The 56,117-nt window shown below is 59.6% G+C and carries 54 protein-coding genes, 1 tRNA gene and 3 pseudogenes (2 of these 58 cut by a window edge); 21 read left to right on the top strand and 37 right to left on the bottom strand.

Going from position 1 to position 56,117, the window contains the following annotated elements; translation table 11 throughout:
- The 4 genes from secD to queA all read right to left on the bottom strand — a co-directional run.
- On the bottom strand, positions 1-518 hold the beginning of the coding sequence (gene secD, locus GXB78_RS08935) for a protein translocase subunit SecD (RefSeq protein WP_016773318.1). It extends 1,351 nt beyond the left edge of the window; the window shows 518 of its 1,869 coding nt (coding positions 1-518); its start codon is at positions 516-518; the stop codon falls past the left edge of the window.
- A gap of 65 nt (positions 519-583) precedes the next feature.
- Positions 584-922, bottom strand: coding sequence for a preprotein translocase subunit YajC (gene yajC, locus GXB78_RS08940; protein ID WP_016773317.1), 339 nt, complete (start codon positions 920-922; stop codon positions 584-586).
- Positions 923-965: 43 nt separating this feature from the next.
- Positions 966-2,081, bottom strand: coding sequence for a tRNA guanosine(34) transglycosylase Tgt (gene tgt, locus GXB78_RS08945; RefSeq protein WP_160768392.1), 1,116 nt, complete (start codon positions 2,079-2,081; stop codon positions 966-968).
- A 14-nt stretch (positions 2,082-2,095) separates the two neighbouring features.
- Positions 2,096-3,160: a tRNA preQ1(34) S-adenosylmethionine ribosyltransferase-isomerase QueA gene (gene queA, locus GXB78_RS08950; protein ID WP_083353529.1), complete on the bottom strand. Its 1,065-nt coding sequence runs from the start codon at positions 3,158-3,160 to the stop codon at positions 2,096-2,098.
- 108 nt (positions 3,161-3,268) lie between these two features.
- Here queA and GXB78_RS08955 point away from each other — a divergent pair.
- A tRNA-Leu gene (locus GXB78_RS08955) sits at positions 3,269-3,353 on the top strand.
- A gap of 313 nt (positions 3,354-3,666) precedes the next feature.
- Here the strand turns inward: GXB78_RS08955 and GXB78_RS08960 are convergent.
- The 4 genes from GXB78_RS08960 to GXB78_RS08975 form a co-directional block, all read right to left on the bottom strand.
- Complete coding sequence (locus GXB78_RS08960) at positions 3,667-4,023, bottom strand: DUF7079 family protein (RefSeq protein WP_329515142.1); 357 nt, start codon at positions 4,021-4,023, stop codon at positions 3,667-3,669.
- Positions 4,008-4,790, bottom strand: coding sequence for a hypothetical protein (locus tag GXB78_RS08965; protein ID WP_329515143.1), 783 nt, complete (start codon positions 4,788-4,790; stop codon positions 4,008-4,010). Before GXB78_RS08965 ends, GXB78_RS08960 begins: the two co-directional genes overlap by 16 nt.
- Before the next feature lie 10 nt (positions 4,791-4,800).
- Positions 4,801-5,346 (bottom strand): PAAR domain-containing protein, encoded by a 546-nt coding sequence (locus GXB78_RS08970; protein ID WP_329515231.1) that lies wholly within the window; start codon positions 5,344-5,346, stop codon positions 4,801-4,803.
- Between the two features lie 198 nt (positions 5,347-5,544).
- Positions 5,545-5,763 carry a DUF6429 family protein gene (locus tag GXB78_RS08975; protein WP_329515144.1) on the bottom strand — a complete coding sequence of 73 codons (219 nt, stop codon included), beginning with the start codon at positions 5,761-5,763 and terminating at the stop codon, positions 5,545-5,547.
- Positions 5,764-5,982: 219 nt separating this feature from the next.
- On the opposite strand from GXB78_RS08975, the gene GXB78_RS08980 reads away from it, so the two are divergent.
- Entirely contained in the window at positions 5,983-6,312 is a 330-nt protein-coding gene (locus GXB78_RS08980; RefSeq protein WP_329515145.1) for a hypothetical protein, read from the top strand.
- 28 nt (positions 6,313-6,340) lie between these two features.
- On the opposite strand, the gene GXB78_RS08985 is transcribed toward GXB78_RS08980, so the two are convergent.
- Positions 6,341-6,814, bottom strand: coding sequence for a hypothetical protein (locus GXB78_RS08985; protein ID WP_329515146.1), 474 nt, complete (start codon positions 6,812-6,814; stop codon positions 6,341-6,343).
- Between the two features lie 207 nt (positions 6,815-7,021).
- On the opposite strand from GXB78_RS08985, the gene GXB78_RS08990 reads away from it, so the two are divergent.
- The 4 genes from GXB78_RS08990 (at position 7,022) to GXB78_RS09005 (ending at position 10,484) form a co-directional block, all read left to right on the top strand.
- On the top strand, positions 7,022-7,756 hold the full coding sequence (locus GXB78_RS08990) for a hypothetical protein (RefSeq protein WP_329515147.1): 735 nt from the start codon (positions 7,022-7,024) through the stop codon (positions 7,754-7,756).
- Positions 7,757-7,827: 71 nt separating this feature from the next.
- A complete protein-coding gene (locus GXB78_RS08995) occupies positions 7,828-9,747 on the top strand; it encodes an alkaline phosphatase D family protein (protein WP_329515148.1) in 1,920 nt (639 codons plus the stop codon).
- 231 nt (positions 9,748-9,978) lie between these two features.
- Positions 9,979-10,233: a type II toxin-antitoxin system prevent-host-death family antitoxin gene (locus tag GXB78_RS09000; protein WP_042608352.1), complete on the top strand. Its 255-nt coding sequence runs from the start codon at positions 9,979-9,981 to the stop codon at positions 10,231-10,233.
- On the top strand, positions 10,230-10,484 hold the full coding sequence (locus GXB78_RS09005) for a Txe/YoeB family addiction module toxin (RefSeq protein WP_042608353.1): 255 nt from the start codon (positions 10,230-10,232) through the stop codon (positions 10,482-10,484). The genes GXB78_RS09000 and GXB78_RS09005 overlap by 4 nt, the downstream gene beginning before the upstream one ends.
- Here the strand turns inward: GXB78_RS09005 and GXB78_RS09010 are convergent.
- Positions 10,478-11,665: an aspartate aminotransferase family protein gene (locus GXB78_RS09010; RefSeq protein ID WP_329515149.1), complete on the bottom strand. Its 1,188-nt coding sequence runs from the start codon at positions 11,663-11,665 to the stop codon at positions 10,478-10,480. The genes GXB78_RS09005 and GXB78_RS09010 overlap by 7 nt on opposite strands.
- A 102-nt stretch (positions 11,666-11,767) precedes the next feature.
- On the opposite strand from GXB78_RS09010, the gene GXB78_RS09015 reads away from it, so the two are divergent.
- From GXB78_RS09015 to GXB78_RS09025, 3 genes are all read left to right on the top strand, one after another.
- Positions 11,768-12,688, top strand: a complete 921-nt coding sequence (locus GXB78_RS09015; RefSeq protein WP_110646188.1) for a LysR family transcriptional regulator — start codon at positions 11,768-11,770, stop codon at positions 12,686-12,688.
- A 39-nt stretch (positions 12,689-12,727) separates the two neighbouring features.
- On the top strand, positions 12,728-13,132 hold the full coding sequence (locus GXB78_RS09020; RefSeq protein ID WP_329515150.1) for a GNAT family N-acetyltransferase: 405 nt from the start codon (positions 12,728-12,730) through the stop codon (positions 13,130-13,132).
- A 133-nt stretch (positions 13,133-13,265) separates the two neighbouring features.
- Entirely contained in the window at positions 13,266-13,967 is a 702-nt protein-coding gene (locus GXB78_RS09025) for a hypothetical protein (protein WP_329515151.1), read from the top strand.
- Positions 13,968-14,227: 260 nt separating this feature from the next.
- Here the strand turns inward: GXB78_RS09025 and GXB78_RS09030 are convergent, their stop codons facing one another.
- The 10 genes and pseudogenes from GXB78_RS09030 to hmpA form a co-directional block, all read right to left on the bottom strand.
- Positions 14,228-14,719 (bottom strand): RidA family protein, encoded by a 492-nt coding sequence (locus tag GXB78_RS09030; RefSeq protein WP_329515152.1) that lies wholly within the window; start codon positions 14,717-14,719, stop codon positions 14,228-14,230.
- Between the two features lie 186 nt (positions 14,720-14,905).
- Positions 14,906-15,220, bottom strand: a complete 315-nt coding sequence (locus GXB78_RS09035; protein ID WP_329515232.1) for a helix-turn-helix domain-containing protein — start codon at positions 15,218-15,220, stop codon at positions 14,906-14,908.
- 12 nt (positions 15,221-15,232) lie between these two features.
- Positions 15,233-15,562, bottom strand: a pseudogene (locus GXB78_RS09040) (toxin); the annotation flags it as partial.
- Positions 15,563-15,675: 113 nt separating this feature from the next.
- Positions 15,676-16,563, bottom strand: coding sequence for a heme o synthase (gene cyoE, locus GXB78_RS09045; RefSeq protein WP_016773305.1), 888 nt, complete (start codon positions 16,561-16,563; stop codon positions 15,676-15,678).
- A gap of 10 nt (positions 16,564-16,573) precedes the next feature.
- A complete protein-coding gene (gene cyoD / locus GXB78_RS09050) occupies positions 16,574-16,909 on the bottom strand; it encodes a cytochrome o ubiquinol oxidase subunit IV (RefSeq protein ID WP_011335842.1) in 336 nt (111 codons plus the stop codon).
- Positions 16,909-17,532, bottom strand: a complete 624-nt coding sequence (gene cyoC / locus GXB78_RS09055; RefSeq protein WP_016773303.1) for a cytochrome o ubiquinol oxidase subunit III — start codon at positions 17,530-17,532, stop codon at positions 16,909-16,911. Before cyoC ends, cyoD begins: the two co-directional genes overlap by 1 nt.
- Positions 17,533-17,535: 3 nt before the next feature.
- Positions 17,536-19,566 (bottom strand): cytochrome o ubiquinol oxidase subunit I, encoded by a 2,031-nt coding sequence (gene cyoB, locus GXB78_RS09060; protein ID WP_039761405.1) that lies wholly within the window; start codon positions 19,564-19,566, stop codon positions 17,536-17,538.
- 3 nt (positions 19,567-19,569) lie between these two features.
- The gene (gene cyoA, locus GXB78_RS09065; protein WP_024014231.1) at positions 19,570-20,511 is read right to left on the bottom strand and encodes a ubiquinol oxidase subunit II; all 942 of its coding nucleotides are present in this window, start codon (positions 20,509-20,511) and stop codon (positions 19,570-19,572) included.
- An 827-nt stretch (positions 20,512-21,338) separates the two neighbouring features.
- Positions 21,339-21,848 carry a disulfide bond formation protein B gene (locus tag GXB78_RS09070; RefSeq protein ID WP_329515153.1) on the bottom strand — a complete coding sequence of 170 codons (510 nt, stop codon included), beginning with the start codon at positions 21,846-21,848 and terminating at the stop codon, positions 21,339-21,341.
- Between the two features lie 222 nt (positions 21,849-22,070).
- On the bottom strand, positions 22,071-23,252 hold the full coding sequence (gene hmpA, locus GXB78_RS09075; protein ID WP_329515154.1) for an NO-inducible flavohemoprotein: 1,182 nt from the start codon (positions 23,250-23,252) through the stop codon (positions 22,071-22,073).
- A 163-nt stretch (positions 23,253-23,415) separates the two neighbouring features.
- On the opposite strand from hmpA, the gene norR reads away from it, so the two are divergent.
- The 5 genes from norR (at position 23,416) to GXB78_RS09100 (ending at position 28,210) form a co-directional block, all read left to right on the top strand.
- A complete protein-coding gene (gene norR, locus GXB78_RS09080; RefSeq protein ID WP_329515155.1) occupies positions 23,416-24,978 on the top strand; it encodes a nitric oxide reductase transcriptional regulator NorR in 1,563 nt (520 codons plus the stop codon).
- Between the two features lie 532 nt (positions 24,979-25,510).
- Entirely contained in the window at positions 25,511-26,413 is a 903-nt protein-coding gene (locus GXB78_RS09085; protein WP_016773296.1) for a chemotaxis protein CheV, read from the top strand.
- A 3-nt stretch (positions 26,414-26,416) separates the two neighbouring features.
- The gene (locus GXB78_RS09090; RefSeq protein WP_329515156.1) at positions 26,417-26,899 is read left to right on the top strand and encodes a GNAT family N-acetyltransferase; all 483 of its coding nucleotides are present in this window, start codon (positions 26,417-26,419) and stop codon (positions 26,897-26,899) included.
- Between the two features lie 150 nt (positions 26,900-27,049).
- Positions 27,050-27,376, top strand: coding sequence for a hypothetical protein (locus GXB78_RS09095; RefSeq protein ID WP_329515157.1), 327 nt, complete (start codon positions 27,050-27,052; stop codon positions 27,374-27,376).
- Positions 27,377-27,460: 84 nt separating this feature from the next.
- The gene (locus GXB78_RS09100) at positions 27,461-28,210 is read left to right on the top strand and encodes a YkgJ family cysteine cluster protein (RefSeq protein ID WP_329515158.1); all 750 of its coding nucleotides are present in this window, start codon (positions 27,461-27,463) and stop codon (positions 28,208-28,210) included.
- A 131-nt stretch (positions 28,211-28,341) separates the two neighbouring features.
- Here the strand turns inward: GXB78_RS09100 and GXB78_RS09105 are convergent, their stop codons facing one another.
- The 3 genes and pseudogenes from GXB78_RS09105 to GXB78_RS09115 form a co-directional block, all read right to left on the bottom strand.
- Positions 28,342-28,581: a hypothetical protein gene (locus GXB78_RS09105; RefSeq protein ID WP_329515159.1), complete on the bottom strand. Its 240-nt coding sequence runs from the start codon at positions 28,579-28,581 to the stop codon at positions 28,342-28,344.
- Between the two features lie 139 nt (positions 28,582-28,720).
- Positions 28,721-29,114 (bottom strand): annotated as a pseudogene (locus GXB78_RS09110) (hypothetical protein).
- Positions 29,077-29,361 (bottom strand): annotated as a pseudogene (locus tag GXB78_RS09115) (transcriptional regulator); the annotation flags it as partial. The pseudogenes GXB78_RS09110 and GXB78_RS09115, both read right to left, overlap by 38 nt.
- A 191-nt stretch (positions 29,362-29,552) precedes the next feature.
- Here GXB78_RS09115 and GXB78_RS09120 point away from each other — a divergent pair.
- From GXB78_RS09120 to GXB78_RS09150, 7 genes are all read left to right on the top strand, one after another.
- A complete protein-coding gene (locus tag GXB78_RS09120; protein WP_329515160.1) occupies positions 29,553-30,713 on the top strand; it encodes an efflux RND transporter periplasmic adaptor subunit in 1,161 nt (386 codons plus the stop codon).
- Positions 30,710-33,823: a multidrug efflux RND transporter permease subunit gene (locus GXB78_RS09125; RefSeq protein ID WP_329515161.1), complete on the top strand. Its 3,114-nt coding sequence runs from the start codon at positions 30,710-30,712 to the stop codon at positions 33,821-33,823. The genes GXB78_RS09120 and GXB78_RS09125 overlap by 4 nt, the downstream gene beginning before the upstream one ends.
- 7 nt (positions 33,824-33,830) lie before the next feature.
- Complete coding sequence (locus GXB78_RS09130) at positions 33,831-34,508, top strand: heavy metal response regulator transcription factor (protein WP_329515162.1); 678 nt, start codon at positions 33,831-33,833, stop codon at positions 34,506-34,508.
- Entirely contained in the window at positions 34,498-35,862 is a 1,365-nt protein-coding gene (locus GXB78_RS09135) for a heavy metal sensor histidine kinase (RefSeq protein ID WP_329515163.1), read from the top strand. Before GXB78_RS09130 ends, GXB78_RS09135 begins: the two co-directional genes overlap by 11 nt.
- A 297-nt stretch (positions 35,863-36,159) precedes the next feature.
- Complete coding sequence (locus GXB78_RS09140) at positions 36,160-36,381, top strand: hypothetical protein (RefSeq protein WP_329515164.1); 222 nt, start codon at positions 36,160-36,162, stop codon at positions 36,379-36,381.
- 233 nt (positions 36,382-36,614) lie between these two features.
- Positions 36,615-37,892 (top strand): OprD family porin, encoded by a 1,278-nt coding sequence (locus GXB78_RS09145; protein ID WP_408005119.1) that lies wholly within the window; start codon positions 36,615-36,617, stop codon positions 37,890-37,892.
- A gap of 193 nt (positions 37,893-38,085) precedes the next feature.
- Entirely contained in the window at positions 38,086-39,594 is a 1,509-nt protein-coding gene (locus GXB78_RS09150) for a sensor domain-containing diguanylate cyclase (protein ID WP_329515166.1), read from the top strand.
- 153 nt (positions 39,595-39,747) lie between these two features.
- On the opposite strand, the gene lpxC is transcribed toward GXB78_RS09150, so the two are convergent.
- The 14 genes from lpxC to ftsL all read right to left on the bottom strand — a co-directional run.
- Positions 39,748-40,659: a UDP-3-O-acyl-N-acetylglucosamine deacetylase gene (gene lpxC / locus GXB78_RS09155; protein WP_007916984.1), complete on the bottom strand. Its 912-nt coding sequence runs from the start codon at positions 40,657-40,659 to the stop codon at positions 39,748-39,750.
- Between the two features lie 112 nt (positions 40,660-40,771).
- Positions 40,772-41,968, bottom strand: a complete 1,197-nt coding sequence (gene ftsZ / locus GXB78_RS09160; RefSeq protein WP_016773283.1) for a cell division protein FtsZ — start codon at positions 41,966-41,968, stop codon at positions 40,772-40,774.
- A gap of 67 nt (positions 41,969-42,035) precedes the next feature.
- Positions 42,036-43,295 carry a cell division protein FtsA gene (gene ftsA / locus GXB78_RS09165; RefSeq protein ID WP_016773282.1) on the bottom strand — a complete coding sequence of 420 codons (1,260 nt, stop codon included), beginning with the start codon at positions 43,293-43,295 and terminating at the stop codon, positions 42,036-42,038.
- A 15-nt stretch (positions 43,296-43,310) separates the two neighbouring features.
- A complete protein-coding gene (locus tag GXB78_RS09170) occupies positions 43,311-44,177 on the bottom strand; it encodes a cell division protein FtsQ/DivIB (RefSeq protein WP_039761388.1) in 867 nt (288 codons plus the stop codon).
- A 4-nt stretch (positions 44,178-44,181) separates the two neighbouring features.
- The gene (locus GXB78_RS09175; protein WP_016773280.1) at positions 44,182-45,156 is read right to left on the bottom strand and encodes a D-alanine--D-alanine ligase; all 975 of its coding nucleotides are present in this window, start codon (positions 45,154-45,156) and stop codon (positions 44,182-44,184) included.
- Positions 45,153-46,613: a UDP-N-acetylmuramate--L-alanine ligase gene (murC, locus tag GXB78_RS09180; RefSeq protein WP_329515167.1), complete on the bottom strand. Its 1,461-nt coding sequence runs from the start codon at positions 46,611-46,613 to the stop codon at positions 45,153-45,155. The genes GXB78_RS09175 and murC overlap by 4 nt, the downstream gene beginning before the upstream one ends.
- Positions 46,606-47,676: an undecaprenyldiphospho-muramoylpentapeptide beta-N-acetylglucosaminyltransferase gene (murG, locus tag GXB78_RS09185; RefSeq protein WP_329515168.1), complete on the bottom strand. Its 1,071-nt coding sequence runs from the start codon at positions 47,674-47,676 to the stop codon at positions 46,606-46,608. Before murG ends, murC begins: the two co-directional genes overlap by 8 nt.
- Positions 47,666-48,883 carry a putative lipid II flippase FtsW gene (gene ftsW, locus GXB78_RS09190; protein ID WP_016773276.1) on the bottom strand — a complete coding sequence of 406 codons (1,218 nt, stop codon included), beginning with the start codon at positions 48,881-48,883 and terminating at the stop codon, positions 47,666-47,668. Before ftsW ends, murG begins: the two co-directional genes overlap by 11 nt.
- Positions 48,880-50,226 (bottom strand): UDP-N-acetylmuramoyl-L-alanine--D-glutamate ligase, encoded by a 1,347-nt coding sequence (gene murD, locus GXB78_RS09195; RefSeq protein ID WP_329515169.1) that lies wholly within the window; start codon positions 50,224-50,226, stop codon positions 48,880-48,882. Before murD ends, ftsW begins: the two co-directional genes overlap by 4 nt.
- A 5-nt stretch (positions 50,227-50,231) precedes the next feature.
- Complete coding sequence (gene mraY / locus GXB78_RS09200; protein ID WP_016773275.1) at positions 50,232-51,314, bottom strand: phospho-N-acetylmuramoyl-pentapeptide-transferase; 1,083 nt, start codon at positions 51,312-51,314, stop codon at positions 50,232-50,234.
- A complete protein-coding gene (locus GXB78_RS09205) occupies positions 51,314-52,681 on the bottom strand; it encodes a UDP-N-acetylmuramoyl-tripeptide--D-alanyl-D-alanine ligase (RefSeq protein ID WP_329515170.1) in 1,368 nt (455 codons plus the stop codon). The genes mraY and GXB78_RS09205 overlap by 1 nt, the downstream gene beginning before the upstream one ends.
- On the bottom strand, positions 52,674-54,137 hold the full coding sequence (locus GXB78_RS09210; RefSeq protein WP_039761379.1) for a UDP-N-acetylmuramoyl-L-alanyl-D-glutamate--2,6-diaminopimelate ligase: 1,464 nt from the start codon (positions 54,135-54,137) through the stop codon (positions 52,674-52,676). The genes GXB78_RS09205 and GXB78_RS09210 overlap by 8 nt, the downstream gene beginning before the upstream one ends.
- Positions 54,137-55,876, bottom strand: a complete 1,740-nt coding sequence (locus GXB78_RS09215; protein ID WP_172667898.1) for a peptidoglycan D,D-transpeptidase FtsI family protein — start codon at positions 55,874-55,876, stop codon at positions 54,137-54,139. Before GXB78_RS09215 ends, GXB78_RS09210 begins: the two co-directional genes overlap by 1 nt.
- Positions 55,876-56,117 carry the 3' portion of a cell division protein FtsL gene (ftsL, locus tag GXB78_RS09220; RefSeq protein WP_016773269.1) on the bottom strand. 52 nt of this gene lie beyond the right edge of the window, so the window shows 242 of its 294 coding nt (coding positions 53-294); its start codon lies off the right edge, out of view; it ends in the stop codon at positions 55,876-55,878. Before ftsL ends, GXB78_RS09215 begins: the two co-directional genes overlap by 1 nt.

The raw sequence follows: 56,117 nt of genomic DNA on the forward strand, positions 1-56,117 counted from the left end.
TGCGGCAGGCTGCGATAGCGCAGCTTCTCTTTGCGCAGCAGGCTCTTGACGTCGCCTTCATAGACTTTCAGGCGTGCATCGAGGGCTTTGTCCATGTCCACTTCGAGCAGGAAGTGCACACCACCGGACAAGTCCAGACCCAGCTTCATCGGGTGCGCACCGAGGTTGCGCAGCCATTGCGGGGTGGTCTGTGCCAGGTTCAGCGCGACGACGTAGTCATCACCCAATGCCTTGCGTACAACGTCTTTGGCCGGCAGCTGGTCTTCAGCCTTGCTCAGACGGATCAGACCGCCCTTGCCGCCCGCGGTCAGAGTGGCCGCCTTGACGTTGATGCCGGACTCTTTCAGCGCTGTGCTGACGCGAGCCAGATCGGCGTCATTGACCTGCAGAGCCGTGCTGGCGCCGCTGATCTGAATAGCCGGGTCATCGGGGTAAAGATTGGGAGCGGAATAAATCAGACCGATCGCCAGCACCGCCAGGATCAGAATGTATTTCCACAGAGGGTATTTGTTCAGCATCACGCCGCCCGTTATGAACGCGGGGCGCCTTGCGCGCCCCGTCGATTGAGTAGAAGTTGTTGCTCTTAGATCGCTTTCAGCGTGCCTTTTGGCAGCGTGGCGGCGATGGCGCCTTTCTGGAACTTCATTTCCACGGTGTCGGACACTTCCAGGACCACGAAGTCATCGGCAACCTTGGTGATCTTGCCGGCGATGCCGCCAGTGGTCACGACTTCGTCGCCCTTCTGCAGGCTGCTCAGCAGGTTCTTCTGCTCTTTGGCGCGCTTGGCCTGTGGACGCCAGATCATCAGGTAGAAGATGACCAGGAAGCCGACCAGGAAAATCCACTCGAAGCCGCCGCCCATTGGGCTTGCAGCAGCCGGTGCAGCTGCGTCAGCCATGGCGTTAGAGATAAAAAAGCTCATTTAGCACTCCAGTTGCAAATGTTGAATCTTGGGGTCAGAAAACTCAGTCCAAAGGCGGGACGGGAAGTCCGCGTTTGGCGTAGAAGGCATCGACAAAGGCGGCCAATGTACCCTGTTGAATAGCCTCGCGCAAACCAGCCATCAGCACCTGATAATGGCGCAAGTTATGGATGGTATTGAGCATGCTGCCGAGCATTTCGCCGCACTTGTCCAGGTGATGCAGATAAGCGCGCGAGAAGTTCTGGCAGGTGTAGCAATCGCAGGTCGGATCCAGCGGCGATTCATCATGGCGATGGAACGCGTTACGGATCTTCAGCACACCGGTATCGATGAACAGATGCCCATTGCGGGCATTACGGGTTGGCATCACGCAATCGAACATGTCCACCCCGCGGCGCACACCCTCAACCAGATCTTCCGGTTTGCCAACGCCCATAAGGTAACGAGGTTTGTCAGCGGGCATCTGGCCCGGCAGATAATCCAGCACCTTGATCATTTCGTGCTTCGGCTCGCCCACCGACAGACCGCCGATGGCGAGGCCGTCGAAGCCGATCTTGTCGAGGCCTTCGAGCGAGCGCATGCGCAGGTTTTCATGCATGCCGCCCTGGACGATACCGAACAGCGCGGCGGTGTTGTCGCCGTGGGCATTCTTCGAACGCTGCGCCCAGCGCAACGACAGTTCCATCGATACGCGCGCGACGTCTTCGTCAGCCGGGTATGGCGTGCACTCGTCGAAGATCATCACGATGTCGGAGCCGAGATCGCGCTGCACCTGCATCGATTCTTCCGGGCCCATGAACACTTTGGCGCCGTCGACCGGAGAGGCGAAGGTCACGCCCTCCTCCTTGATCTTGCGCATGGCGCCGAGGCTGAACACCTGGAAACCACCGGAGTCGGTGAGGATCGGCCCCTTCCACTGCATGAAATCGTGCAGGTCGCCGTGTTCCTTGATCACTTGAGTGCCGGGACGCAGCCACAGGTGAAAGGTGTTGCCCAGAATGATTTCCGCGCCCGTGGCGACGATGTCGCGCGGCAGCATGCCCTTGACCGTGCCGTAGGTGCCGACCGGCATGAACGCCGGAGTCTCGACGGTGCCACGGGGGAAGGTCAGGCGACCACGGCGAGCCTTGCCATCGGTGGCCAGCAGCTCAAAGGACATTCGACATTCGCGACTCATTCTGTTTCCTCTGGGCCCGACTGTTCAGGGGCAGTTGGAGCGGGATTGCGGGTGATGAACATCGCATCCCCGTAGCTGAAAAAGCGGTAACCGTTTTCAACGGCGGCCTTGTAGGCGGCCATGGTTTCGGGATAACCGGCAAACGCGGAAACCAGCATCAACAGCGTGGATTCCGGCAAATGGAAATTGGTCACCAGGGCATCGACCACATGAAAAGGCCGGCCCGGATAGATAAAGATGTCGGTGTCGCCACTGAACGGCTTGAGCACACCATCGCGCGCCGCACTCTCCAGCGAACGCACGCTGGTGGTGCCGACCGCAATCACCCGACCGCCACGCGCACGGCACGCAGCGACCGCATCGACCACGTCCTGGCCGACTTCCAGCCACTCGCTGTGCATATGGTGATCTTCGATCTTCTCGACGCGCACCGGCTGAAACGTCCCCGCGCCCACGTGCAACGTCACGAACGCCGTCTCGACGCCCTTGGCGGCAATCGCCTGCATCAACGGCTCATCGAAATGCAGCCCCGCCGTCGGCGCCGCCACGGCGCCCAGACGCTGGGCGTAAACGGTCTGATAACGCTCGCGATCCGAGCCTTCATCCGGGCGGTCTATATAAGGAGGCAACGGCATGTGCCCGACGCGGTCGAGCAGCGGCAACACTTCCTCGGCAAAACCCAGCTCGAACAGCGCATCATGACGCGCCAGCATCTCGGCTTCGCCACCACCGTCGATAAGGATCTTCGAACCCGGCTTGGGCGACTTGCTGGAGCGCACATGAGCCAGCACGCGGTGCGCATCGAGCACGCGCTCGATGAGAATTTCCAGCTTGCCGCCGGACGCTTTCTGCCCGAACAGCCGCGCCGGAATCACCCGGGTATTGTTGAACACCATCAAATCGCCCGGGCGCAAATGCTCAAGCAAATCAGTGAATTGACGGTGTGCCAGGGCGCCGCTCGGCCCATCAAGGGTCAGCAGGCGACTACCGCGACGCTCGGCCAACGGATGGCGGGCGATCAGCGAATCAGGAAGCTCGAAAGTAAAGTCAGCAACGCGCATGATGGGGTTCGTCTAGCAGGGCCGGAAAGTCTAGCGGAAATATCAAAAATTGACCATGAAACGTGATTGACCAACGGTAATCACCTCTCTATACTTCGCCGCCATTGAGCCCTGATGGCGGAATTGGTAGACGCGGCGGATTCAAAATCCGTTTTCGAAAGGAGTGGGAGTTCGAGTCTCCCTCGGGGCACCAACACAGAGAAAAAGGTCTTGCGAAAGCAAGGCCTTTTTTTTCGTCTGGAGGAAAGTGGAGGGTTGTTTTTGTCTTTTTTCCAAAACAATCAGGGCAACCAGCTTTTCACTCTTGCGGCGCCGGGGCCAACGCGCCACCGGCTAGCCTAATGCCCAACCGTCTAGGGCAACAAGCCCATCAAAAAACCTCAATCGAACCTGCAGTAATTGCTCTGACTCCATGTCCTGACGCTGGGGAACTGGCCGGATCGGTTACGTGCCGCAGGTTTTGCCAAACGCCCGGTCATAATCGCCTGATCCCGGCTAGTTCGGGCTCAAAGCCTACTTTCGATTTCCTCCCAGATGTACGCGTATTTGTACTTCAGCCAACGAACCAGCACTTTATCGAACTGGCGACGAAACCAGTTTCGCTCCCTAGCTTCCAGCCTTTCCTCAATCGATTCTCTGAGTATGTCGGGGTCGAAACCCGTCCATATCGGAGGCACAGGAGCAACGAGATTGGTAAAGCACACCGGCGCGACCTCTGAATAAAGAATTGAGTAAAGGATTTCAGGGTCGACACCTCTCACCTTATTCGCCAAATAATCATATTCCACGGGAAAATCATTGAATGGCTCGGAAAGCGCGGCTCTGACTTTTGTCAGTTGTGGCTCGGTCAGAAGATGTCCCAATGTGTGAGCTCCTCTAACTCTTCATCCAGTGAACTCGCGACCGCTTCGCCTGCGACACCACCGGCGATTGTTCCTGCCAATACAACCGCTATTGCACAAATGGGCGCGCCTGGGCCGCAGAGTGCGCTAACGCCCATCCCCGCAAGAACACCGCCGACCGCCCCCGAACCAACAATGATGCCTTGGCGAGCAGCTTCTTTGGGTTTGTTGTCAGCATTCAGAATTTGATAGGTTGCCAGAGCCGCCGTCACGAGAACACCAAGCTTGCCCATGATCAGCATTTTTTTGGTGCCGGCCGTGAATCTCGCATTATCACGACCGGAAGATTCCAGGATGGCGTAGTGAACTTTGTTCTTCTCTACGTCTGAAAGACTGTCGTACCCCTTCTGAAACAAGTTTTCAGAGTAGATATCCAATAGTGTTTTCAGTCCCTTCCCGTCTTTCTTTTTCCTCTGAGCGATCGCCAATCCTTGCGCTGACGTGAATTTACGATGCTCCATCATGATTTTGTTTCGCATCTCATGACTAAACTTCACACCTTCTTGCGCCGTAATCCTCCCCGCTTTCACGTCGTCTCTGACCTGCTGAGACATACGCTTGATGTTCTTGGTATAGCTCGCCCTGATCTTTTCATCAGAGATCGCGTCCAGTGAAAATCTCAGCGCAGTGCCCTCCATCAGCTCCAGAGCCCTGTCGAGTGGCGAGTCTTGCAGGGCGTGCTCGCGCTGGACTACGTAGCTGCCTGTCACAATGTACGGTTCGGTCATAGGGCGGTCCTTATCCCAATATTTTGCTCAAAAGGCTTTCGGTGAGAGACGAGCTTTCGGCAGGCTGTTCTTCCTCGAACTTGAGCATCAAGCAGGTTTTTCCGGATGGATTGGCGAATTTGACCGCATTGTCCTTGTTGAAGACGCCTGGCAGCGATGAACCATCATCAAAGTGGGCGATACAGGAAAGTCCCTCATATCTTTCCTCGGCAGGAATTCTGAAGCCAATCCATCTGGCTTGTCCGATCAGAGGTTCCGGTGGAGTAAAGTCGCAAGGAGTGTGCGTATCGCCAATGATGATTGTGCTTGACCCACCTATCACGATGCTGCCGTGCGTGCCGCCGGTATTGATCGTGGCAGCATTTTTGCCATTTATGAAAACTGTCGAGGAAAGCCCCGAAGAGAGCGCACTGCCGCAGGTACATGAATCACCTTGGCGAGCTGCGGGCAAACCATCGAAGAAAACGTCAGGCGAACCTGTCGCGATGGGGTTCGTTCCGTGCCCTGGAACAGGACAGCTGGAGGGATCGCTTTTACGAGCGGCCGGGTTAGCTATGGATGACTCCTGTCAAAAAAATCCTTTTCTAGAGGTAAACCTACCACGAAATTCAGCCTGGACGGCCGCATCCGATCATTCAAAAAAGTGCTCGGTCACCACACCGGGCTACTTGTTGCTCCGGTTAACGCGTTGGGTACTTCGCTGGTTTTCTACCTCGGCACCACCTCAAGTTTCAGAATCGGACGCGTCTTCTCCCTACTCCTTGACTGCAAACATCCGCTCAGCAATCTCCCGCCCCCGCTCTAACCCTTCCTCCGTCAACCAGATCGATTTGCTCTTGTTCACCGGATTTCTGATCAAACCCTGCTCGTGCAAACGGTTCGTGACTTCGAAGTCATAGCCCTTCCACGTATTGCCGTCGTCGGAGCTATAGGCTGCCAGGAGAGCGAGGACGGCGTCGTCGATCAGTTTCATGTCGTATTCCATGATGTTCACTCCGCTGATGTTCAGTCTTTGTAATCAAAGCGTCGTATCAAAGTGGATGTCAATGCTGCGCCAGCCTGTGAGTTTAGATGCCCGATTGCTGGTTGCCTCGCATGCGATGACCGCCCGTATAATCACGCCCGCACGACAGACTCCGCCGGAACTTCGCGCATTGGTTTCAAGCCCTCCACTTCACTGACAGACATCCCCATGGAAACCTCACTGGAAACCGTCGCCCTCTTCTCCCTCAAACTCGCCTACGAAGAAGAAGGCCTGAGCCCGATCCTGCGCGATGACATGGTCATGGGCGATTATCAGAAAGATGTTTTCGAGCTACTGGTGAAACGTGGCGATGTCGAGACCATTCAGTTCAAGATGAACGAATGCCTGAACCTGGCGTTGAATGCGCTTGGCGGGGTCGAGAAGCCGTTGGGGCGGGAGTTGCGCAAGTTGTCGGCGGAGTTGGCTCAGGCGCGATCGGTGGAGCAGCTGGGTCAGCCGCTGCTCGCGCTTAAGGGATATTTGAAAGACATCCTCTAGCAGACAGGCTCTTATCCCAAAGTAAACATCAGCCAGTAGTGCCGCTGACCAGAATCCAGTCACTTGTCGGTAACCGGAGACGCATTGATACCGCGGCAACGAATACGAATCCGAAAAACGCCAACCACAAGTGCCACAGCCTGACCTTATGCATTGCTCGCCAGAACCAGTGTTGTGCAAGGATTGCCGCCGTTTCGAGCACTTTCACGTCGAATGGGCCCGGCGTGTTATATCCGATACGCAGCGCCATGGTTTCAGACATAGCCTTGTAGAACCTGATCAGCCCATGGCACTTGACCATACACACCGAACCCAGTAACCCGACTACCATCAGGGCATAGACAAGCCAGCTATCTTGCTCATCCAGCTTTTGATCAATAGCCATCACAGCGATCAATGCTCCAATGACCACCGTGAGCGTATTCGCAATAGCGCGGCGCTCGTCCTGGTGATGTCTGACCTGCTCACAATAATGCCCGTAAACGCTGATCTCGGCTTCCATGCTTTGCTCCCTTGATGTTCTGGAATTGTCGACTCGATCCGACCGTGGTGCAGTCTAATGCGTCGCCTTCAGACATGGCTTTTTTATTGCTGGATCGCGGCTAAGCCGATGGCATAAGTCGTTGCTTTTGTTATCTTCCCTCTCTTTACCGGTATGCCTGCGGAAAGCGCGGTCTTCAAACCAAAAGTCATCAAGGAAAAGGATCAAATGGAGTTTCTGCGTTTTCTGGCGTTCGTCGCTGTCTGGGGTTTCATGTGGCGCTGGGTGGTGAAAAACCGCGGTAGCTGGAATATTTTCTACGGCAATATCGTTGGCGCGGCGGGCGGCTTCATTGTGGGTCTGGTGGTGTTGTCGATCACCTTTTCGCTGTTTCCTTCGTCGTTCGATCACCAGGCGCAGGCGGAAAACACACCAGTCGTCGAGTCGAGCTCTGTGTTGCCTGAAGCCGAGGCAGTCACGCCCGCCACCGAGCTGAAAGATGCGCCGGCTTTCGCTGCCATCGAGGCGGACGACCAGCCTTCTCCCGCCGACTCCGCGTTGTTGCCGAATAACGTGAGCCGGGCGCCGAAATCGATGGCGGTACAGAAGGTGCTGGATCAAAGCGACTATGAGGGTCGCATGGCCCTGGCCGCGCTGAACAAGAAGTTGCGCGGCGACGCACAGGCCGACAAGTCGATGATCGCGTATGTCATGTGCAGCCCGTTTGTCACCAGTACCCTGCGCTATCCCGCGTCGGCGCGTTTCGCTGACAGCAAAGCGCTGGTCAGCCATCGCTACAAGGATCAGGTCTACAGCTTCAGCAACAGCGTCACCGCGCGCAACATGAATGGCGACGATGTCACCTATCGTTTCGATTGCTCTGTGCAAGAGCTGCCGCGAGTTGACGCGACGGCTGGGGAATGGCGTTTGCTGGCGCTAAAAGTGCAAAAAGCCGACTCTTAAGACTGATTTAAGGGATCAGTGCGCCGGCTGCGCTATCATCGCCAGCCTGTGCGCCTTGAGCTTTGCCCTCGATGTTTTCAACACCCGATGACCTGATCTCGCTGCCTCCTGTCCTCGCCGGCCCGCTGCTGCGGCGGCTGGAGCCGACGCGAGTCGTGCTGTGGCTGGTGGGCTCGCGTGAACTGTCGCTGACCTTGCGCCTGCAGGGTGTAGGAGATATTCCGCTCGACTCAGAGAAATGCACGGTCATTGCCGTAGGCCGTCATGCGTTCGTGCATCTGATCGACGTTCAACTTGAAAGCGCCCTGCCCTGCGACATGTTTATCGCTTACGACCTGCTGATCGACGACGTCATCGGTATGGCTGAGTGGGCGCCTCATCTGCTTTACCCTGGTGCCAGCTGCGCGAACCTCGTAGTGCGTTCGCGGATCGACCAATTGCTCCACGGCTCCTGCCGCAAGCCGCATCATCCGGCAACCGATGGTCTGCTCTGCGTCGATCAATTGCTGGCCGACGAAACCGAGGCGCAACACCGTCCTGCGCTGCTGATGATGAGTGGTGATCAGGTCTATGCCGACGACGTCGCCGGGCCGATGCTGCGGGCCATTCATGCCTTGATCGAGCGTCTGGGTCTGTTCGACGAGCACCTCGACGGTGCCGTGGTCAGCGACAGCGCAAAGCTCTACCAACACCCGGCCAGCTACTACCATCGTGCGGATTTGTTACCGGCGCTGGAGAGCAACGAGACCTTGCGCGAGCGATTTTTCGGTGGCGCGCGTAAGCCGATTTTCACCAGCAGCAGTGCCGACAATCACCTGGTGACGTTCGCCGAAGTCATGGCCATGTACATGCTGGTGTGGTCGCCGACGCCGTGGTCGCTGATCCAGCCGAGCGCGCCGACGCTGACGCCGCAACGCCGCAAGCGCTACAACCTCGAGCAGACGCGCATCGATGCTTTCAAGTCGGGCTTGGGCAACGTCGCGCGGGCGCTGGCGCATCTGCCGAGCCTGATGATTTTCGATGATCACGACATTACCGATGACTGGAATCTTTCTGCGCAGTGGGAGGAAACCGCCTACGGCCATCCGTTCTCCAAACGCATCATCGGCAATGCGCTGATTGCTTATCTGTTGTGTCAGGGCTGGGGCAACAATCCGGATGCCTTCAAGGACGTGCTGGAACAGACCGCGCAACTGAGCGCCAGCGGTGACGACGGCTATCTGGACATGCCGGTGCAGGACGATCTGATTGATCAGTTGCTGCGTTTTCAGCAGTGGCATTTTGTGTTGCCGAGCAGTCCGGCACTGGTGGTGATAGACACGCGCACCCGGCGCTGGCGCAGCGAGATGGCCCTCAAGCAACCGTCGGGCCTGCTCGACTGGGAGGCCTTGAGCGAACTGCAACAGGAACTGCTTGATCACCCTTCGGCAATCATCGTGTCGCCGGCGCCGATCTTCGGCGTGAAGCTGATTGAAACCGTGCAGAAGGTGTTCAGCTGGTGCGGTTATCCGCTGCTGGTCGACGCGGAAAACTGGATGGCTCATCGCGGCGCGGCGCAGGTGATCCTGAACATTTTTCGACACTCGCGCACACCCGGGAACTACGTGGTGCTGTCCGGCGATGTGCATTATTCCTTCGTCTACGAAGTCCTGATCCGCCACCGCAAGGCCGGCCCCCGGATCTGGCAGATCACCAGCAGCGGCATCAAGAACGAATTCCCGCCAACGCTGCTGGAATGGTTCGACCGCCTCAACCGCTGGCTCTACTCACCGCGCTCGCCGTTGAACTGGCTCACCAAACGCCGATTGATGCGCATCGTCCCGTATACGCCGGAACATGCCGAGGCCGGGGAACGGCTGTGGAATTCTGCGGGGATCGGACAGGTGTTTTTCAATGAGCAAGGGCAGCCGAGCGAGATTGTTCAGCACAATTCGAATGGGGCGGAGAAGACGAGGATGCTGGCGCCGGAGTTTAAAGATGTGCCAGATTGAAGCAGTAACCATTTCCTACATCGGCTAGGTCATGAGATGACGAGATAAGGGCTTCGCGACACTGAACAGGAGGGAAGAGGATTACAACCCTCTCAGAAACGTCTCGAATATTACTGAGCGATACTGATTGAAGTCGCAGTCAGCCCTGCTGCGACACAACCACTGGTAGGTGTCGCCTTGTCATCCTGTACTCATTTCTGTACGTTCTCTGCATCCAGCGAGGACTTCAATATGCAAACCATCAACTACACCACCGCCCGTGCGCATTTGGCCGAGACGATGGACCGTGTCAATGAAGATCGTGCGCCGCTATTGGTCACTCGGCAGAAAGGTGAACCCGTAGTGATGATGTCTTTGGCCGAATACAACGCATTGGAAGAAACAGCCTACTTGCTTCGCTCCCCCGCCAACGCCGAACGGCTGATGAAATCCATCGGTGAGTTGCGCGCCGGCAAAGCCAAAGTCAGGCAATTGATCGAAGAATGAAAATCGAGTTCACGCCAACAGGCTGGGAAGACTATTTGTGGTTTCAGCAAAACGACAAGGCTGGGCTCAAGCGTATCAATCTTCTGATCAAAGCAATCAAGCGCGAACCGTTTGAGGGTGTCGGTAAACCAGAGGCGCTCAAACATAATATGAGCGGCCTCTGGTCACGCCGAGTAACGGCCGAACATCGTCTGGTGTACAGGGTTGAGGACGGCGAAATCTGCGTTATCAGTTGCCGGTATCACTATTGAACCTGAGCTGAATCAATCATCAGAGCCCGCGCCACTCCTCTGACAATCATCCCTACTTCCCGCTCATCAATCGTCAACGGCGGCAGCAAGCGGATCGTCTTGCCACGAGTCACGTTGATCAACAAGCCATGATCCCGCGCGGCGATCAGCGTCAGATCGCGCACCGGTTGTTTCATCTCGATGCCGATCATCAGGCCCTGCCCACGGATTGCGAGGACATTCGGGTTGTCCGCCAGTTCGGCGCGCAGGCGTTCCAGTAGCCGTATGCCTTGCACCCGCGCATTCTCCAGCAAACCTTGTTCTTCGATGATGTCCAGCACCGTGCAGCCGACCCGGCAGGCCAGTGGATTACCGCCGAAGGTGCTGCCGTGGCTGCCCGGGGTGAACAGGTCGGCCGCGCGGCCGCGGGCCAGGCAGGCGCCAATCGGCACGCCATTGCCGAGGCCTTTGGCCAGGGTCATGACGTCGGGCACGATGCCTTCGTGCTGAAAGGCGAACCACTGCCCGGTGCGGCCGATGCCGGTCTGGATTTCATCGAGCATCAGCAGCCATGCGTGGCGATTGCACAGGTCGCGCAGGGCCTTGAGATAACCCGACGGTGCGACTTGCACGCCGCTTTCGCCCTGGATCGGTTCGACCAGAATCGCGACGATACGCGCGCCATGCTTGCGTTGTATTTGCTCCAGCGCCGCGAGATCGCCAAACGGCACTTTGACGAAATCCCCTGGCAGTTCATTGAACCCCAGGCGCACTGCCGGGCCATCGCTGGCGGACAGCGTGCCGAGGGTGCGGCCATGAAACGCGTTGGCCATGACCACCACCAGCGGCTGCTCGATGCCTTTGCGCCAGCCGTACAGCCGCGCCAGTTTCAGCGCCGTCTCGTTCGCTTCAGCGCCGGAATTATTGAAGAACGCGCGCTCCATGCCCGACAACGCCGTCAGCCGTTTGGCCAGTTGTTGCTGCCAGTCGATGCTGTACAGGTTGGAGGTGTGCAAGAGCAATCCCGCCTGCTCGCTGATCGCCGAGACAATCCGCGGATGCGAGTGGCCGACGTTGGTCACTGCCACACCGGCAACGGCGTCCAGGTATTCGCGCCCCGCCTGATCCCACAGGCGCGTACCCAGGCCCTTGGTGAAACTCAGGGCCAGTGGTTGGTAGGTGTTCATCAGGGCGGCGGTCATGACGTGAAACTCCATTGCAGGTCGGTGTTTTTGCAGTATGGTTAGCCACCTGAGCTGGATAAACCCGGAAAAACTTCAATCATTTAAAAGCTGAGCTTGACAATGGATTTGTTTCAGTCGATGGGCGTTTACGTCAAAGTGGTCGAAACCGGGAGCATGACGGCCGCCGCTGCGAAGTGTGAAATGTCGACGACGATGGTGGGCAACCATCTGCGCGCGCTGGAGCAACGGCTCGGCGTGCAACTGCTGCAACGCACCACGCGCCGCCAGCGCCTGACCGAATTCGGCAGCGTCTATTATCAACGCTGCCTGGAAGTGCTTGGCCTGGTGGCCGACTCCGAACGCCTTGCCGAACAAGCATCGGACGAGCCGCGCGGCTTGCTGCGTATCACTGCGCCGCTGACCTTCGGCGTCGAACGACTGACCCCGGCGCTCAGCGAATACTCCTTGCTGTATCCGCAAGTGAAACTCGATGTGGTGCTGACCAACAGCCGTCCGGATCTGCTGGAGAACGGCCTCGATGTCGCATTCCGCCTGGGCAATTTCGACCAATCCAACCTGATCGCCCGGCCTTTGATCGACTACACCCTGACGGTCTGCGCCTCCCCCGAATACATCGCGCGGCGCGGCATGCCGCACACGCCACAGGATTTGCAGCAACACGATTGCCTGTCCTTCGCCTACCCGGCTGGTGACGACTGGCAATCGGTGGAAAAACGCTGGCGTCTGAGCGGCCCGGAAGGCGAAGTCCTCGTCGATGTCAGCGGGCCGATGCTGATCAACAGCTCCGCCGGTTTGCACCAGGCGGCGCGCAACGGCATGGGCATCATGATGCTGCCCGACGCGCTGGTGGAGCAGGATCTGCGCGACGGCAAGCTGGTCAGGGTAATGACGGACTACCAACCGCCGAGCCGGCCGATGCATCTGTTGTATGCGCAGGATCGCTACCGATTGCCGAAGCTGAGACGGTTTGTCGAGTTTGCGATGCGTACGTGGGGGAAACCTGACGTCGGCCGGCCGTAATCATTCACGATGGAAAATTGCAAAGGACTTTCACCTCCCATGAACGACACCCTGACCGTGCGCGACTTGCATCCCGGCGAAACAGAATCAGCAAGGCTGTTTCTCAGCCAGCATGGCTGGGGCCATCGCATTGGTGACGGCGAATCTTTTGCTCGCTTGATTCACAATTCGCAGCGCACGGCTGTCGCGCTCGCAGGCGAGCAGATTGTGGGATTCGCTCGAGCGATTACCGATGAGGTCTCCAACGGCTATCTGTCGATGGTGGTGGTCGATGACCAGCATCGGCGCAAGGGAATCGGGCGGGCACTGGTAGAGCGTGTGATGGGCGATGACCCCGCTATCACTTGGGTGCTACGCGCAGGACGCGAGGGCGCTGAAGCTTTTTTTGCCAGCCTGGGCTTCGAGAAGTCCGTGATTGCCATGGAACGTCAGCGCCGCAAATAGCGTGCAGTGGAAAAATCCCGACCACCAGACCGTTGCTCCGTGACAACGCCGCCCCGCTCCCCTAAATTAGTCGGCCTGAAAAAGACCTCGTGCTTTCTCGCCTCAACTCAAGTTAAAAAGTAGTGAAATTTCAATGTCCGATTTCAACACCGCTGAATCCGTAGTCCCCCAGTCGTCCAAAGCGGAATACGAAAACTCCATCAATCTTTCACAACACCTGCCGCAAGCCAAAATCATCAGCGAGATGGTCCTGGACGCGTTCCAGTCGACCCGCGAAAGCGACCAGATCCGCGAATTGCGTGCGGCGATCCGTCAGGCACATGACAGCTTTGATGACGACAAGGCGTACGAGCTGATGGGCGAACTCAAGCGCCTGAAAGACGCCGAGGCAGCGGACATCGCCGCGCTGGAAGACCTGAGCAGCAAGTTCTCGATCGGGCGCATTCTGTCCAACTTCAAGGACGATCCGGCGTTTCAGGAAATCGTTTATGGCCTGGCCCTGAAAGTGCTGAATCAGACCCATCAGGCGATCAGCAATCCGAGCGGCGGCAAGAGCAAGGCCGCAAAAAAGAAAGAAGTTGAAATCTTCACCATCAGCAAGGACGGCGCCAGCGTAACCCTGCCGATGCGCACCCCGCGTTCGCGTCTGAACGTTGATCGCGAGGCATTGGAATTCCTCGGTTTCACCTTCGTGGGTGAAGGCGATGAAGCCGAGCTGGAGAGCGAAACCTTTGTTGATAACGCCGGCAGCGAGCACGCTGTAAACCGCAAGAACATCATCACCGCGCTGCAGCAGCAAACCGCGTTTGACGGATATAGCATCGCGGCGCAGTAATAGCGCAGCCGCTGTACGAAAAAGCCCCGCGCTGAGATTCAGGCGGGGCTTTTTGTTGTCCGGTTTGTGATTCGTGAGGAGGCGAAAATCCTCACCCCTCACCCCAGCCCTCTCCCGAGGGAGAGGGAGCCGATTTGTGGGCTGTTCGGAATTCGCATTCGACGCGATATTCCGTTTCGACGCGTCTCGCCCAATCACCTCGGTCAGTCCCCTCTCCCTCCGGGAGTGGGTTAGGGTGAGGGGAGCAGGCGCCGAAGATTTCAAGCCGAAGGATGCAACGCCGCAATCATGTCCACTTCAATCGCCGCATTCTTCGGCAACTGATACACGCCGATGGTCGTGCGCGTATGCCGTCCGGCATCGCCCAGCACATGGCTGAACACATCCGAAGCGCCGTTGGCCACTTCACTCAGGTCGACAAAGTCGGCGGTCGACTTCACATACACCGTGACCCGCAACAACGCGCGAATCTTGTCCAGTGAACCCACCGCATCGACGATCAGCGCCAGGCAACGCATGGCGCTGATGCTCGCCGCTGCTTGCGCGTCCTTGAGGTTCAATTCCAGCCCCACGCGACCGGGATACAGAATCTTGCCATTGACCCTCGGCACCATGCCGCTGATGTACAGCTCATCGTGATGACGCATCAGCGGCGCGTAATTGCCACCGGCGGTGTTCTCACCATAGATGTCGTAGTTGAGTTCTTCTGCCAGGGCGATAAAGCGCTCATCGCAGGTCATCCGTTCGGTCATTGCGCCCAGCCTTTTGATCAATGCACGGGTTAGGACAGTTGACCACCGGGGGATGGCGTGGAGCTACTACTGTCGGGGTTGGATCCGAATCTAGGGTGTTTGCGTAAGTTGTGCAACCAGCGTAGATGGAACAAAAAGCCCCAAACCTTCGGATGCCCCGGACCACAAGCTGATCTTCAGCGGCGCTCAAACAGTTTTCAAGCGCTCAACCATATCTGGAAATTTTTCAACCAGTCGTATCAATAAGGCTGCTTGAGCATTGGGCTTCGACTTTTCCTGCTCCCAATTTCGAAGGGTGTTTGGACTTGTCCTGATTCGACTGGCAAAAACAGCTTGAGACATATGCAGTTTTTCTCGAAGAGCCACAATTTCCTGTGCGCCCACTTCAGGTACAGGCTTGTCCTCAAGCACTGTATTGCGCAGTGTGATCTTGCCCTCGCGTTGAGCCGCCATCTCATCAACGCCCTGCATTAACTCTGCAAACAGGTCGCGTTTTTTCATGGGGTACCTCGTTTTTTTCAACTCTTTATCAATGGCTGTCCTGAGTGCCCTCTCTTGCTCGGCAGTCAGCTTCTCGAGCTCATCTTTGTCGTAAATGGCGAACATCCAGAACTGACCATCATTCATAAGCCAATAATAGAGAACCCGCAAGCCGCCCCGTCTTCCCTTGCCACGGCGAGAATCAGCCCAGCGCAGCTTACGGAAGCCACCCGTTCGAGGCATTACATCGCCCGCAAGCGGATTGCTCTGAAGGTAGTTCTGCAATGTTCGATATTCGTCGTCCGTCAGATAGCGGCCAACGCTTGTGGTAAATATCGTGGTTTCAAAAAAGATTGTTCGCATAGTCAAACTATAAGCAGCTTGACTATAGATAGCCTATCAACAAATCGCTGCTCGAATAAACAAAAACCCCGCACATCTCTCAACGTGCGGGGTTTTTCCTGAAGCCTGCAACCTTACGGCGCGTACGTCAGCAGCAGCTCTGTCGGCACCTTGAAGTCCAGGGACATCATTACGCTCAACGCAGTGATGGTGAAGATCGAGAACACGAACAGCTTGCGTGCCCAGACGGTGTCATCGACTGCCTTGTAGCCGGTCCAGGCCATGTACAGCCAGTACATGCCCATGGCGGCGGCGACGGCGAGGTAGCTCATGCCGGCGTAGCCGCTGAAGGTCAGCATCAAGGTCGCCACGAGGAACGCCAGGATGTAGAGCAGGATGTGCTTCTTCGCCACTTGAATGCCGCGTTTCACTGGCAGCACCGGAATCGATGCGGCCAGGTAATCGTTGAAACGGAAAATCGCGATGGCGTAGGAATGCGGCATCTGCCAAAGGCTGAACATCACCAGCAGGGTCAGTGCGGCCATGTCGAAGCTGTTGGTCACGGCAACGTAACCGATCACTGGCGGCATGGCGCCCGACAGACTGCCCACCAGCGTGCCGTGAACCGACTTGCGCTTGAGGTACAGGCTGTAGAAGCCAACGTAGATGATGAAGCCGATTACCGCGAACAAGGCAGCCAACGGGTTGGCCACCTTGTACAACAAGGCAACGCCGAGAACACCCAGAATGGTCGCGTAAACCAGGGCCAGCTTCAGGGAGATGAGGCCCTGGACCAGCACACGGTTCTTGGTGCGTTCCATCTTCAGGTCGATGTCGCGGTCGATGCAGTTGTTGAACACGCAACCGGAGGCCACGACCAGGGACGTACCGATCATGGCGGCCAGAAACACCGCCAGATCGACATGCCCTTTCGAGGCCAGGAAGAACCCGCCTGCCACAGAAAGCACGTTACCGAAAATGATCCCCGGTTTGGTGATTTGGATAAAGTGCTTGAGCGACATCGGGTCTACCTCACTTCGCCATCATGTACGTGTGGATGCTGAACATGATCCACAGCGACAGGCCAACCAGCAGCACGATCACGATCGCCGTAAAGACGAATGCGATCACGTTGTTTCGCTGTGCAATGGAACGGTCCAGGTGCAGGAAGTAATACAGGTGAACGATCACCTGGATCACTGCGAACAGCAGAACGATTGCCAGCGTCGTCGACTTCGGCAGGGTCGGGTACATCACCAGACCGAACGGAATGACGGTCAGGATTACCGACAGGATGAAGCCGATGGCGTACGACTTGACGCTGCCGTGGCCAGCATCGTGGCTGTCATGGGAGTGTGCATTAGCCATTACAGAGTCCCCATCAGGTAAACAACGGTGAAGACGCAAATCCAGACCACGTCCAGGAAGTGCCAGAACAGGCTCAGGCAGCTCAGACGGGTCTTGTTGGTCGACGTCAGGCCATGCTTGTTGACCTGATACATCATGATGCCCATCCAGATCAGACCGGCCGAAACGTGCAGACCGTGGGTACCGACCAGGGTGAAGAACGCCGACAGGAAGCCCGAACGGCTAGGACCGAAGCCCTCGGAGATCAGCAGGTGGAACTCGTTGATCTCCATGGCGATGAAGCCCGCGCCGAGCAGGAAGGTCATGAACAACCAGCCCAGGACCGCCTGCTTCTTGCCCTTGTACAACGCCAGCATGGCGAAGCCGTAGGTGATCGAACTGAACAACAGCAGAGCGGTTTCGCCCAGCACGTATGGCAGTTCGAAGATGTCGTGGCCCGACGGGCCACCGGCAACGTTGTTTACCAGTACTGCGTACACCGCGAAGATCGACGCAAACAGAATGCAGTCGGTCATCAGGTAGAGCCAGAAACCGTATACGGTCATCTCGCCCGAGTCGTGGTGATGGTCATCGTGCCCATGGTCACCATGGGCGTGTCCAACATTGGTCACTAAGTTCGACATGGTTTAAGCCTGTTCCAACGAGGTTTCAACACGGGTGGCATTGGCCGGGATTTTCCCTGCCGCGACCAGACGCTTGTGCTGCTCGGCTTCGATACGCTCGATCGTTTCAACCGGAACCATATAGCCCTGGTCGTCACGTGCAGCGTGGATCACGAAGTAAACGACGGTGCCCACCAGGCTCGCGATCGCCAGCCACCAGATGTGCCAGATCATCGCGAAACCGAAGACGGTCAACAGCGCGCCCATCACCACGCCAGTGGCGGTGTTGTTCGGCATGTGGATCGGCTCGTACTTGGCCGGACGCTGGTACGCAGTACCGTTTTCCTTGGCTTCGGTGAACGGGTCGATGCAGTCAGCCTTAGGCAGCACAGCGAAGTTGTAGAACGGTGGTGGCGACGAGGTCGACCATTCCAGGGTGTGTGCATTCCACGGGTCACCGTGATCGCAAACGTTCTCTGGCTTGTTGCGGTCACGCACACTGACGTACAGCTGGATCAGTTGGCAGGCGATACCGGCAGCAATCATCACCGCACCGAACATGGCAACGTACAGGTACGGTACCCACTCAGGGTTGGTGGTGGCGTTCAGACGACGGGTCATGCCCATGAAGCCCAGTGCATAGAGCGGCATGAACGCGACGAAGAAGCCCGAAATCCAGAACCAGAACGCTGCTTTGCCCCAGCCTTCGTGCAGCTTGAAGCCGAACGCTTTCGGGAAGTAGAACGCGAAGCCAGCGATGTAACCGAATACCGCACCGCCGATGATCACGTTGTGGAAGTGCGCGATCACGAACAGGCTGTTGTGCAGCACAAAGTCAGCACCCGGGATGGCCAGCAGAACGCCGGTCATGCCGCCGATGGCGAAGGTCACCATGAAGCCCAGAGTCCACATCACCTGACTGGTGAAGCGCAGACGGCCCTGATAGATGGTGAACAGCCAGTTGAACAGCTTCACACCCGTCGGGATGGAAATCAGCATCGTCGCCAGACCGAAGAAGGCGTTGACGCTTGCACCCGAACCCATGGTGAAGAAGTGGTGCAGCCAGACCATGAAGCCCAGTACCGAGATCGCGCCCGAAGCGTAGATCATCGAGTGGTGGCCGAACAGTTTCTTGCCGGTGAAGGCCGAGATCACTTCCGAGAAGATACCGAAGGCCGGCAGGATCAGGATGTAAACCTCAGGGTGGCCCCACGCCCAGAACAGGTTGACGTACATCATCGGATTGCCACCAAGTTCGTTGGTGAAAATGTGGAAATCCATGTAACGGTCAAGGGTCAGCAGTGCCAGGGTCGCGGTCAGGATCGGGAACGAAGCCACGATCAGAACGTTTGCCCAGGTGCAGGTCCAGGTGAAGATCGGCATGTCCATCAGTTTCATGCCAGGGGTACGCATTTTCAGTACGGTCGCGAGGAAGTTGACCCCGGTTAACGTCGTACCCAATCCGGATAGCTGTAGCGCCCAGATGTAGTAATCCATACCCACGCCAGGACTGTATTGCAGACCCGACAGCGGCGGATACGCAACCCAACCGGTCTTGGCGAATTCACCGATACCCAGCGACAGGTTGATCAGCACAACGCCGGACACCAGCAGCCAGAAGCTCAGGGAGTTGAGGAACGGGAACGCAACGTCACGCGCGCCGATCTGCAGCGGCACTGCAAGGTTCATCAGGCCGGTGAAGAATGGCATCGCCATGAAGATGATCATGATCACACCGTGAGCGGTGAAGATCTGGTCATAGTGTTCAGGTGGCAGGTAGCCAGGCGAACCCTCGGTGGCCATGGCCAGCTGGGTACGCATCATGATCGCGTCGGCAAAGCCGCGCAGCAGCATGACCATGGCGACGATGATGTACATCACGCCGATTTTCTTGTGGTCGACCGAAGTCAGCCACTCGGTCCACAGGTACGTCCACTTCTTGAAGTAAGTGATCGCAGCGAACAGTGCCAGACCACCGAGGGCGATCATGGCGATGGTCACCATCACGATCGGCTCGTGGAATGGGACTGCTTCCCAACTTAATTTACCAAACATCGTTTACTCCTCTGCCCCGGCAGCTGAATGCGAACCCGCGTCAATATCCGTGGCCGCCACTTCTTTCTCTTTCTTCTCGTGCTTCAGCGGCTTGCCCGGCTTCATACCTTCGTACTTGTCGACGATGATCTGGAACTGGTTCGGCGTGACCGACGAGTAGAGTTCGACTGGGTTGTTCTGGCTCGGTTTGGCCAGGGCCGCGTATTCAGCCTGATCAAGCTGTTTAGGCGACTTCTTGACTTCACTTACCCAGGCGTCGAAATCTTCCTGAGTGGTGGAGATAGCCTTGAATTTCATACCGGTGAAACCGGCGCCGCTGTAGTTGGCGGAGATACCGTCCATTTCAGCGTTGCGGTCAGCGATCAGGTGCAGTTTGGTCTGCATGCCCGCCATCGCGTAGATCTGGCCGCCCAGGCCCGGGATGAAGAACGAGTTCATCACGGCATCGGAGGTGATCTTGAAGTTGATTGGCGTGTGCGCCGGGAACACGATCTTGTTGACCGTGGCAATGCCTTGTTCCGGGTAGATGAACAGCCACTTCCAGTCCAGCGCGACGACTTCGATGGTCACAGGCTTGACGTCAGACTCGATCGGACGATACGGGTCCAGCTCGTGAGTCGAGATGTAAGTGATGTAGCCCAGGGCGATGATGATCAGCACCGGGATGGTCCATACGGCCACTTCGATCTTGGTCGAGTGCGACCACTTCGGCGTGTAGACGGCGTTCTTGTTTGAAGCGCGGTACTTCCAGGCAAACAGGAAGGTCATGACGATGACCGGCACGACGACCAACAGCATCAGCAGCGTGGCGGTGATGATCAGGTTGCGCTGTTCCAGGCCGACCTGGCCCGTTGGATTGAGCAAGGTCATGTTGCAGCCTCCCAGCAACAACGTGCCGAGCAGCGGCACTAGGCCTAGTAATCTGGGGTACCTGTTTTTACTCATCTCACGACCTCTAAAGCAGCTTGCGCAATGCAGTTGGGTTTTGATCGCCAACACTTCACCCTGCCAAGGGTTGGCATTTTCTTTGGATTGAATAAGGGCCGCCCGTCGCGCGTCTCACGCTCGACAAAACCTTGGGACAGCGTTCAGTTCTTATTCGAATTCGTGGTCAAAGGCCTTGTTACAGACCAATTCCATTTGGTGCGGAAAATTGGAAAGGCACCGACACAAGGGTGTCTCGAAAGCCTCGCGGCTCGCTCGACACCCGACCTCCTGATCAGTTCCTTGATAAAGGCTGAACAGCGTCGGGAATTCAGTGCGGGCGATTGTAGATAGGTAGCGCCCTATACACCATGTCTTATCCCGAAATAATTTTTATCACTCAGAGCAACAATCCCTCGCCATTTTTGCAAAAGTTGCGCAGGTTATCGAAAGCGCTTCTCAATAAAAGCGGCAAAACCTGTCAGCGTAACCGCGTCAAATCAGACAGCCCTGCACGCGATCTACAAACGCTGGATCGGCGCAAAGCCCGATGTTCCAAGGGCTTCGCCCATCTGCCGGCGCCTGTTAAAACTGCCTGCTCTGGTACGTCTGTGCTGAAGCCCGAAAACGATAAAACTGGCCAATGTTTTTATGTAACAGGCGGCCAATCCACCGCTTCCCGAGTCCCTGCGACAGCTCCTGTGTGACAACATGTCGCACATTTGCCGCACGCTTCATTGCCGTTCGTCACGGTGTTTTCACAAACGCTCTGAAATGCAAAACGCCTCGATTTTCAGCAGTGAAAATCGGGGCGTTTTGTTTATCGGCAGCGCTGCCGAGAAGTTGACTCAGCGCAGCGCTTTTCGATTACGCGAGGTCAGCAGCGGCACCAGAATGATCACCAGCACGAACGCCACCAGCGCCCATTGCGCCAGCGACAGACCGAGGATCGGCGGATACGGCGTCGAACAGAAACCGTCGACCTGGAAGCCCAGCGGGAAGATCTTCGCCAGCGGCAGATCATCGACAATCGGCTGCAGCACATCGACGCCACAACTCACCGCCGGATAGAACTGCGTATAGACGTGATGCCCGGCCACAGCGGCCCCAGCAAGCGCACAGATCACCACCAGCGTTTCGAACACGGTGATGCTGCGACGGCTGCGCATGCCCGCGCCGATGAAAGCGAACAGTGCGATCAGCAGCAATGCATAGCGCTGCAGAATGCACAGCGGGCACGGTGCCTCACCCAAGACGATCTGCATGTACAGCGCACCGCCGATCAACGCCAGGCAGATGATCCCCAGCAACACCAGATAGCGCCGCTCACGCCCCAACCGCATCGTTTCCTCGCTCATTGCCTTTCCTTTGTAAGTCCATGGTCCAGCCGGCCGGCGGCTGAAATTGTCGCAAGTCTACACCGGGGCAATAAACGATAGAGCGGTTAAGGAATGATTAACCAACATGGCTTTGCGGCGCGTAGAAGATTCGCGAGCAGGCTCGCTCCCACAATGGATCTGCCTCAGACACAAATCCGGTGGGAGCGAGCCTGCTCGCGAACGAGACAACTCGGTTTCAGATCACTCCAGAGCAGCAGCCGGCCCGAAGAACTCGTAACGACTCTGTTTCTCCGGCACGCCCAACGCTTTCAGATGCCGCTTGATCGCGCCCATGAAGCCTTTAGGGCCAAGGAAATACGCATCGACATCACGCTGCGCCGGCAACCATTCGCCGAGCAGCTCTTCACTGAGCAGGCCGACCTTGTCCGCCGCCGGGCTCACGCCGTCTTCTTCGGCGTAGCAATAGAAGCGCTTGAGCTGTGGATGACGGGCCGCCAACCCATCGACCCAGTCACGGAACGCGTGGACGCTGCCGTTGCGCGCGCAGTGGATAAAATGCACCGGACGCTCGGTCTCCAACGCCGCTTCCAGCATCGCCAGCGTCGGGGTAATACCGACGCCGCCGCTGATCAGCACCAGCGGTTTGTCGCTGGCCGCCAGGGTGAATTCGCCGGATGGCGGGAACAGTTGAATGCTCGAGCCGACCTGCAGTTGATCATGCAGATAATTCGACGCGCGGCCACCCGGTTCACGCTTGACGCTGATGCGGTACTGGCCGTGTTTGGCCAGTGCCGACAGCGAATAGTTGCGGCGGATTTCTTCGCCATCGAGGTGCAGCTTCATGCCGATGTACTGACCCGGCTCAGCCGCAAGAATCGGCCCTTTTTCCGCCGGTTCGAAGTAGAACGAGGTGATTTCCGCGCTCTCTTGCACTTTCGCCGCGACGATGAACTCCCGCGCACCGCGCCAGCCGCCGACGGCGTGTTCCTTCTGGTCGTAGATCGCGGTTTCCGCACCAATCAGGATGTCGGCCAGTTGCCCGTATGCCGCACCCCAGGCGCTCATCACTTCAGGCGTGGCGATCTCTTCACCGAGCACTTCGGAAATCGCGCGCAGCAGGCAGGTGCCGACGATCGGGTAGTGCTCGGGCAGAATCTGCAGGGCGACGTGCTTGTTGATGATCTTCGCTACCAGATCGCCCAACTGGTCGAGCTGATCGATGTGTCGGGCATACATCAGCACGCCGTTGGCCAAGGCACGCGGCTGATCGCCACTGGCCTGGTGCGCTTGGTTGAACAGCGGGCGTACTTCCGGGTATTCGGAAAGCATCATGCGGTAGAAATGCGTGATCAACGCCTCGCCGCCGCTTTCCAGCAGTGGCACGGTGGATTTGACGATGGCACGATCCTGGACGCTAAGCATAAGGTAACTCCTGCGCTTTCTTGAAAGATTGCCCTGGAGGTATCAGCTTTCGTGCCAACTTATTAATCGTTTAAATTCAAAGAGTTGAAACCGACATAGTCATTTCGACACAAAGGTACGTATAGTCATCAGGACTACACTTTGTCTCTTTGACTACATCACCATGACCGCCAAACCCTTGCTTACCGCCCTGCTGCCTCTGGTCGCTGACCTGTCCCGCGAATTGCCCGAAGGTGAGCGCTACCGGCGTTTACTCGAAGCTATGCGCGCCTTGTTGCCCTGCGATGCCGCCGCGTTGTTGCGTCTGGACGGTGAGTCCTTGGTGCCGCTAGCGGTGGATGGTTTGAGTACCGACACCCTCGGCCGGCGCTTCAAAGTCAGCGAACACCCACGGTTCGAAATTCTGCTGGCCGGCGCCGGTCCGACGCGCTTCGCCGCCGACAGCGAACTGCCCGATCCCTATGACGGACTGGTCGATGGCCTCGACGATCACCTCGAAGTCCACGACTGCCTCGGCTGTCCTTTATTTGTCGATGAAAAACTCTGGGGCCTGATCACCCTCGATGCGCTGGATCCCGAGCGTTTCGAACCGATCGAACTCGACGCCCTGCAAGCCTTCGCCAGCCTCGCCTCGGCCACGGTCAACGCCGCCGAACGCATCGAGCGCCTGGCCACCCGCGCCGAAGATGAACATCAACGCGCCGAGGTTTACCGCCAGGCCAGCGGCCAGCAGAACCGCGAAATGATCGGCCAGAGCAAAGCGCACAAACGTCTGGTGGAAGAAATCAATCTGGTCGGCGGCAGCGACCTGACCGTACTGATAACCGGCGAAACCGGCGTCGGCAAAGAACTGGTCGCCCAAGCCATCCACGCCGCTTCCGCCCGCGCCGACAAACCGATCATCAGCCTCAACTGCGCAGCCCTCCCCGACACCCTGGTGGAAAGCGAACTGTTCGGCCACGTGCGCGGCGCCTTCACCGGCGCCACCAGCGACCGTCGCGGCAAGTTCGAACTGGCCAATGGCGGCACACTGTTTCTTGATGAAGTCGGCGAGTTGTCGCTGACAGTCCAGGCCAAGTTGCTGCGCGTATTACAGAGCGGTCAATTGCAGCGCCTGGGTTCGGACAAGGAGCATCAGGTTGATGTGCGTTTGATTGCGGCGACCAACCGCGATCTGGCCGAAGAAGTGCGCAGCGGTCGCTATCGCGCCGACTTTTATCACCGTTTGAGTGTGTACCCGCTGCGGGTGCCGGCGCTGCGCGATCGCGGCCGCGATGTGTTACTGCTCAGCGGCTTTTTTCTCGAGCAGAACCGCTCGCGCATGGGCCTTAACAGCCTGCGCTTGAACGGTGATGCGCAGGAAGCGCTGCTCGCCTACACCTGGCCGGGCAATGTGCGGGAGCTGGAGCACTTGATCGGGCGCAGTGCGTTGAAGGCGCTGGGTAATTGCAAGGTGCGGCCGAAAATCCTGAGTCTGAGTGCGGCGGATCTGGATTTGCCCCGTGAGCTTGTGGATGACGTGGTTGCGCCTGTTACCGCAGGCTTGGCCAATGAGATGCCAATGATCGGCGGGGATTTGCGCAGTGCCACGGATGAGTTTCAGCGGCGCCTGATCAGTGCAGCGCTGGAACGTCATCGGGATAACTGGGCGAGTGCGGCGCGCGAGTTGGGGGTGGATCGGGCGAATCTGGGGCGGATGGCCAAGCGCTTGGGCATGAAAAGCTGAAGATTATCGCCAAGTGCCAAAAGCCCCTCACCCCAGCCCTCTCCCAGGGGGAGAGGGGGCCGACCGAGATGTCTTGCGTCATGCATCGACCTGAAAAAATCGAGTCGATTATGGATTCGAAGAGCTTGAATCGACAACGCATTGAACCAGTCAGGTACGGATTCGGTAAATCACGTTCAGGTCGACGGAGTTCTTCAAAATCCCCCAATCGGCTCCCTCTCCCTCCGGGAGAGGGAGCCGACCGAGATGTCTTGCGTCATACATCGACCTGAAAAAATCGAGTCGATTATGGATTCGAAGAGCTTGAATCGAAAACGCATTGAACCAGTCAGGTACGGATTCGGTAAATCACGTTCAGGTCGACGGAGTTCTTCAATATCCCCCAGTCGGCTCCCTCTCCCTCCGGGAGAGGGCTGGGGTGAGGGGCTTTTGATCTGTGACGACAAACCTAAAGCCCACTCCATTCAAGCCGATAACCCGGCATCAAAGGTTTCTGGCGATTTGTACTCTCGCCCATCCACAGAAGGTTCTTATGTCCTCCACCAAAGCCCGCGCAGATTCACTTTCGCTTCTGCTGTTTACCTTGCGCAGCGGCAAGCTGATGGCGATCAACCTGCTGAAGGTCAGTGAAATCATCCCCTGCCCGCCGCTGACCAAGCTGCCGGAGTCGCACCCGCACGTCAAAGGCATCGCCTCGCTGCGCGGTGCCTCGCTGTCGGTGATCGATCTCAGTCGCGCCATCGGCGAGCGGCCGCTGGAGGATCCCAACGGTGGCTGCCTGATCGTCACCGATGTCAGCCGTTCCAAGCAGGGTCTGCATGTGCAGGCGGTGAGCAAGATCGTCCATTGCCTGACCACCGACATCAAGCCGCCACCGTTCGGCTCCGGCGGCTCGCGCGCCTACATCACTGGCGTGACCTCGGTGGACGGCACGCTGGTGCAGGTGCTGGATATCGAAAAAGTCATCCACAGCATCGCCCCGGCGCAGATTGAAATGGCGCCGACCGACCTGACCATGGAAGACGCCGAAGTGCTCGGCAACGCGCGCATTCTGGTGGTCGATGACAGTCAGGTCGCGCTGCAGCAATCGGTGCACACCCTGCGCAACCTCGGTCTGCAGTGCCACACCGCGCGCAGCGCCAAGGAAGCCATCGACTGCCTGCTCGACCTGCAAGGCACCGCGCAGCAGATCAACCTGATCGTTTCCGACATCGAAATGTCCGAGATGGACGGCTATGCCTTCACCCGCACCCTGCGCGAGACTCCGGACTTCGCTCACTTGTATGTGCTGCTGCACACTTCGCTCGACAGCGCGATGAACAGCGAAAAGGCCCGGTTGGCCGGTGCCAACGCGGTGCTGACCAAGTTCTCCTCGCCGGAGCTGACCCAGCGTCTGATCGAAGCCGCCAAACACGTCGCGGCCAACGGGCACTGAGTCTTGGTCGAGACGTTTTGCTTTCTGCTGCGGCGCGACTTGAATGAAGCGGTGCCGGATGCGCAGTGGCCGTCCGGGATTGAGTTGTCCGTTTACCGCGAGGAGCTGGCACCAGCGCTGCATCAGTTGATGCAAATCGGACATCTGCAGGGTGGCGGTCGAGTACCGCCGCTCGAGGAATGGCAGCAGCGGTTTGTCAGCGATCCCGACTACGACCCCTCGTTGTGTTTTGTTGCCTGCGATGCCGAGGGTGTAGTTGGCGTGGCGCAGTGCTGGACCAGCGCCTATATCAAGAATCTGGTGGTGCATCCGCACATGCAAGGCCGAGGTCTGGGTCGGGCGTTGTTGCTGCATGCTTTCAGCGTCTTTCAACAGCGGCGCGAGGGGCTTGTCGATTTGAGGGTTCTTGAGGACAACCTGCGGGCGCGCCGGTTGTATGAAAGTGTCGGGATGAATGTGGTCCGGCGCGAGCTTGTGCCCGACTGATCTACCGCTTTCGCGAGCAGGCTCGCTCCCACAGGTGGAATGCATTTCAAACTGTGGGAGCGAGCCTGCTCGCGAAGAGGCCAGCACCCGCAACTTCCCTTCTCAGGCAGACTCCAACCTTGGCCATCCACGACCAAGGACGCCCCAACCATGAAAGCCATCGCCCTCGCCCTACTAAGCCTCACCGCCCTAGCCTCCCAGGCCCACGCCTCCAGCCCCGACGCCTGGGCCGCTTACGACAAAACCGTGCTCGCCAGTTGCACCAAGGCCAGCGGTCTGAAAAACGTCAAACCGGTGGGCACGCCCGCGCAATTCGATGACCGCGTCGGCTACACCGCCGTTCTGCTGCAAGGCCAATACCCGCAAAAGCACATGAAAGGCCAGCAAGGCAGCGAGCTGTGCCTGTACAACAAACAGTCGAAAACAGCGTTCGTCACCGAGTGGGATTCGATTCGCCCGGTGACAAAATCCCACTGAGTGGCGCAGTCCTTGCTTCGACCGGGTTCTGTGCGGTGGTTTTCCGCCATCGTTTCACACCCTGATTGAAGACAGATCGCTCAAATGAATACGACGTTTTCCTGCGTAGGCTGCGGTAAGTGCTGCACCGACCACCATGTCCCGCTGACGCTGGCCGAAGCGCGCATGTGGGCGGCGGATGGCGGTCAGGTGATCGTGCTGGTCGAGGCTTTTCTCGGCAATGGTCTGGGCCTGCCAGCGCAGCAGCGCGAACATGCCGAGCGCCGGTCGGCCATGGTCCGCAGCGGTGCTACCGATGCTCATGTGGCGATCACTTTCGCCGCCTACAACGTCGGCCCCTGCCGGAATCTTGACGACGACAAGCGCTGCCGGATCTACGAGCGGCGTCCACTGGTGTGTCGGATTTACCCGGCGGAAATCAATCCGCACATCCCGCTCAATCCGGCTGCCAAGGATTGTCCGCCAGAGTCCTGGGAACAGGGACCGGAGCTGATCGTGGGCGGTGAGTTGGTTGATCGGGAACTGGTTGAGCTGATCCAGCGTTCGCGTCAGGCGGACCGGGATGACATCAGACTCAAGGATGCGATCTGCGCGACGCTGGGGATTCGCACCACTGCGCTCAAGGGTGATGGGTTCACCGCGTACTTGCCGAACATGGATGCGTTTGCGCAGGTGATCGACCAAGTGAGCGCGCAATCGTTAACGGCGCAACCGAGTGAGTGGTTGTTTCATTTGTCTGGCGATGACGTGGCCGGGCAAGTGCGGGCTGCGGGTGGGCAAGTAGTCACCGAGCCGGCGCAGACTTATGCGTTCATTTCATTGCGCGCGGCTTGATCTGACATTTGTGGTGTAGCGGCTGCCTTCGCGAGCAGGCTCGCTCCCACAGGTTTGGGTTCTACGCAAATCCAATGTGGGAGCGAGCCTGCTCGCGAAAAGGCCAGCACAAGCACCATCACTTTCCGATGTCAGCGCTTGCCCATCGACCGACGCGTACCCGGCGGCGCCATGCCCGGGGTCTTGGTATGGCCATTCTTCGCGCCATTCTTGTACCACGGCTGATTCGAGCCTTTCGCCGAGGCCAGCTCGCCCGGTTTGAACGGGAACTTGAACGCCGGGATCTCGGCCTTGGTTTCGCTGGTGTCAGCCACGTTAGCCGGGACGTCGCTCACAGCGTCATCAACCGGCGGTTGGGTCGGGGAAGTCATAAAAGCTCCGGGAACAGAAAGTCGGCCCGATCAGTGAGCCGCAAAGGCGCGCAGTATACCCGTGCGCTCTGGCTCGGCATCTGAAGATTTGCGGGATGCGCTGAATGGCTGCCTGGCACCGACACTGCGTGATGATATTTCAGTTCATGCGATGCTGAACGTCACCCAACAACTGCGACGTGCTCTCCAGCAATTGCTCAAGAAGCGCGTCATCTTCATCCATATAGCCTTCATATTCGGCGAGATTGTGCCGCTCGTGGCACAGCGCAAACAATCGCACCTGAACCTTGCTGCTTTGCGTGGTATGGATCAGGCACTGGAATACCAGATAGCGCTTGTCCGATCGATAGCCACTCAAGCGAAGAGCTGGCGTTGTAGGCCAAATCGAACCGGCTGGAAAACGACAGTGTGCAAGTGTGCGCATCCTTGAGCCTGTCCAAAGCCGAGCGCATCAGACCTTCACACTCCTTGCGGTCAGGTGGCTCCGCTTTCAGTAGGCTCGGCAAAACCGAATGTCTTGCGCGTGATGCCAAGAAGCTCCGCGTAGATAGGACATGCGGGATTGGCCTGGTAATGGGTCTGGTTACCCACTCGTGTCATGCTGAGGATCCCGGCTCGTTGCAATCGATCGAGTTCACGCATCAGGCCGCCTTTACCAACCTGCGCCCAGCGCACAATTTCGTTGGCATAGAACGTCTGGTCAGGCTTGCCGAACAACAAACCCAACACTTTTTGCTGGGTGGCGGTGAACAGGGCTTCGCTTAAAGAAATATTTTCCACTGGCGCAAACCGAAGAGTCCCAAAAAAGGAACGATAGGTCCCTTTTAGGGACTTATCAACCCAACGGTAATCGCTGCCACTGCAATTAACGCCGGAAACTGACAATCCTGACAGCCAGCCGTCACCCTGCCGACCGCCTGACCGGTTTATAACTGTTCAATCTGCCCAAACTCCAGACTTCGGCGCCGCGCATGTCCATTCAGAAAAACAAAATCCTGCTGGCCACTCTCGTGATTCTGCTGGCAGCCGTCGGCCTGTGGTTTGTGCTCAAACCCGCACCGACCAAACTGGCCAGCCCGACCGCCATCCCGGTGCGGGTGGTGACGGTGAACGCCAAAGACGTGCCGCGTTATACCAGCGGCATCGGCTCGGTGCTTTCACTCCACAGTGTGGTGGTGCGTCCACAGATCGATGGCATCCTGACGAAAATTCTGGTCAAGGAAGGTCAACTGGTCAAAGCAGGCGACCTGCTCGCTACCATCGACGACCGCTCGATCCGCGCCAGCCTCGATCAGGCCCGGGCGCAGTTGGGCGAGAGCCAGGCGCAGTTGCAGGTCGCGCTGGTCAATCTCAAGCGCTACAAACTGCTCAGCGTTGACGACGGCGTGTCGAAACAGACCTTCGACCAGCAACAGGCCTTGGTCAACCAGCTCAAAGCCACGGCGCAAGGCAATCAGGCCTCGATCGACGCGGCGCAGGTGCAACTGTCCTACACGCAGATTCGCTCCCCGGTCACCGGGCGCGTCGGTATTCGTACGGTCGATGAAGGCAATTTCCTGCGCATGACCGACACCCAAGGCCTGTTCACCGTTACCCAGATCGATCCAATCGCCGTCGAGTTCTCCCTGCCGCAGCAAATGCTGCCGACCCTGCAAAGCCTGATCAGCGATCCGCAACGCGCCCCGGTCAAGGCTTACATCGGCGCCGATACCGATGGCGAAACCGGCAATCTGCTCGGCGAAGGTCATCTGACCCTGATCGACAACCAGATCAACGCCAACACCGGCACCATCCGCGCCAAGGCCGAGTTCGCCAACGCCAGCCAGAAGCTCTGGCCGGGTTTGCTGGTCACGGTAAAAATTCAGACGGCTGTGGATAAAGATGCGCTGGTCGTTCCGCCCACCGTCGTACAACGTGGCCTCGAACAACACTTCGTTTATCGCGTGAACGGCGACAAGGTCGAAGCGGTGCCGGTGCAGATGGTGTATCAGGGCAGCGGTCAGGACATCATCAAAGGCGTCAACGTCGGCGACGTGCTGGTGACCGACGGCCAGTCGCGGCTCAAGCCGGGATCGAGCGTGCAAGTCATGAGTGAGCCGGCGCAAGTGGTGCAGGCGGAGCCGAAGCCATGAACTCGCACAAAGGCATCTCGACCTGGTGCATCGATCACCCGGTGGCGACGATCCTGTTGACGATCGCGCTGGTGCTGGTCGGGGCGATTGCCTTCCCGCGCTTGCCGATCGCCCCACTGCCGGAAGCGGAATTTCCTACGATCCAAGTCTCGGCGCAGTTGCCCGGCGCCAGCCCGGACACCATGGCGTCCTCGGTGGCGACGCCGCTGGAGGTGCAATTCAGCGCGATCCCCGGCATGACCCAGATGACCTCGAGCAGCGCGCTGGGCTCAACCCTGCTGACCCTGCAATTCACCCTCGACAAAAGCATCGACACCGCTGCTCAGGAAGTGCAGGCAGCGATCAACACCGCCGCCGGCAAGTTGCCCAAGGACATGCCGACGCTGCCGACATGGAAGAAGGTCAACCCGGCCGACAGCCCGGTGCTGATCCTCAGTGTCAGCTCGACACAGATGCCCGGCACCGAACTCAGCGACCTGGTGGAAACCCTGCTCGCCCGGCAGATCAGCCAGATCGACGGCGTCGGCCAGATCAACATCACCGGTCAGCAACGTCCGGCGATTCGCGTACAGGCTTCGGCGGACAAACTCGCGGCCATTGGCCTGACGCTGGCCGACATCAGGCTGGCGATCCAGCAGACCAGCCTTAACCTCGCCAAAGGTGCGCTGTACGGCGAATCGAGTATCTCGACGCTGTCGACCAACGACCAGTTGTTCCACCCCGAGGACTACAGCCAGCTCATCGTTTCCTACAAGGATGGCGCCCCGGTTCACCTGCGCGACGTCGCCAAAGTCGTCAACGGTGCGGAAGATGCCTACGTGCAGGCCTGGGCAGGTGATCGTCCGGGGGTGAACCTGGTGATCTCGCGCCAGCCCGGCGCCAACATTGTCGAGACCGTCGACCGCATTCAAGCCGCCCTGCCCGGTCTCGAAGCCATGCTGCCGGCGTCGGTGCAGGTGAAAACCCTGATAGACCGCACGCAGACCATCCGCGCCTCGCTGCATGAAGTCGAGATCACGTTGCTGATCGCGATCCTGCTGGTGGTCGCGGTGATGGCGCTGTTCCTGCGGCAGTTGTCGGCAACGCTGATTGTCTCGGCGGTGCTCGGTGTCTCGCTGATCGCCAGTTTCGCCCTGATGTACGTGCTCGGCTTCAGCCTGAACAACCTGACGCTGGTGGCGATCGTCGTCGCGGTCGGCTTCGTGGTCGACGATGCCATTGTCGTGGTGGAGAACATCCACCGCCATCTCGAGGCCGGCGATGACATGCGCGAGGCGGCAATCAAGGGTGCCGGCGAGATCGGCTTCACCGTCGTTTCGATCAGTTTTTCGCTGGTGGCGGCGTTCATTCCGCTGCTGTTCATGGGCGGTGTGGTCGGGCGACTGTTCAAGGAATTCGCCCTGACCGCGACTTCGACGATCATGATTTCCGTGGTGGTGTCGCTGACGCTCGCGCCAACGCTTGCCGCGCTGTTCATGCGCAAACCGCTGCATCATGCCAATGCCAAACCCGGTTTCAGCGAACGCCTGCTCGGCTGGTACGAAAAGGGCCTGCGCCGCGCCCTCGACCATCAGAAATTGATGATCGGTGTGTTCGGTCTTTCGCTGGCGTTGGCGGTTGCCGGGTACATCTTCATTCCCAAGGGCTTCTTCCCGGTGCAGGACACCGGTTTTGTCCTCGGCACCACCGAAGCCGCTGCGGATATTTCCTACGGCGATATGGTGAAAAAACACTTGGCCATGGCCGAAATCGTCGCGGCCGATCCGGCGGTGCAGGCGTTTTCCCACTCGGTCGGGGTTTCCGGCAGCAACCAGACCATCGCCAACGGGCGCTTCTGGATCGCGCTGAAAAAACGTGGCGATCGCGATGTCAGCGCCAGCCAGTTCATCGACCGCATCCGCCCGCAACTGATGAAAGTCCCCGGCATCGTCCTGTATTTGCGCGCAGGGCAGGACATCAACCTCAGCTCCGGCCCGAGCCGTGCGCAGTACCAATACGTGCTGAAGAGCAATGACGGCGCGACGCTGGCAACGTGGACCCAACGCCTGACCGAGAAGCTGCGCAGCAATCCGGCGTTCCGCGACATTTCCAATGATCTGCAACTGGGCGGCAGCATCACTCACATCAGCATCGACCGTAGCGCTGCGGCGCGTTTCGGCCTGACTGCCAGCGATGTCGACGAGGCGCTGTACGATGCGTTCGGCCAACGGCAGATCAATGAATTCCAGACCCAGGTCAATCAGTACAACGTGATTCTCGAGCTGGACACCAGGCAACGCGGCAAGGCCGAGAGCCTCAACTATTTTTACCTGCGTTCGCCACTTAGCGGCGAGATGGTGCCGCTGTCGGCGCTGGCAAGGTTCGACGCGCCGACCATCGGCCCGCTGTCGATTGCCCACGACGGCATGTTCCCCGCCGCCAACCTGTCGTTCAACCTCGCCCCGGGCGTGGCGCTGGGCGATGCGGTGATTCTGCTCAACCAGGCCAAGGCCGAGATCGGCATGCCCACCGCGATCAGCGGCAATTTCCAGGGCGCGGCGCAGGCGTTCCAGAGTTCGCTGGCCAGCCAGCCGTGGCTGATTCTCGCGGCGCTGGTGGCGGTGTACATCATTCTCGGCGTGCTTTATGAAAGCTTCGTCCATCCGCTGACAATCATTTCGACATTGCCGGCGGCAGGCCTCGGCGCGGTGATCATGCTGTGGATCTGCGGCCAGGATTTTTCGATCATGGCGTTGATCGGCCTGGTGCTGCTGATCGGTATCGTCAAGAAGAACGGCATCCTGATGATCGACTTTGCCCTTGAGGCGCAGCGCCAGCGTGGACTGCCGCCGCAAGAGGCGATTTTCGAGGCGTGCATCACCCGGTTTCGGCCGATCATCATGACCACCCTCGCCGCCCTGCTCGGCGCGTTGCCGCTGATGCTCGGTTACGGCACCGGCGCCGAACTGCGCCAGCCGCTGGGCATTGCCGTGGTCGGCGGTTTGCTGGTCAGCCAGATGCTGACGCTGTTCACCACGCCGGTCATATACTTATGGCTCGAACGGCTGTTCCACCGGCACTCACACCCACCAGCCCCAACGCCCGCAACGGCACTGGCGACCACAGACTGAGGCGGTCATGCGCGTTCTGATTATCGAAGACGAAGAAAAAACCGCGGACTATCTGCACCGTGGCCTGACCGAACAGGGCTACACCGTGGACCTTGCCCGCGACGGCGTTGAAGGCCTGCATCTGGCGCTGGAATGCGACTACGCAGTGATTGTCCTCGACGTCATGTTGCCGGAGCTCGATGGCTTCGGCGTGCTGCGTGCATTGCGTGCACGCAAGCAGACCCCGGTGATCATGCTCACCGCCCGCGAGCGCGTCGAAGACCGTATCAAGGGCCTGCGCGACGGTGCCGACGATTACCTCGGCAAGCCGTTTTCCTTCCTCGAACTGGTCGCCCGCCTGCAAGCGTTGACCCGGCGCAGCGGCGGCCATGAGCCGGTGCAAGTGACCATCGCCGACTTGTGGATCGATTTGATCAGCCGCAAGGCCACCCGCGCCGGCACGCGCCTGGATCTGACCGCGAAAGAGTTTTCCCTGCTCAGTGTGCTCGCTCGGCGCCAGGGCGAAATCCTCTCGAAAACCGCGATCGCCGAGATGGTCTGGGACATCAATTTCGACAGCGACGCCAACGTCGTCGAAGTCGCGATCAAACGCCTGCGCGCCAAGCTCGACGGCCCGTTCGACGAGAAACTGCTGCATACCATTCGCGGCATGGGCTATGTGTTGGAGAGCCGTGGTGTCCAGTAATTCGATTGCTCTGCGCCTGAGCGGAATGTTTACACTGGTCGCGCTATTGGTGTTTCTGTTGATCGGCGGCGCGCTTTATCAACAGGTGGACAAGGGCTTGGGATTGTTGCCCGAGGCCGAGCTGGATGCGCGTTACAGCGTGCTCGAATCGGCGCTCAATCGCTTCGGCACACCGGAACACTGGGTGAAGATCAACGCCAAGCTGAAGCTGCTCGGCGAAGAAGACAAGCGCATCCGGTTCTGGGTGGTCAGTGGTAATCCGGGTTACGAATATGGACAACCCGACGCCGCTATTCGGGCCTTCGCTCAAGGTCCGCTGGGCATGCATGACCTGCATTTGGCCGACCATCGTTATCCGCTGAAGGTGCTGTTGACCGAGTTGCCGGCCAAGGACCAGCGCCCACCGCTGCGCTTCATGATCGGCATTGATACCGAGACCTTCCATGAGACGCAGCACAATCTGCTGATTGCGTTGATCGGTCTGGCGATTGCCGGTGTGCTGATGGCTTCGGCGCTGGGCTATTGGGTGGCGCGGATTGGTTTGAAGCCACTGATCAAACTGTCCCACGAAGCTCAACGGCTGGCGCCACCGCTAAGAGCAGGACGCTTGCGCCTATCGCCGCTGCCGCCGGAGCTGGAACAGTTTGTCGAGTCTTTCAACTCGACGCTGGAGCGGGTAGAACTGGCCTATTCGCGGCTGGAATCATTCAACGCCGACGTCGCTCATGAGTTGCGCTCGCCGCTGACCAACCTGATCGGCCAGACCCAGGTCGCGCTCACCCGCGGGCGCTCGGCCGAACACTATTTCGAAGTGCTGCAATCCAATCTTGAGGAGCTGGAGCGACTGCGTTCGATCATCAACGATATGTTGTTCCTGGCCAGCGCCGATCAGGGCAACAAGGCGACCAAACTGACTTCGACCTCATTGGCCGATGAGGTGGCGACGACGCTGGATTATCTGGATTTCATTCTTGAGGACGCTCAGGTTGAAGTGCAGGTCAGCGGCGATGCGCAGGTACAGATCGAGGTCGCGCATCTGCGCCGGGCGCTGATCAATTTGCTGAGCAACGCGGTGCAGCACACCGAACCGGGGCAGGTGATCGAGGTGCGCATCGAGGTCCAAGAACATCAGGTGAGCATCGGCGTGGCCAATCCCGGGACGCCGATTGCCAGTGAGCATTTGCCAAGGTTGTTCGAACGGTTTTATCGGGTCGATGCTTCGCGCAGCAACAGCGGCAATAACCACGGGCTGGGGCTGGCGATCGTCAAGGCGATCGCGCTGATGCATGGCGGGGATGTGTTTGTGCGCAGTGATCGGGGGATGAATACCTTCGGGATTTATTTGCCGGTTTGAAAAGCCCCTCACCCTAACCCTCTCCCGGAGGGAGAGGGGACTGACCGCGCTGGATGTTGAGGATACGCCGACCTGAAATTCCTGAGCCGAACTCAGGTCCTGAAAAAGCCCCCGATCGGCTCCCTTTCCCCCTCGCCCCCTTGGGGGCGGTCCGACGTTTCGGGAGGGCTGGGGTGAAGGGGTGATCTTTGCTTTTGCCGTAACAGTCATTTATGAAAATCACGCTGTTTCCCGACCCTTGGCAACCTTATCTTTGCCCGCACCAAACAGCACTCGCCAAGCGAGAAGGTTTTCCAGATGTCCAACAGTATGGGTATTGCCAGCGCGTTCGTTTTGTCCTCATTGATCCTGTCGCCGATGGCGATGGCTGAAGAATCGCAAACGTTCGTGGCGCAAAAAGTCGCTCGCGCGCAGGCATTCGATCAGCATCAGGCCGAAGTGATGGCCAAGGCTCAGGACGCGACGCAATCCCCGCAGGCCGCTACTTCCCAGACTCAAGCGCTCGAGAAAGACAGCTGAGTCGCACCGCGAAAAGTTTCCCTCGACGCGGTTGTTTGGCTCTTCCCGTTCAACCGTCGTCACTCCAGGCCGCTGCCGTTCAGCGGCCTTTTTTCGTTGTGGTCTGAAAGCCGTCTGGTGCGTCTGTAACAACAAGAAACATCAAGCTGCTCAAGAAACAGAGCAGCCCGTTGACCCAAGGAGCTTCACTGCACGTGTTTTACCCTGCCCGCCTCACCCCGCTGTTCATTGCAATGGCCGCAACTATTGCCCCCGCCGCCCATGCCGAGGAGCCTGCCGAACAAGGCTTCGTCAAAGGCTCGAATCTCAACCTCAACGCCCGCAACTACTACATGAATCGCAACCGCTTGCAGCAAGCGGACGACAACATCGAGTGGGGTCAGGGGTTTCTCGGGGTGTTCCAGTCCGGCTACACCGAAGGCACGATTGGCTTCGGCGTCGATGCCCACGCCATGCTCGGCCTGAAAATTGACGGCGGTGGCGGGACTGACGGTTCGAGCATCCTGCCGATCAGCGATGGCAACGGCAAAGCGCCGGGCTCGTTCTCCACCGCAGGCGGGACGCTGAAATTGCGTGCATTCGAGACCGAGTTGAAGGCCGGTGACCTGTTCCTCACCAACCCGGTGATTGCCGGCGGCGACACGCGCATGCTGCCGCAGACCTTTCGTGGCATCAGCCTGAGCAACCACAGCTTTGATGGCTGGCTGATCGAAGGTGGCCAGGCCAGCTTCACCAAGCCGTATAACCAGAGCGGCCACACGCGAATCGGTACGTCGTACGGCACGCTCGCCGATGGCGATGAGAGCCGGCACCTGAACTGGGCCGGCGTAGCCTGGAGCGGTGTTGAAGGCCTGACCAGTAGCCTTTATGCCTCTGAGCTGAAAGACATCTGGAACCAGTACTACTACGACCTCGACTACACCTGGCAACTGAACGATCTGGTCAGCCTCAACCCGGGCGTGCACTTCTATCACACGCAAGACACCGGCGAGGCGCTGCTGGGCGACATCGACAACAACACTTACAGCGCGCATCTCACCGTCGGCGTCGGCAGCCACAGCGTTACCGCCGCGTACCAGCGGGTCAACGGCAACACACCGTTCGACTACATCCGCCAGGGCGACAGCGTTTACCTGGACAATTCCCAGCAATACTCGGATTTCAACGGCCCGAACGAACGCTCCTGGAAGCTCAAGTACGCTTACGACTTCACGGGTGTCGGCCTGCCAGGGCTGACTTCGGCGCTGTCCTATTCGCGCGGCACGGTCGACCTGACCAAAACCGATCCGGACAGCGCAGGCTATTCCAGCTGGTACAGCGCTGATGGCCGCAACGCCAAACACTGGGAGCGCGACATCGATTTGCAGTACGTCGTGCAAAGCGGTCAGGCCAAGGACCTAGCGGTGCGCCTGCAATGGGCGACCAACCGTGGCGGCAACGGCTACGGCGCGATTGATTCGGATACAGATGAATACCGCGTGATCATCGACTACCCGGTCAACGTCTTCTAAGATCGCTACCAAGCTTGAGCTCAAGCAACATTGAACCTGTTGCGGGTAATTCCTCTGAAGGAGCTGCCGAAGGCTGCGATCTTTTGATCTTGTTCTAAAAATCAAAAGATCGCAGCCTTCGGCAGCTCCTACAGGGTGAGCAGGCTCATTGTGCAACTACGCTTATTGGAATCCCTCAACCCGAACCCCCATCATGATCGCCAGCCGTACTCCTTCCATCGCAGGCCAGACCGGTCGCCCCGAGCGCCTGCTGATCCTCGGCAGTCTGCTGACCGTGATTGCGATGGTGTGCATCGTCACCTTCCTGCTGATCCGCGAGTACGCCAGTGCGCAGGACGCCGCCACCCGCCGTGCGACCACCATTGCGCAATTGATCGACGCCGACGTGCTGCGCACCGTCGAGCTGTACGACCTGACACTGCAAGGCCTGATCGCCGCCGCCCAGCGTGACGACCTGCAAAATGTCTCGCCGCAGATCCGTCATCTTGCGCTGTTTGATCGCTCGGCCACCGCGCGCTTCAAAGGCGACATTCTGCTGCTGGACAAGCATGGCGAGGTGATCGCCGACTCCTCGCGCATCGAACCGAAACCGGGCAATTTCGCTGACCGGGATTATTTCCTCGCCCATGCGTTCAACCGCGATGTCGGCATGTTCATCAGCCGTCCGTTCAAGACCCGTTGCGATTGCGACGAGGCCGATCAGTGGCGCATCAGCTTCAGCCGACGCATTTCCTCGCAGACCGGTGAATTCATTGGCGTGGCGGCGGCGTCGTTGAAACTCGACTACTTCGACGATCTGTTCAAAAGCCTCGACATCGGCACCGACAGTACCCTGAACATCATCAACAGCGACGGCGTGCTGCTCGCGCAGAAGCCGTACTTGCAGAGCGACTCGGTGGGCAAGAGTTTCGGCAATCGGCCCAACGTCGTGCGCATTCTCAACGACCGCGATGGCAGCGGCAGTTTCACCAGCACCTCCAGCATGGATAAACAACGCCGGCTCTACACCTACTCGCGGGTCGGCAATTTGCCGTTGACCGTAATGGTCGCGCTGTCCAGCGATGAAGTGTTCGGCACCTGGCGGCGCACGGCGATCTTGATCAGCGGCGCCACTGGCGTGTTGTGCTTGGGCCTGTTGTGGCTGACCTGGCTGCTCGCCCGCGAACTGCGTTTGCGCCATCGCGCCGAACGCGAACTGGCGCAACTGGCCGCCACCGATGACCTGACCGGCGTGGCCAACCGGCGCATGCTCGATCAGACCCTGCGACATGAGTGGTTCCGCGCGCAACGCTCGGGCCAGCCGCTGTCGGTGATGATGATCGATGCCGACCACTTCAAGGCCTTCAACGACCAGCATGGCCATCAGGCTGGGGATCAGGTGCTGCGCGAGCTGGCCAAGGTGATCACCGCAAATGTGCGGCGTCCGGCTGATCTGGTCGCACGTTATGGCGGTGAAGAGTTTTCGGTGATTCTCGCCGAAACCGACAGCGCAGGGGCGCAGCAGATCGCCGAGCAGATTCGTCAGGCTGTGGAAAACCTGCCATGGGCCGAGGGCGCAGCGCGGGCGATGACCGTGAGTATCGGTATAGCGACGTGGACGACAGCGAGCGAGATGACGCTGGAGCAGTTGCTGTTTGCGGCGGACAAGGCGTTGTATCAGGCCAAGGAAGGCGGACGTAATAGGGTGGTTGTAGCTGTCTGATAAGCGCAAAAGATCGCAGCCTTCGGCAGCTCCTACATTTGGAATGCGGTACTCCTGTAGGAGCTGCCGAAGGCTGCGATCTTTTGATCTTGTAAAAGGTATAAAAAAAGGCCATCCGAGGATGGCCTTCAAAAAACTAGAGAGGTTTTTTACTTACACGGCCGCAACAGGGCGCATGTAAGAGATCGGTGCGGTGCTGGCGTCTTCGAACGTCACCACTTCCCACGCATCTGTCTGCTCAATCAATTTGCGCAGCAGCTGGTTGTTCAGTGCATGACCGGACTTGAAGCCTTTGAACTCACCAATCAGGCTGTTGCCCAGCAGGTACAGGTCGCCAATCGCATCAAGGATTTTGTGCTTGACGAATTCATCTTCGTAACGAAGACCGTCTTCGTTCAACACGCCATCAGCGTCGACCACGATCGCGTTTTCCACGCTGCCGCCGAGTGCGAGGTTGTGCTTGCGCAGGTACTCGATGTCACTCATGAAACCAAAGGTACGGGCGCGGCTGACTTCTTTTACGAACGAAGTGCTGGAAAAATCCACGCTTGCACTCTGGGTGCGGTCCCGGAATACCGGGTGATCGAAATCGATCTCGAAGCTCACCTTGAAGCCTTCGAAAGGGACGAAAGTGGCGCGCTTGTCGCCGTCTTCCACTGTCACTTCACGCAGGATGCGGATGAATTTCTTGGCGGCGTCCTGCTCTTCCAGGCCAGCCGATTGAATCAGGAATACGAAGGGTCCAGCGCTGCCATCCATGATCGGGACTTCGGACGCGGAGAGCTCGACGTAGGCGTTATCGATGCCCAGGCCAGCCATGGCCGAGAGCAAGTGCTCTACCGTGTCCACTTTGACGTCGCCATTGATCAGCGTCGTCGACATAGTGGTTTCACCGACGTTTTCCGCGCGGGCAGGAATCTGCACCACAGGGTCGAGGTCAGCGCGACAAAACACAATGCCAGTGTCGACAGGCGCAGGCTTGAGAGTCAGATAGACCTTCTCACCGGAGTGCAGGCCTACACCTGTGGCACGGATAATATTTTTCAGTGTGCGTTGTTTAATCATGGCTTGGGCCGCTTCAGCGCAAATTGCGAACTGGTATCAACAAAGGCTGGCGATGATAGCAGACCATGCCTTTGCTGAACACCAATCACCTTCATAGCCCTGATACATTCCATCAATCGGCCTGACGGCGCAGGAATGCCGGAATGTCCAGGTAGTCCAGGTCATCCTGCGGATTCATCTTCGCGGCAGCCGCAGCACCGGCCTGAGCCTGGTTGCGCATGACGGTCGGACGGTCCAGGTCACGGTAGTTCACCGCTGGCTGCTCCTGACGGGCCGGCGCCGGTTGCTGCACCTGCGCCGAAGCCATGGAGGTGTGGACCGTGTTGTCGATAACCTTCACAGGCTTCTCGATTTTCGCGCCCAGACCGGTGGCAACCACGGTTACGTGCAGCTCGTCGCGCATGTCCGGATCGATAACGGTACCGACCTTGACCATCGCGTGCTCCGAAGCGAAGGCTTCGATGATCGAACCGACGTCGGAGTACTCACCCAGGGACAGGTCAGGACCGGCGGTGATGTTCACCAGAATGCCGCGCGCGCCTTGCAGGTTGACGTCTTCGAGCAGCGGGTTGCGGATTGCCGCTTCGGTGGCTTCACGTGCACGGTTCGGACCGCTGGCGCAGCCAGTACCCATCATCGCCATGCCCATTTCGCTCATCACGGTGCGTACGTCGGCGAAGTCGACGTTGATCATGCCCGGACGCTTGATGATGTCGGAGATACCGCGAACGGCACCGGCCAGTACATCGTCAGCCTTGGCGAAAGCCGACAAGAGGCTTGCGTCTTTGCCGAGGATGGTCAGCAGTTTTTCGTTCGGAATGGTGATCAGCGAGTCGACGCTTTCCGAGAGCATGCGGATGCCTTCGTCGGCGATCTGCATACGCTTGCGGCCTTCGAACGGGAACGGACGGGTCACGACCGCAACGGTCAGGATGCCCATTTCCTTGGCCACTTCAGCGATGATCGGCGCCGCACCGGTACCGGTACCGCCGCCCATGCCAGTGGTGATGAACACCATGTTGGTGCCGGCCAGTACTTCGGCGATGCGCTCGCGGTCTTCCAGAGCGGCTTGACGGCCGACCTCGGGATTGGCGCCGGCACCCAGGCCTTTGGTCACGCCAGTGCCCAGTTGCAGGATGGTCCGCGCGCCGATGTTTTTCAGCGCTTGAGCATCGGTGTTGGCGCAGATGAACTCAACGCCTTCGATGTTGCTCTTGACCATGTGATTGACAGCGTTGCCGCCGCCACCGCCGACACCGATAACTTTGATTACCGGGCTTGCGGGGATGTTGTCTACGAGTTCGAACATTTTCCCTCTCCTTACATTCTCTAGTTTTTTCGCCTACTGCTGTTTGTTGCGGTGTTGCGGTAAAGCTTTAAAAATTGCCTTGGACCCACTTCTTCAAGCGGTCCAGCAGCGGCGCCTGAGGCTCTTCGCTGCTGTAGCTGTCGCGGCTGCCGATGCCGGAGAACGAAACTCCGTCGGACTGCTTCTGCAGGCCGTACATCAACAAGCCAACGCCAGTGGAATAAATCGGGTTGCGCACCACGTCATCCAGACCTTTCACGCCATGCGGCACACCGAGGCGCACCGGCATGTGGAAGATTTCCTCGGCCAGTTCAGTGGCGCCTTCCATTTTCGAAGTACCGCCGGTGAGGACGATGCCCGCCGGGATGAGGTCTTCGTAGCCGCTGCGACGCAGTTCAGCCTGGATCAGGGTGAACAGTTCGTCGTAGCGCGGCTCGACCACTTCGGCCAGGGCCTGACGCGACAGTTCGCGCGGTGGACGGTCGCCGACACTTGGCACCTTGATGGTTTCACCGGCACCGGCCAGTTTGGCCAGGGCGCAGGCGTAGCGGATCTTGATTTCTTCGGCGTACTGGGTCGGGGTGCGCAACGCCATGGCGATGTCGTTGGTCACCTGGTCACCGGCAATCGGGATTACCGCGGTGTGACGGATCGCGCCTTCGGTGAAGATCGCGATGTCGGTGGTGCCGCCGCCGATGTCGACCAGGCACACGCCCAGTTCTTTCTCGTCGTCGGTCAGCACCGAGTAGGCCGAGGCCAGTTGCTCAAGAATGATGTCGTCGATTTCCAGGCCGCAGCGGCGCACGCATTTTTCAATGTTCTGTGCAGCGTTGACGGCGCAGGTGACCACGTGAACCTTGGCTTCCAGACGCACGCCGGACATGCCCAGCGGCTCGCGCACGCCTTCCTGGTTATCGATCACGTAATCCTGCGGCAGGGTGTGCAGCACGCGCTGGTCAGCCGGGATGGCCACGGCCTGCGCGGCGTCGAGCACACGCTCAAGGTCGGCCGAGCTGACTTCGCGATCACGGATCGCGACGATGCCGTGGGAGTTCAGGCTGCGGATGTGATTGCCGGCCACGCCGACAAATGCCGAGTGAATGCGGCAGCCAGCCATCAGTTGGGCTTCTTCGATCGCGCGCTGGATCGACTGCACGGTGGATTCGATGTTGACCACCACGCCCTTCTTCAGGCCGCGGGACGGATGCGTGCCGATCCCGACGATTTCCAGCTGGCCGTCGTCCGCGACCTCGCCTACCAGCGCCACCACTTTGGAGGTGCCGATATCCAGACCGACGATCATTTTGCCGCTTTGCACGTTTGCCATGGGTCCTGCCTCTTCTTAATTCTTTGCGACAGCGGGTTGGGCTGTCGTCGGCGCTACGGGTTCCCGCCAGCCAACAGCAAGGCCGTTGGCGTAGCGCAGATCGATGCGCGCAATGTTCGTAATCTGCTCTTTCAGCGTCTTGTCATAGATGGCGATGAAGCGGCGCATCTTTTCCACCAGGTTGCCGCGTCCCAGCAACAACTCGATGCCGGGGCCGGAGCTGCCGGCACCGGTGGTCAGGAACCAGCTGCCGCGTTCACGCAATTCCAGGCGTGCAATCGAAAAACCCAGCGGCCGCAGCATCTGGCTCAGCACCTGATACTGCTGCATCACTTGCTGCTGAGCCCGTTGTGGGCCGAACAGCTGCGGCAGATGTTCGTAGTTCGCCAGTTCCTTGGGCGTGAACGCCTGGCCCTGGTTGTTGAGCAACGACTCGTCGCCCCAACGCGCCACCGGCAATTGCTCTTCGAGGCGGATCACTACCTGATCCGGCCATACCCGGCGCACTTCGGCGTGGGCGATCCACGGCATCTGCTCAAGCTCGGTACGCATACCGGCGAGGTCGATGGTGAAGAAGCTCGACGCCACGAACGGCGCGATCCGCTGCTGCACCGCCTGCTGGCTGATGTAGCTCAAGTCGCCCTGCACTGCGATCTTGCTGATCGGCCGGTCGGCGTACGGCAGCAAACGCTGCGCGCCTTCGTAGGTGCCAAAGCCCAGCGCTACCAGCAGCACTGGCCAGAACAGGCTTTTCAGAAAGCTGAAATTGGCTTTCGGCAGGCGCGCGGACATCGGCTCTTTCGCCACCATTCGGCTGGCACCCCGCGGCACCGGCTTGCGGCCGGGTGCGGGTGGCTGATGTCTGAGATGAGCGCCTTGCATGGTCTTAACCTCGCGCCTCTGTTGCGCCTGCGTCTTCAACGCTGGCGGCCAGAATGGCCAGAACCAGTTGCTGGAAATCCAGACCGGCAGCCCGCGCCGCCATCGGCACCAGACTGTGATCGGTCATGCCCGGAGCGGTATTGACTTCGAGGAACCAGAACTGCCCGTCGGCGTCCTGCATCACGTCCGCCCGGCCCCAACCGGCGATACCCAGCGCCTCACAGGCCTTGGCCGTGAGTTCCATGAGTTCCTGTTCCTTGGCCGCGTCCAGTCCGCACGGAATGCGGTACTGGGTATCGTTGGCGATGTACTTGGCGTCGTAGTCGTAGAACGTGTGCGGTGTACCCAGGGCGATAGGAGGCAACACCTGGTCACGCAGGGTGGCGATGGTGAACTCCGGACCTTGAATCCATTGCTCGACCAACACTTGCGAATCGTAGGTACTGGCCGCTTTCCATGCGTCGATCAACTCGGACGCAGAATTCACTTTGGCCATCCCGATACTTGAACCTTCATGCGCCGGTTTGACGATCAAAGGCAAGCCCAGTTCCGTCGCGGCCGAAATACAATCGGCTTCGCTGCACAGCACGGCGTGGCGCGGCGTCGGAATCCCGAGGCTGTGCCAGACCTGCTTGGTGCGCAGTTTGTCCATCGCCAGTGCGGAAGCAAGAATGCCGCTGCCGGTGTACGGGATGCCCGCGCACTCGAGCAGGCCCTGCATGCTGCCGTCTTCACCGCCGCGACCGTGGAGAATGATGAACGCGCGGTCGATCTTTTCGCTGAGCAGACGCTGCAGGAAGTCTTCGCCCACATCGATACCGAACGCATCCACGCCTGCGCTTTGCAGCGCTTCGAGCACGGCGTTGCCGGATTTCAGCGAAACCTCACGCTCGGCACTCAGGCCGCCGAAGAGCACGGCGACGCGGCCGAAGTCTTTCGGCGCGATGGTGGAGAACAGCTTGGCGTAGGCAGCAGTCATTTCAACTTCCCCTCGACCGACGCCGCCACGGCGCCGGCGAACAACTCACTTTTCAACAGTTTCGGCGCGAGACCGCCGATATCACCAGCGCCCTGGCACAGCAGAATGTCGCCGGCACGCAGCAGCGGCTTGACCAGCGGCGCCAGGTCGACGCCACGCTCGATGTAGATCGGGTCGAGCTGACCACGCTGACGGATGCTGTTGCACAGCTTGCGGCTGTCGGCACCGGGGATCGGCTCTTCGCCGGCCGGATAGACTTCCATCAGCAGCAGCACGTTGGCGTCGGCCAACACATTGACGAAGTCGTCGTAGAGGTCGCGGGTGCGGCTGTAGCGGTGCGGCTGGTAGACCATCACCAGACGACGCTCCGGCCAGCCACCGCGCACGGCTTTGATCACCGCCGCGACTTCGGTCGGGTGGTGACCGTAGTCGTCGACCAGCATCACGTTGCCGCCATCCACCGGCAGTTCGCCGTAGACCTGGAAGCGCCGACCAACGCCCTGGAAACCCGAAAGCCCCTGAACGATGGCTTCATCGCTGACGCCCTCGTCGGTGGCGATGCAGATGGTCGCCAGCGAGTTGAGCACGTTGTGGTTGCCGGGCATGTTCACCGACACGTCGAGCGGCTCGCGATCCGGGCGCAGCACAGTGAAGAAGGTCTGCATGCCCTGCTGGCGCACATTGATGGCGCGCACATCGGCGTCTTCGCTGAAGCCATAGGTCACGGTCGGACGTTTGACCAGCGGCAGGATTTCACGCACTACCGGATCGTCCAGGCACATCACCGCCAGACCGTAGAACGGCAGGTTGTGCAGGAATTCGACGAAGGTTTTCTTCAGCTTGTTGAAATCACCGTCGTAGGTCGCCATGTGGTCGGCGTCGATGTTGGTGACCACGGCCACCAGCGGCTGCAGGTGCAGGAAGCTCGCATCGCTTTCGTCAGCTTCGGCGATCAGGTAACGGCTGGTGCCGAGCTGGGCATTGGTGCCCGCTGCGTTCAGACGACCACCAATCACGAACGTCGGATCCAGACCACCGGCCGCGAACACCGAAGCGATCAGGCTGGTGGTGGTGGTCTTGCCGTGGGTACCGGCGACGGCGATGCCGTGGCGATAGCGCATCAGCTCGGCGAGCATTTCTGCGCGCGGCACCACTGGAATGCGACGCTCAAGCGCTGTTGCGACTTCCGGGTTGGACGTGTTCACCGCGCTCGACACCACCAGCACGTCGGCGGTAGCGGCGTTTTCGGCACGGTGACCGATGAAAATCTGCGCGCCAAACGATTCCAGGCGCTCGGTGACCGGCGACGCTTTCAGGTCGGAACCGGAGACTTGATAGCCCAGGTTCAACAACACTTCAGCGATACCGCACATGCCCACGCCGCCGATGCCGACGAAGTGGATGCGCCGAATGCGGCGCATTTCCGGTTGTGGCATGGCTTTCTGATTCTCAACCATGGGCCACCTCCAGACAGGTATCGACCACGCTACGGGTGGCATCGGGTTTGGCCAGTCGGCGGGCCGCTTGGGCCATTGCTTCGAGTCGTTGCGGTTGCATCAAGACCTCTGTCAGGCGCGCGGCAAGATCCGCGGCACCAGTCGTTCTTTGCGGCATCAGGAAGGCAGCGCCTTCGCGGGCCAAATAATCGGCGTTGCGGGTCTGGTGATCGTCGATCGCATGGGGCAAAGGCACCAGCATCGAGGGCAGACCGGCGGCCGCCAGCTCACTGATGGTCAGCGCGCCGGCGCGGCACACCACCAGGTCAGCCCAGCCATAGGCCTGGGCCATGTCTTTGATGAACGGCTGCACCTGCGCTTCCACGCCCGCGGCGCGGTAACGCTCGGCAGTCACTTCATCGTGATTTTTGCCGGCCTGATGAAACACTTCCGGGCGCAGGTCGGCAGCGACTTGGGCCAGGGCTTCAGGCAGCAACTTGTTCAACGGTTCTGCGCCCAGGCTACCGCCAAGGACCAGCAAACGCGCTTTGCGCCCGGCCAGCGCCGGTCGCGATGTCTCGAGGAAAAGCTCGCTGCGCACCGGATTACCGGTGGTACGGCGGCTGTCCGACAGAGTAAAGGTGTCGGGGAACGCTTCACACACTCGGGCGGCGAACGGCACCAGCAACCGATTGGCGGTGCCGGCGACAGCGTTCTGCTCATGAACGATCACCGGCACGCCAGCCAGTTTCGCGGCAAGGCCACCCGGGCCAGTCACATAACCGCCGAAGCCGACTACGCATACCGGCTTCAGCCGGCGCATGATCGCCCGCGCCTGCCACACCGATTTCAGCAGCATCAGCGGCGCCTTGAGCAGCGACAGCTTGCCCTTGCCGCGCAGACCGCTGGCGTTGATCCGGTGCAGTTCAAGCCCTGCCGCCGGAACCAGTTCGTTTTCGATCCCGCGTGGCGTGCCGAGCCAGTGCACGGTGTAGCCGCGCGCCTGGAATTCGCGGGCGCAGGCCAGCGCCGGGAACACGTGGCCGCCGGTACCGCCGGCCATGATCAATACGTTAGCGCCCATGAGTCGGCTCCTCGGCGAAGTCGCTCTCCTGGAATTCCATCTCTTCGCTGCCCAGGTGGGTTCGACTCTCCCACTCGATGCGCAGCAACAGGCCCAGACAGGCGCAGCAGATCACCAGCGAGCTGCCGCCGTAACTGAGGAACGGCAAGGTCAGGCCCTTGGTTGGCAGCAGGCCGACGTTCACGCCGATGTTGATCAGGAACTGGCCGATCCACAGGAACGACAAGCCGTAAGCCACATAAGCGGCGAAGAACTGTTTGGCTTTCTCCGCCCACAGGCCGATGTACATGCCGCGAATACACACGAACACGAACAGCGCGACGGTGCACAGCGAACCGACCGCACCCAGTTCTTCGGCGAGGACCGAGAACACGAAGTCGGTGTGCGCTTCCGGCAGGTAGAACTGCTTCTGCACGCTGTTGCCCAGGCCGACGCCCAGCCACTCGCCGCGACCGAACGCAATCAAGGCTTGCGACAACTGATAACCGGCGCCGAACTGGTCGGCCCACGGGTCGGCGAAGTTGGTCAGACGCGCCATCCGATAGGGCTGCATCTGAATCAGCAACACCACCGCGCCAACCGCCAGCACCACCATCAGCGAGAAACGGAACAGTCCGACCCCGCCAAGAAACAGCATCGCTGCCGCCGCGCCCATCATTACTACCGTGGCACCGAAGTCCGGCTCCATGAGCAACAGACCGGCCATCGGCAGCAGGACAATGAACGGCTTGAAGAAGCCCATCCAGCTCTCGCGTACTTCTTTCTGCCGGCGCACCAGATAACCGGCGAGGTAGATCACCACGAACACCTTGGCGATTTCCGACGGCTGCACGTTGAAGAAGCTGAAACCGATCCAGCGCATCGAACCGTTCACTTCCCGTCCGATGCCGGGGATGATCACCATCACCAGCAGGCCGAACGCGCCGATCAGCATCATCCAGCCGAGGCGCTGCCAAGTGGCGATCGGGATCATCATGGTGACGATGCACGCGCCCAGACCCAGCACCACATATATAAGGTGGCGAATCATGTAATACAGCGGACTGCCCGACTGCGCCGCCGCCACTTCGGTGGACGCCGAAGCGATCATGATCAGGCCCAGGCCCAGCAGCGCCAGGCAACCGGCGAGCATCGGGAAGTCGAGGTCGATGCCACGCCCGGTGATCAGCGGCGACGGGTACGGCTTGATGATGTTTCTCAGGTTCATGCCAGTTCCTCCACAGCGCGGACGAACTGGTGACCACGGTCTTCGTAATTCTTGAACATGTCGAAACTGGCGCAGGCCGGCGACAGCAGCACCACGTCACCCGGTTGGGCGGCGGCGCGGCATTGCGCAACGGCGTCGACCAGGGAGGTCGCGCGGATCAACGGCACGGCATCACCGATGGCTTCGCCGATCTTGTCGCTGTCGCGGCCCATCAGCACCACGGCGCGGCAGTTGGCTGCGACCGGATCGCGCAGATCGTTGAACTCGGCGCCCTTGCCGTCACCGCCGGCGATCAGGATGACCTTGCCGTCGATGTCCGCACCCAAGCCTTCGATGGCGGCCAGAGCGGCGCCAACGTTGGTGGCTTTGGAATCGTTGTAATAGGCCACGCCGTCGAGATCGCGCACCCACTGGCAACGGTGTTCGAGACCGGCAAACGTGCGCAGCGCCGAGAGCATGGCGTCGAACGGCAGACCCACAGCGTGACCCAGTGCCAATGCTGCGAGAGCGTTGGACTGGTTGTGCGCGCCGCGAATTTTCAGTTCACGCACCGGCAGCAGATTCTCGAATTCGAAGGCCAGATACTTCTCGCCGTCTTCTTCGCGAATGCCGAACGCCTTGAAATCCGGTTTGCTCAGGCCAAAGGTCCAGCATGGCTGGCCTTCGCCGATCAATGGACGGCTGAGGGCGTCCTGACGGTTGACCACAAACTGCCTGGCGCCGCGGAAGATCCGGTGCTTGGCCAGGTGATACGCCGGCAGACCGCTGTAACGGTCCATGTGGTCTTCGCTGATGTTCAGCACGGTGGCGACTTCGGCGTTGAGCTGGTCGGTGGTTTCCAGCTGGAAACTCGACAGTTCCATCACGTACAGCTCGACATCATCGCTGAGCAGGTCCAGCGCCGGGGTGCCGAGGTTGCCGCCAACAGCGACGCGCTTGCCGGCCGCAGCCGCCATCTCACCGACCAGCGTGGTCACGGTGCTTTTAGCGTTGGAACCGGTGATCGCGACGATCGGCGCCCGCGCGTTACGCGCGAACAGCTCGATGTCGCCGGACATTTTCACGCCACGGGCTGCGGCGGCTTGCAGGGCCGGGGTCGCCAGCGCCAGGCCGGGGCTCACGTAGAGCTCGTCGGCACGGCAGAGGAATTCGACGTCCAGCTCGCCACAACGCACTTCCACGTGCGGATAGTCACGCTTGAGCGTGGCCAGTTCCGGTGGATTTTCCCGCGTGTCGGCCACGGCAAACGACGTGCCCCGGTTCGCCAGGAAGCGAACCAGGGACATGCCGCTCTTGCCGAGGCCGACAACGATGCGGAAGTGGTCAGAAGCGATCAGAGACACTCGTTCTACCTCAGCTTCAGGGTGGCAAGGCCGACCAGGACGAGAATCACGGTGATGATCCAGAAACGGACGATCACGCGTGGCTCGGGCCAGCCCTTGAGTTCAAAGTGGTGGTGTATCGGTGCCATGCGGAACACACGGCGACCGGTGAGCTTAAAGGAGGCAACCTGAATGACCACTGACAGGGTTTCCATCACGAACACGCCGCCCATGATGAACAGCACGATTTCCTGGCGGACGATCACGGCAATGGTCCCCAGTGCCGCGCCGAGTGCCAGGGCACCGACGTCGCCCATGAACACTTGCGCCGGATAAGTGTTGAACCAGAGGAAACCGAGGCCGGCACCGATCAGCGCACCGCAGAACACGATCAGTTCGCCCGCGCCCGGTACATAGGGGATCAGCAGGTATTCGGCGAATTTCACGTTGCCCGACAGGTAGCAGAAAATCCCCAGGCCACCGCCGACCATCACCGTCGGCATGATCGCCAGACCGTCGAGGCCGTCAGTCAGGTTGACCGCGTTGCTCGAACCGACAATCACGAAGTAGGTCAGCACGATGAACCCGGCGCCCAGCGGAATGCTGTAGTCCTTGAGCATCGGCAGGATCAGCGTGGTTTCCACCGGCGTTGCGGCGGTCATATAAAGGAAGATCGCCGCGCCGAGGCCGAACACCGACTGCCAGAAATACTTCCAGCGGCTCGGCAGGCCACGGGAGTTTTTCTCGATGACTTTGCGGTAATCGTCGACCCAGCCGATGGCGCCGAACAGCAGGGTCACCAACAGCACCACCCAGACGTAGCGGTTGCTCAGGTCAGCCCAGAGCAAGGTGCTGACGCCGATCGACGACAGAATCAACGCGCCACCCATGGTCGGCGTGCCGGATTTGGACAGGTGTGATTGCGGGCCGTCGTTACGTACCGATTGGCCGATCTGACGGTTCTGCAGAGTACGGATCATCCACGGGCCATAGCACAGCGACAAAACCAGCGCGGTCAGCACACCGAGAATCCCGCGCAGGGTCAGGTACTGGAAGACCGCGAAGCCTTTGTAGAACTGTTGCAGATACTCCGCTAGCAGCAGCAGCATTAATGTTTCTCCAGACTGGACCCGCACAGAGCCGCAACGATGTTTTCCATCGCTGCGCTGCGCGAACCCTTGATCAAAATGGTGGTGTTTGTGTCCTGCTCGGCAGCGAGGGCCTGGATCAGCTCGGCCTGTGTGCCGAAGTGCTGCGCCTGCTCACCGAAAGCGTTTACCGCGTGGACCATGTTCGGCCCGACCGCGTAAAGCGCGGAAACCTTGCCTCGGGCGTACTCGCCCACGTCGCGGTGCCCCTGCTCCGCCCAGTCGCCCAACTCGCCGATATCCCCGAGCACCAGGACGGTGCGGCCGGAAAAGCCGGCGAGTATATCAACGGCCGCGCACATCGAGGTGGGGTTTGCGTTGTAGGTGTCGTCGATCACGCGCATGCCGTTTTTCGCCAGCTGCGCGACGGTGCGACCCTTGACCGGTTGCACCGCGCCAAGCCCGGTGGCGATGCCGAACAGCGACACGCCCAAGGCGTGAGCAGCAGCGGCAGCGGCCAAAGCATTGGCGACGTTGTGGGTGCCGAGCAGGTTCAGTTGCACGCGCTCACTGCCTTCCGGCGTGTGCAGATTGAACGCCGGGCAGCCCCGAGCATCGGTGGCCAGATCACTGGCATGGAAATTCGCCTCGCTGTTGCTCAGGGCGAAGGTCAATACCTGACGGCTTGCCGCGCGGGTCTTCCAGATACCGAAAGCCTTGTCATCGAGGTTGAGCACACCAATGCCATCGGCGGCCAGGCCTTCGATGATTTCGCCTTTGGCTTCAACGATTTTTTCCGGGCCACCGAACTCTCCGACGTGAGCGGTGCCGGCATTATTCAGGATCGCTACGTGCGGCTTGGTCAGCCCGACGGTGTAGGCGATTTCGCCCAGACGCGAGGCGCCCAGTTCGATGACAGCCGAGGTGTGTTCCGGCGCCAGTTCGATCAGGGTCAGTGGTACGCCGAGGTCGTTGTTCAGATTGCCACGGGTGGCCAGCACCGGACCGCGCGTGCGCAGGATGCTCGCGAGCATTTCCTTGACCGTGGTCTTGCCGCTGGAACCGGTCACCGCTGCCACTGGCTGGGTGAATGCAGCACGATTCAAGGCACCGAGCTGGCCCAGGGCCTGACGGGTGTCCTTGACCAGCAATTGCGGCAGCGCGCTGTCGGCGACTTCGCGCTCGACCAGTGCAGCGACGGCGCCTTTGCCAGCGACATCATTCAGATAATCGTGACCGTCGAAACGCGGCCCGGTCAGGGCAATGAACAGCTGGCCGGGCTGGATCGCGCGGCTGTCGATACTCACGCCGCCGAAACTGGCGTCAGCGCCGATCAGGCGGGCTTCGAGTGCGTTGGTCAGTTCGCTGAGTGTCAGGGCCTTAAGCATGGGCCACCTCCCACGCGGTCAGGGCATGATCAGCCTCGACCAGATCGGAAAATGCATGGCGCACGCCGTTGATTTCCTGATAGTCCTCGTGACCTTTGCCGGCCAGGACAATCACGTCGTCAGCGGTCGCGCCGGCAATCAATTGCGCGATGGCCTGGCCGCGACCGGCGACGAAAGTGACTTTATCCACAGCGGTAAAACCGGCGCGGATGTCGTCGAAAATCACAGCAGGATCTTCGGTGCGCGGGTTGTCATCGGTAACCAGCACCTGATCGGCCAGACGCTCGACCACTTCGGCCATCAACGGACGCTTGCCGCGATCGCGATCACCGCCGCAACCGAACAGGCACAGCAATTGGCCTTTGACGTGCGGGCGCAGTGCGGTAAGCACTTTTTCCAGGGCATCCGGGGTGTGGGCGTAATCGACCACCACCAGCGGCTGCGTGCCGCCGCCCAGACGCTGCATGCGACCGGCCGGGCCTTCGAGCTTCGGCAGCACTTTGAGAATTTCGTCGAGGGCGTAATCCAGACCGAGCAAGGCGCCGACTGCGGCCAATACGTTGCTCAGGTTGAAACGGCCGAGCAGCGTGCTGCGCAGGTGGTGTTCGCCCTGCGGCGTGACCAGTGTGGCGCGCACGCCGTGGTCGTCGAACTGCGCTTCGCGGCAGAACAGGTAAGCGCTGCTGTCGAGCAGACTGTAGGTGATCAAACGTGACTCGCGTTTTTCCGCCGCCAGTTGCCGACCAAAATCGTCGTCGAGGTTGACCACCCGGCACTTCAGGTCATTCCAGGCAAACAGCTTGGCCTTGGCCTCGGCGTACGCCTGCATGGTGCCGTGATAATCCAGATGATCGCGGGACAGGTTGGTCATCACTGCCACGTCGAATGCCAGCGCGGTAACCCGCCCCTGATCCAGACCGTGGGACGACACTTCCATGGCCACGGCTTTCGCGCCGGCCTTTTTCAGGTCGCCCAAGGTCGCTTGTACGGCAATCGGATTCGGCGTGGTGTGCAGGCCGCTTTCCAGCGCGCCATAAAAACCGGAACCGAGGGTGCCGACGATGCCGCAATGCTGACCGAGCAGATCCAGTGCCTGCGCGACCAGTTGGGTCACGCTGGTCTTGCCGTTGGTGCCGGTGACGCCGATCAGGTTCAGGTGATGACTCGGCTCACCGTAAAAACGTCCGGCGATGTCCGACAGCTGCGCCGCCAGACCTTTCACAGGAATCAGTGGCACGTCGGTGATTGGCAGCACGGTCGCGCCTTCGACTTCATAAGCCACGGCAGCCGCGCCGCGTTGCAGGGCATCGGCAATGTGCGCGCGGCCATCGAAACGGCCGCCGGGCACGGCGAGAAACAGGTCGCCGGCGCGCACGTTGCGGCTGTCCAGCGCCAGTTCACGGATCAACAGATCGTGGCCGGCGTGGGGGAATATCTTGTTCAGACTCAATGACATCAGCCGCGCCCTCCATTGGCTTTCAGCGGAACGACCGGGGTGGCGTTGGCCTGTTGCGTAGTCGGCAGGTTGTCCGGGGTCACGTTCATCAGGCGCAGGGTGCCGGACATCACACGGCTGAACACTGGTGCCGAGACCAGACCACCGAAGTAACCGGCCTTGGTCGGTTCATCGATCACCACAACGATGGCGTAACGCGGATCGCTCATCGGGCCGAAGCCGGCGAACAGCGAACGGTAGGAGTTTTCCGCGTAGCCCTTGGTGCCGACCGAGGTCTTGCGCGCGGTACCCGACTTGCCGCCGACGTGGTAAGCCGGCACTTGCGCACGGAACACGCCGCGCGGTGCTTCGATCACTTGCTGCAACATGCCCTGCATGGTTTTCGCCACGGCTTCCGGCAGCACTTGTGTGGTCTGCGGCATCTTGTCGGTTTTGATCAGGGTCAGCGGCGCGAGGCGACCGTTGTTGGCCAGCGCCGAGAACGCGTGCACCAGTTGGATTGCGGTCACGGAGATACCGTAGCCGTAAGACAAGGTTGCAGTTTCAGCCTTGCGCCATTCGCGGTAGTTGGGCAGATTGCCGACGCGTTCGCCGGGGAAGCCCAGGCCGGTATCTTGGCCGAGGCCGACTTTCTGCGCGAGACGGAAAATCGTCTCGCCGCCGATATCGAAGGCGACCTTACTCATGCCGACGTTACTGGAATTGATCAGGATGCCGGTCAGATCGAGCACTGGGCCTTCGGTCTTCGACACGTCTTTGATGGTGTACTTGCCGATCTGCAACGAGCCCGGATACACCTCAACGGTGTCGCTCGGCTTCCAGCGGCCGGTTTCGATCGCCGCGCTCATGGAAATGGCTTTCATGGTCGAACCCGGTTCGAACACGTCGATCATCGCGCGGTTGCGCATCATCGCCGGTTGCAGGTTGCGACGGTTGTTCGGGTTGTAGGTCGGCTGGTTGACCATGGCCAGAATCTCGCCGGTCTTGACGTCCATGATCACCAGACTGCCGGCCTTGGCGCCGTTCTCGATGATCGCGTTGCGCAGCTCGCGGTTGGCCAGGTATTGCAGACGCAGGTCAATCGACAACGCCAAGGGCTTGCCGGCCTTGGCGTTTTTGGTGACCTGAACATCCTTGATCAGCCGGCCACGGCGATCCTTGATGACTTGTCGTTTGCCCGGCACCCCGGCCAGCCATTCGTCATAGGCCAGCTCGACGCCTTCACGGCCGTGGTCATCGATATCGGTAAAGCCGACCATGTGCGCAGTGACTTCACCGGCCGGATAGAAGCGGCGGAATTCTTCGATGCCGTAGACGCCCGGCACTTTCAGGTCGAGCACAGCCTGGCCCTGCTCGGGGGTCAGCCCGCGCACCAGATAAATGAATTCCTTGTTGGCCTGGGCTTCGAGGCGTTCGCTCAGGGCTTTCGGGTCCTGACCCAACGCGGCAGCAAGTGCCGGCCATTTCTCTTTGGCGGTCTGCATTTCCTTGGCGTTGGCCCAAAGCGTGGTCACCGGGGTACTGACGGCCAGAGGCTCGCCGTTACGGTCGGTAATCAGGCCACGGTGTGCCGGAATAGGGATGTGCCGCAGGCTGCGTGCGTCGCCCTGCCCTTTGAGAAAGTCACGATCGACCACTTGCAGGTCGATGATGCGCCAGCAGATCGCCGCAACCATCAGGCCGAGCAGTGCCACCATCAGGCGGAAGCGCCATGGAAACAGTGCGCCTTCGAGTTTCATCATGGCGCCACCATCTTCACGTCAGCCGCGCCAGGGATGTGCATTTTCAGTTGTTCGGTGGCCAGCACTTCGATGCGGCTGTGCGCAGTCCAGGTGCTCTGTTCGAGAATCAGCCGGCCCCACTCGGCCTGCGCCTTGTCGCGCACGCTGAGTTCGTTATAAAGGGTGTTGAGCAACTGCCGGTTCCAGTGCGCGCTGTAGGACACGGCGATCGCCGAAAACAGCACGCCGATAAACAGCA

The sequence above is a fragment of the Pseudomonas moraviensis subsp. stanleyae genome (genome assembly GCF_036283065.1).
Taxonomy (GTDB): Bacteria; Pseudomonadota; Gammaproteobacteria; order Pseudomonadales; family Pseudomonadaceae; genus Aquipseudomonas; species Aquipseudomonas stanleyae.

Excerpts from the sequence above, each read along its gene's own strand:
- GXB78_RS08975 (WP_329515144.1), bottom strand. The coding sequence starts at position 5,763 with ATGAAACTGATCGACGACGCCGTCCTCGCTCTCCTGGCAGCCTATAGC.
- GXB78_RS09145 (WP_408005119.1), top strand. The coding sequence starts at position 36,615 with ATGGCCGCAACTATTGCCCCCGCCGCCCATGCCGAGGAGCCTGCCGAA.
- lpxC (WP_007916984.1), bottom strand. The coding sequence starts at position 40,659 with ATGATTAAACAACGCACACTGAAAAATATTATCCGTGCCACAGGTGTA.
- GXB78_RS09175 (WP_016773280.1), bottom strand. The coding sequence starts at position 45,156 with ATGACTGCTGCCTACGCCAAGCTGTTCTCCACCATCGCGCCGAAAGAC.
- GXB78_RS08980 (WP_329515145.1), top strand. The coding sequence starts at position 5,983 with ATGGAAACCTCACTGGAAACCGTCGCCCTCTTCTCCCTCAAACTCGCC.
- GXB78_RS09105 (WP_329515159.1), bottom strand. The coding sequence starts at position 28,581 with ATGACTTCCCCGACCCAACCGCCGGTTGATGACGCTGTGAGCGACGTC.
- murG (WP_329515168.1), bottom strand. The coding sequence starts at position 47,676 with ATGGGCGCTAACGTATTGATCATGGCCGGCGGTACCGGCGGCCACGTG.
- GXB78_RS09000 (WP_042608352.1), top strand. The coding sequence starts at position 9,979 with ATGCAAACCATCAACTACACCACCGCCCGTGCGCATTTGGCCGAGACG.
- hmpA (WP_329515154.1), bottom strand. The coding sequence starts at position 23,252 with ATGCTTAGCGTCCAGGATCGTGCCATCGTCAAATCCACCGTGCCACTG.
- GXB78_RS08995 (WP_329515148.1), top strand. The coding sequence starts at position 7,828 with ATGTTTTCAACACCCGATGACCTGATCTCGCTGCCTCCTGTCCTCGCC.
- queA (WP_083353529.1), bottom strand. The coding sequence starts at position 3,160 with ATGCGCGTTGCTGACTTTACTTTCGAGCTTCCTGATTCGCTGATCGCC.
- cyoB (WP_039761405.1), bottom strand. The coding sequence starts at position 19,566 with ATGTTTGGTAAATTAAGTTGGGAAGCAGTCCCATTCCACGAGCCGATC.
- ftsZ (WP_016773283.1), bottom strand. The coding sequence starts at position 41,968 with ATGTTCGAACTCGTAGACAACATCCCCGCAAGCCCGGTAATCAAAGTT.
- GXB78_RS09140 (WP_329515164.1), top strand. The coding sequence starts at position 36,160 with ATGTCCAACAGTATGGGTATTGCCAGCGCGTTCGTTTTGTCCTCATTG.
- GXB78_RS08990 (WP_329515147.1), top strand. The coding sequence starts at position 7,022 with ATGGAGTTTCTGCGTTTTCTGGCGTTCGTCGCTGTCTGGGGTTTCATG.
- GXB78_RS09025 (WP_329515151.1), top strand. The coding sequence starts at position 13,266 with ATGTCCGATTTCAACACCGCTGAATCCGTAGTCCCCCAGTCGTCCAAA.
- GXB78_RS09210 (WP_039761379.1), bottom strand. The coding sequence starts at position 54,137 with ATGTCATTGAGTCTGAACAAGATATTCCCCCACGCCGGCCACGATCTG.
- GXB78_RS09035 (WP_329515232.1), bottom strand. The coding sequence starts at position 15,220 with ATGAAAAAACGCGACCTGTTTGCAGAGTTAATGCAGGGCGTTGATGAG.
- GXB78_RS08985 (WP_329515146.1), bottom strand. The coding sequence starts at position 6,814 with ATGGAAGCCGAGATCAGCGTTTACGGGCATTATTGTGAGCAGGTCAGA.
- ftsW (WP_016773276.1), bottom strand. The coding sequence starts at position 48,883 with ATGAACCTGAGAAACATCATCAAGCCGTACCCGTCGCCGCTGATCACC.
- cyoE (WP_016773305.1), bottom strand. The coding sequence starts at position 16,563 with ATGTCGCTCAAGCACTTTATCCAAATCACCAAACCGGGGATCATTTTC.
- cyoA (WP_024014231.1), bottom strand. The coding sequence starts at position 20,511 with ATGAGTAAAAACAGGTACCCCAGATTACTAGGCCTAGTGCCGCTGCTC.
- GXB78_RS09005 (WP_042608353.1), top strand. The coding sequence starts at position 10,230 with ATGAAAATCGAGTTCACGCCAACAGGCTGGGAAGACTATTTGTGGTTT.
- GXB78_RS09010 (WP_329515149.1), bottom strand. The coding sequence starts at position 11,665 with ATGACCGCCGCCCTGATGAACACCTACCAACCACTGGCCCTGAGTTTC.
- GXB78_RS09120 (WP_329515160.1), top strand. The coding sequence starts at position 29,553 with ATGTCCATTCAGAAAAACAAAATCCTGCTGGCCACTCTCGTGATTCTG.
- GXB78_RS09020 (WP_329515150.1), top strand. The coding sequence starts at position 12,728 with ATGAACGACACCCTGACCGTGCGCGACTTGCATCCCGGCGAAACAGAA.
- GXB78_RS09125 (WP_329515161.1), top strand. The coding sequence starts at position 30,710 with ATGAACTCGCACAAAGGCATCTCGACCTGGTGCATCGATCACCCGGTG.
- GXB78_RS09215 (WP_172667898.1), bottom strand. The coding sequence starts at position 55,876 with ATGAAACTCGAAGGCGCACTGTTTCCATGGCGCTTCCGCCTGATGGTG.
- mraY (WP_016773275.1), bottom strand. The coding sequence starts at position 51,314 with ATGCTGCTGCTGCTAGCGGAGTATCTGCAACAGTTCTACAAAGGCTTC.
- GXB78_RS09030 (WP_329515152.1), bottom strand. The coding sequence starts at position 14,719 with ATGACCGAACGGATGACCTGCGATGAGCGCTTTATCGCCCTGGCAGAA.
- GXB78_RS09150 (WP_329515166.1), top strand. The coding sequence starts at position 38,086 with ATGATCGCCAGCCGTACTCCTTCCATCGCAGGCCAGACCGGTCGCCCC.
- murC (WP_329515167.1), bottom strand. The coding sequence starts at position 46,613 with ATGGTTGAGAATCAGAAAGCCATGCCACAACCGGAAATGCGCCGCATT.
- yajC (WP_016773317.1), bottom strand. The coding sequence starts at position 922 with ATGAGCTTTTTTATCTCTAACGCCATGGCTGACGCAGCTGCACCGGCT.
- GXB78_RS09015 (WP_110646188.1), top strand. The coding sequence starts at position 11,768 with ATGGATTTGTTTCAGTCGATGGGCGTTTACGTCAAAGTGGTCGAAACC.
- GXB78_RS09095 (WP_329515157.1), top strand. The coding sequence starts at position 27,050 with ATGAAAGCCATCGCCCTCGCCCTACTAAGCCTCACCGCCCTAGCCTCC.
- tgt (WP_160768392.1), bottom strand. The coding sequence starts at position 2,081 with ATGTCCTTTGAGCTGCTGGCCACCGATGGCAAGGCTCGCCGTGGTCGC.
- GXB78_RS09070 (WP_329515153.1), bottom strand. The coding sequence starts at position 21,848 with ATGAGCGAGGAAACGATGCGGTTGGGGCGTGAGCGGCGCTATCTGGTG.
- GXB78_RS08965 (WP_329515143.1), bottom strand. The coding sequence starts at position 4,790 with ATGACCGAACCGTACATTGTGACAGGCAGCTACGTAGTCCAGCGCGAG.
- GXB78_RS09085 (WP_016773296.1), top strand. The coding sequence starts at position 25,511 with ATGTCCTCCACCAAAGCCCGCGCAGATTCACTTTCGCTTCTGCTGTTT.
- GXB78_RS09130 (WP_329515162.1), top strand. The coding sequence starts at position 33,831 with ATGCGCGTTCTGATTATCGAAGACGAAGAAAAAACCGCGGACTATCTG.
- norR (WP_329515155.1), top strand. The coding sequence starts at position 23,416 with ATGACCGCCAAACCCTTGCTTACCGCCCTGCTGCCTCTGGTCGCTGAC.
- ftsA (WP_016773282.1), bottom strand. The coding sequence starts at position 43,295 with ATGGCAAACGTGCAAAGCGGCAAAATGATCGTCGGTCTGGATATCGGC.
- GXB78_RS09100 (WP_329515158.1), top strand. The coding sequence starts at position 27,461 with ATGAATACGACGTTTTCCTGCGTAGGCTGCGGTAAGTGCTGCACCGAC.
- cyoD (WP_011335842.1), bottom strand. The coding sequence starts at position 16,909 with ATGGCTAATGCACACTCCCATGACAGCCACGATGCTGGCCACGGCAGC.
- cyoC (WP_016773303.1), bottom strand. The coding sequence starts at position 17,532 with ATGTCGAACTTAGTGACCAATGTTGGACACGCCCATGGTGACCATGGG.
- GXB78_RS09205 (WP_329515170.1), bottom strand. The coding sequence starts at position 52,681 with ATGCTTAAGGCCCTGACACTCAGCGAACTGACCAACGCACTCGAAGCC.
- GXB78_RS09170 (WP_039761388.1), bottom strand. The coding sequence starts at position 44,177 with ATGCAAGGCGCTCATCTCAGACATCAGCCACCCGCACCCGGCCGCAAG.